Origin of the sequence: Acinetobacter sp. YH12070 (genome assembly GCF_013419625.1) — a bacterium.
GTDB lineage: Bacteria > Pseudomonadota > Gammaproteobacteria > Pseudomonadales > Moraxellaceae > Acinetobacter > Acinetobacter amyesii.
The window spans coordinates 1-57,671 of record NZ_VOZT01000013.1 but is presented as its reverse complement, the minus strand read 5'-3'; the positions used below and the strand labels follow the sequence as shown (position 1 = coordinate 57,671).

The 57,671-nt window shown below is 39.7% G+C and carries 48 protein-coding genes, 1 tRNA gene, 2 pseudogenes and 1 other annotated feature (1 of these 52 running past the window's edge); of the genes and pseudogenes, 34 read left to right on the top strand and 17 right to left on the bottom strand.

Going from position 1 to position 57,671, the window contains the following annotated elements; translation table 11 throughout:
* From dacC to FTU17_RS05695, 3 genes are all read right to left on the bottom strand, one after another.
* On the bottom strand, positions 1 to 414 hold the beginning of the coding sequence (gene dacC / locus FTU17_RS05705; protein WP_078191838.1) for a D-alanyl-D-alanine carboxypeptidase PBP5/6. 735 nt of this gene lie to the left of the window's left edge; only the first 414 of its 1,149 coding nucleotides appear in the window; its start codon is at positions 412 to 414; its stop codon lies off the left edge, out of view.
* Between the two features lie 118 nt (positions 415 to 532).
* Positions 533 to 919, bottom strand: a complete 387-nt coding sequence (locus FTU17_RS05700) for an MCR_0457 family protein (protein WP_180107519.1) — start codon at positions 917 to 919, stop codon at positions 533 to 535.
* Positions 920 to 1,146: 227 nt separating this feature from the next.
* Positions 1,147 to 1,521 (bottom strand): MCR_0457 family protein, encoded by a 375-nt coding sequence (locus tag FTU17_RS05695; protein WP_168377836.1) that lies wholly within the window; start codon positions 1,519 to 1,521, stop codon positions 1,147 to 1,149.
* Positions 1,522 to 1,637: 116 nt separating this feature from the next.
* Here FTU17_RS05695 and surE point away from each other — a divergent pair, with 116 nt between their 5' ends.
* The 3 genes from surE to FTU17_RS05680 all read left to right on the top strand — a co-directional run bounded on the left by surE (position 1,638) and on the right by FTU17_RS05680 (position 4,378).
* Positions 1,638 to 2,411: a 5'/3'-nucleotidase SurE gene (gene surE, locus FTU17_RS05690; RefSeq protein WP_111884223.1), complete on the top strand. Its 774-nt coding sequence runs from the start codon at positions 1,638 to 1,640 to the stop codon at positions 2,409 to 2,411.
* Positions 2,412 to 2,525: 114 nt separating this feature from the next.
* Positions 2,526 to 3,356, top strand: coding sequence for a peptidoglycan DD-metalloendopeptidase family protein (locus tag FTU17_RS05685; RefSeq protein WP_180134882.1), 831 nt, complete (start codon positions 2,526 to 2,528; stop codon positions 3,354 to 3,356).
* Between the two features lie 92 nt (positions 3,357 to 3,448).
* On the top strand, positions 3,449 to 4,378 hold the full coding sequence (locus tag FTU17_RS05680) for a LysR family transcriptional regulator (protein ID WP_180134871.1): 930 nt from the start codon (positions 3,449 to 3,451) through the stop codon (positions 4,376 to 4,378).
* Positions 4,379 to 4,447: 69 nt separating this feature from the next.
* Here FTU17_RS05680 and FTU17_RS05675 read toward each other — a convergent pair whose 3' ends face one another.
* Positions 4,448 to 5,659 (bottom strand): aspartate aminotransferase family protein, encoded by a 1,212-nt coding sequence (locus FTU17_RS05675; RefSeq protein ID WP_180134870.1) that lies wholly within the window; start codon positions 5,657 to 5,659, stop codon positions 4,448 to 4,450.
* 198 nt (positions 5,660 to 5,857) lie between these two features.
* Between FTU17_RS05675 and grxD the strand changes: the two genes are divergently transcribed.
* The gene (grxD, locus tag FTU17_RS05670) at positions 5,858 to 6,199 is read left to right on the top strand and encodes a Grx4 family monothiol glutaredoxin (RefSeq protein WP_067762767.1); all 342 of its coding nucleotides are present in this window, start codon (positions 5,858 to 5,860) and stop codon (positions 6,197 to 6,199) included.
* Positions 6,200 to 6,382: 183 nt separating this feature from the next.
* Here grxD and FTU17_RS05665 read toward each other — a convergent pair whose 3' ends face one another.
* Positions 6,383 to 9,052, bottom strand: coding sequence for an ATP-binding protein (locus FTU17_RS05665; protein WP_180134869.1), 2,670 nt, complete (start codon positions 9,050 to 9,052; stop codon positions 6,383 to 6,385).
* Between the two features lie 184 nt (positions 9,053 to 9,236).
* Between FTU17_RS05665 and FTU17_RS05660 the strand changes: the two genes are divergently transcribed.
* From FTU17_RS05660 to rpmE, 5 genes are all read left to right on the top strand, one after another.
* Entirely contained in the window at positions 9,237 to 11,381 is a 2,145-nt protein-coding gene (locus FTU17_RS05660) for an MFS transporter (protein WP_180134868.1), read from the top strand.
* Between the two features lie 198 nt (positions 11,382 to 11,579).
* A complete protein-coding gene (gloA, locus tag FTU17_RS05655) occupies positions 11,580 to 11,981 on the top strand; it encodes a lactoylglutathione lyase (RefSeq protein ID WP_078191833.1) in 402 nt (133 codons plus the stop codon).
* Between the two features lie 224 nt (positions 11,982 to 12,205).
* Positions 12,206 to 13,180, top strand: coding sequence for a bile acid:sodium symporter family protein (locus FTU17_RS05650; protein ID WP_180134867.1), 975 nt, complete (start codon positions 12,206 to 12,208; stop codon positions 13,178 to 13,180).
* 51 nt (positions 13,181 to 13,231) lie between these two features.
* Positions 13,232 to 13,702, top strand: coding sequence for a hypothetical protein (locus tag FTU17_RS05645; protein WP_180134866.1), 471 nt, complete (start codon positions 13,232 to 13,234; stop codon positions 13,700 to 13,702).
* Between the two features lie 217 nt (positions 13,703 to 13,919).
* Positions 13,920 to 14,144, top strand: coding sequence for a 50S ribosomal protein L31 (gene rpmE, locus FTU17_RS05640; RefSeq protein WP_078190165.1), 225 nt, complete (start codon positions 13,920 to 13,922; stop codon positions 14,142 to 14,144).
* Between the two features lie 83 nt (positions 14,145 to 14,227).
* Here the strand turns inward: rpmE and FTU17_RS05635 are convergent, their stop codons facing one another.
* The 3 genes and pseudogenes from FTU17_RS05635 to epmB form a co-directional block, all read right to left on the bottom strand.
* On the bottom strand, positions 14,228 to 16,357 hold the full coding sequence (locus tag FTU17_RS05635; RefSeq protein ID WP_180134865.1) for an EAL domain-containing protein: 2,130 nt from the start codon (positions 16,355 to 16,357) through the stop codon (positions 14,228 to 14,230).
* A pseudogene (locus FTU17_RS05630) lies at positions 16,339 to 18,084 on the bottom strand (GTPase). The gene FTU17_RS05635 and the pseudogene FTU17_RS05630 overlap by 19 nt, the downstream one beginning before the upstream one ends.
* A 14-nt stretch (positions 18,085 to 18,098) precedes the next feature.
* The gene (epmB, locus tag FTU17_RS05625; protein ID WP_180134864.1) at positions 18,099 to 19,115 is read right to left on the bottom strand and encodes an EF-P beta-lysylation protein EpmB; all 1,017 of its coding nucleotides are present in this window, start codon (positions 19,113 to 19,115) and stop codon (positions 18,099 to 18,101) included.
* 388 nt (positions 19,116 to 19,503) lie between these two features.
* On the opposite strand from epmB, the gene efp reads away from it, so the two are divergent.
* The 7 genes from efp (at position 19,504) to FTU17_RS05590 (ending at position 26,915) form a co-directional block, all read left to right on the top strand.
* Positions 19,504 to 20,073 (top strand): elongation factor P, encoded by a 570-nt coding sequence (efp, locus tag FTU17_RS05620; protein WP_078190162.1) that lies wholly within the window; start codon positions 19,504 to 19,506, stop codon positions 20,071 to 20,073.
* Positions 20,074 to 20,267: 194 nt separating this feature from the next.
* A complete protein-coding gene (locus FTU17_RS05615; RefSeq protein ID WP_180026451.1) occupies positions 20,268 to 22,370 on the top strand; it encodes a carbon starvation CstA family protein in 2,103 nt (700 codons plus the stop codon).
* Positions 22,371 to 22,383: 13 nt separating this feature from the next.
* Positions 22,384 to 22,686 (top strand): YbdD/YjiX family protein, encoded by a 303-nt coding sequence (locus tag FTU17_RS05610; RefSeq protein ID WP_078190160.1) that lies wholly within the window; start codon positions 22,384 to 22,386, stop codon positions 22,684 to 22,686.
* 229 nt (positions 22,687 to 22,915) lie between these two features.
* Entirely contained in the window at positions 22,916 to 23,872 is a 957-nt protein-coding gene (locus FTU17_RS05605; RefSeq protein WP_180134863.1) for an AAA family ATPase, read from the top strand.
* A 12-nt stretch (positions 23,873 to 23,884) separates the two neighbouring features.
* A complete protein-coding gene (locus FTU17_RS05600) occupies positions 23,885 to 24,790 on the top strand; it encodes a DUF58 domain-containing protein (RefSeq protein WP_180134862.1) in 906 nt (301 codons plus the stop codon).
* 3 nt (positions 24,791 to 24,793) lie between these two features.
* Positions 24,794 to 26,806, top strand: coding sequence for a DUF3488 and transglutaminase-like domain-containing protein (locus FTU17_RS05595; RefSeq protein ID WP_180134861.1), 2,013 nt, complete (start codon positions 24,794 to 24,796; stop codon positions 26,804 to 26,806).
* 32 nt (positions 26,807 to 26,838) lie between these two features.
* Positions 26,839 to 26,915 (top strand) — tRNA-Val (locus FTU17_RS05590).
* Positions 26,916 to 27,001: 86 nt separating this feature from the next.
* On the opposite strand, the gene FTU17_RS05585 is transcribed toward FTU17_RS05590, so the two are convergent.
* Together FTU17_RS05585 and FTU17_RS05580 are read right to left on the bottom strand one after the other, a co-directional pair.
* On the bottom strand, positions 27,002 to 27,748 hold the full coding sequence (locus FTU17_RS05585; protein WP_180134860.1) for an IS5 family transposase: 747 nt from the start codon (positions 27,746 to 27,748) through the stop codon (positions 27,002 to 27,004).
* A gap of 403 nt (positions 27,749 to 28,151) precedes the next feature.
* Positions 28,152 to 28,580: an OsmC family protein gene (locus FTU17_RS05580; protein ID WP_180134859.1), complete on the bottom strand. Its 429-nt coding sequence runs from the start codon at positions 28,578 to 28,580 to the stop codon at positions 28,152 to 28,154.
* Between the two features lie 148 nt (positions 28,581 to 28,728).
* On the opposite strand from FTU17_RS05580, the gene crp reads away from it, so the two are divergent.
* From crp to FTU17_RS05540, 8 genes are all read left to right on the top strand, one after another.
* Entirely contained in the window at positions 28,729 to 29,439 is a 711-nt protein-coding gene (gene crp / locus FTU17_RS05575; RefSeq protein ID WP_078191819.1) for a cAMP-activated global transcriptional regulator CRP, read from the top strand.
* A 203-nt stretch (positions 29,440 to 29,642) separates the two neighbouring features.
* The gene (locus FTU17_RS05570; RefSeq protein ID WP_180134858.1) at positions 29,643 to 30,692 is read left to right on the top strand and encodes an NADP(H)-dependent aldo-keto reductase; all 1,050 of its coding nucleotides are present in this window, start codon (positions 29,643 to 29,645) and stop codon (positions 30,690 to 30,692) included.
* Positions 30,693 to 31,039: 347 nt separating this feature from the next.
* The gene (clpB, locus tag FTU17_RS05565) at positions 31,040 to 33,619 is read left to right on the top strand and encodes an ATP-dependent chaperone ClpB (protein ID WP_180134857.1); all 2,580 of its coding nucleotides are present in this window, start codon (positions 31,040 to 31,042) and stop codon (positions 33,617 to 33,619) included.
* 225 nt (positions 33,620 to 33,844) lie between these two features.
* Positions 33,845 to 34,681: a hypothetical protein gene (locus tag FTU17_RS05560; RefSeq protein WP_306670313.1), complete on the top strand. Its 837-nt coding sequence runs from the start codon at positions 33,845 to 33,847 to the stop codon at positions 34,679 to 34,681.
* Positions 34,681 to 36,231, top strand: coding sequence for a GH3 auxin-responsive promoter family protein (locus FTU17_RS05555; protein WP_180134856.1), 1,551 nt, complete (start codon positions 34,681 to 34,683; stop codon positions 36,229 to 36,231). Before FTU17_RS05560 ends, FTU17_RS05555 begins: the two co-directional genes overlap by 1 nt.
* Before the next feature lies 1 nt (position 36,232).
* Positions 36,233 to 37,399, top strand: a complete 1,167-nt coding sequence (locus tag FTU17_RS05550; protein ID WP_180134855.1) for a GNAT family N-acetyltransferase — start codon at positions 36,233 to 36,235, stop codon at positions 37,397 to 37,399.
* Between the two features lie 128 nt (positions 37,400 to 37,527).
* A complete protein-coding gene (locus FTU17_RS05545) occupies positions 37,528 to 38,829 on the top strand; it encodes a DUF945 family protein (RefSeq protein WP_180134854.1) in 1,302 nt (433 codons plus the stop codon).
* A gap of 497 nt (positions 38,830 to 39,326) precedes the next feature.
* Positions 39,327 to 39,485 carry a hypothetical protein gene (locus FTU17_RS05540; RefSeq protein ID WP_180134853.1) on the top strand — a complete coding sequence of 53 codons (159 nt, stop codon included), beginning with the start codon at positions 39,327 to 39,329 and terminating at the stop codon, positions 39,483 to 39,485.
* Between the two features lie 41 nt (positions 39,486 to 39,526).
* On the opposite strand, the gene rlmKL is transcribed toward FTU17_RS05540, so the two are convergent.
* The gene (gene rlmKL, locus FTU17_RS05535; protein WP_111884254.1) at positions 39,527 to 41,731 is read right to left on the bottom strand and encodes a bifunctional 23S rRNA (guanine(2069)-N(7))-methyltransferase RlmK/23S rRNA (guanine(2445)-N(2))-methyltransferase RlmL; all 2,205 of its coding nucleotides are present in this window, start codon (positions 41,729 to 41,731) and stop codon (positions 39,527 to 39,529) included.
* A gap of 221 nt (positions 41,732 to 41,952) precedes the next feature.
* Here rlmKL and FTU17_RS05530 point away from each other — a divergent pair, with 221 nt between their 5' ends.
* The 5 genes from FTU17_RS05530 (at position 41,953) to FTU17_RS05510 (ending at position 47,787) form a co-directional block, all read left to right on the top strand.
* A complete protein-coding gene (locus tag FTU17_RS05530; RefSeq protein WP_180026441.1) occupies positions 41,953 to 42,309 on the top strand; it encodes a hypothetical protein in 357 nt (118 codons plus the stop codon).
* A gap of 367 nt (positions 42,310 to 42,676) precedes the next feature.
* On the top strand, positions 42,677 to 43,693 hold the full coding sequence (locus tag FTU17_RS05525; RefSeq protein ID WP_180134852.1) for an aspartate carbamoyltransferase catalytic subunit: 1,017 nt from the start codon (positions 42,677 to 42,679) through the stop codon (positions 43,691 to 43,693).
* A gap of 9 nt (positions 43,694 to 43,702) precedes the next feature.
* Entirely contained in the window at positions 43,703 to 44,938 is a 1,236-nt protein-coding gene (locus tag FTU17_RS05520; protein ID WP_180134851.1) for a dihydroorotase, read from the top strand.
* 223 nt (positions 44,939 to 45,161) lie between these two features.
* On the top strand, positions 45,162 to 46,637 hold the full coding sequence (locus FTU17_RS05515; RefSeq protein WP_180134850.1) for an OmpA family protein: 1,476 nt from the start codon (positions 45,162 to 45,164) through the stop codon (positions 46,635 to 46,637).
* 121 nt (positions 46,638 to 46,758) lie between these two features.
* Entirely contained in the window at positions 46,759 to 47,787 is a 1,029-nt protein-coding gene (locus tag FTU17_RS05510) for a DUF1311 domain-containing protein (protein WP_180134849.1), read from the top strand.
* A gap of 49 nt (positions 47,788 to 47,836) precedes the next feature.
* Here the strand turns inward: FTU17_RS05510 and FTU17_RS05505 are convergent, their stop codons facing one another.
* Positions 47,837 to 48,283: a universal stress protein gene (locus tag FTU17_RS05505; RefSeq protein WP_180134848.1), complete on the bottom strand. Its 447-nt coding sequence runs from the start codon at positions 48,281 to 48,283 to the stop codon at positions 47,837 to 47,839.
* Positions 48,284 to 48,424: 141 nt separating this feature from the next.
* Positions 48,425 to 48,868, bottom strand: coding sequence for a universal stress protein (locus FTU17_RS05500; protein ID WP_078188615.1), 444 nt, complete (start codon positions 48,866 to 48,868; stop codon positions 48,425 to 48,427).
* Between the two features lie 311 nt (positions 48,869 to 49,179).
* Here FTU17_RS05500 and FTU17_RS05495 point away from each other — a divergent pair, with 311 nt between their 5' ends.
* From FTU17_RS05495 to FTU17_RS05485, 3 genes are all read left to right on the top strand, one after another.
* Positions 49,180 to 50,187, top strand: coding sequence for an alpha/beta hydrolase (locus FTU17_RS05495; RefSeq protein ID WP_180134847.1), 1,008 nt, complete (start codon positions 49,180 to 49,182; stop codon positions 50,185 to 50,187).
* Positions 50,188 to 50,268: 81 nt separating this feature from the next.
* Positions 50,269 to 50,613 carry an SMR family transporter gene (locus FTU17_RS05490; protein WP_180134846.1) on the top strand — a complete coding sequence of 115 codons (345 nt, stop codon included), beginning with the start codon at positions 50,269 to 50,271 and terminating at the stop codon, positions 50,611 to 50,613.
* Between the two features lies 1 nt (position 50,614).
* The gene (locus FTU17_RS05485) at positions 50,615 to 51,184 is read left to right on the top strand and encodes a TetR/AcrR family transcriptional regulator (protein ID WP_180134845.1); all 570 of its coding nucleotides are present in this window, start codon (positions 50,615 to 50,617) and stop codon (positions 51,182 to 51,184) included.
* A gap of 334 nt (positions 51,185 to 51,518) precedes the next feature.
* On the opposite strand, the gene FTU17_RS05480 is transcribed toward FTU17_RS05485, so the two are convergent.
* From FTU17_RS05480 to FTU17_RS05465, 4 genes are all read right to left on the bottom strand, one after another.
* Entirely contained in the window at positions 51,519 to 52,688 is a 1,170-nt protein-coding gene (locus FTU17_RS05480) for a benzoate/H(+) symporter BenE family transporter (protein ID WP_180134844.1), read from the bottom strand.
* A gap of 554 nt (positions 52,689 to 53,242) precedes the next feature.
* Positions 53,243 to 53,893, bottom strand: coding sequence for a leucine efflux protein LeuE (gene leuE / locus FTU17_RS05475; RefSeq protein ID WP_180060075.1), 651 nt, complete (start codon positions 53,891 to 53,893; stop codon positions 53,243 to 53,245).
* A gap of 73 nt (positions 53,894 to 53,966) precedes the next feature.
* Positions 53,967 to 54,956 (bottom strand): transaldolase, encoded by a 990-nt coding sequence (tal, locus tag FTU17_RS05470; protein ID WP_180088133.1) that lies wholly within the window; start codon positions 54,954 to 54,956, stop codon positions 53,967 to 53,969.
* An 89-nt stretch (positions 54,957 to 55,045) separates the two neighbouring features.
* Positions 55,046 to 55,936, bottom strand: coding sequence for a LysR family transcriptional regulator (locus FTU17_RS05465; RefSeq protein ID WP_180116750.1), 891 nt, complete (start codon positions 55,934 to 55,936; stop codon positions 55,046 to 55,048).
* Positions 55,937 to 56,053: 117 nt separating this feature from the next.
* On the opposite strand from FTU17_RS05465, the gene aceI reads away from it, so the two are divergent.
* Positions 56,054 to 56,479, top strand: a complete 426-nt coding sequence (gene aceI / locus FTU17_RS05460) for a chlorhexidine efflux PACE transporter AceI (RefSeq protein WP_078191799.1) — start codon at positions 56,054 to 56,056, stop codon at positions 56,477 to 56,479.
* Positions 56,480 to 56,816: 337 nt separating this feature from the next.
* A pseudogene (locus tag FTU17_RS05455) lies at positions 56,817 to 57,526 on the top strand (IS3-like element ISAba34 family transposase); the annotation flags it as partial.
* Positions 57,092 to 57,208, top strand: a sequence feature (AL1L pseudoknot). It overlaps the preceding pseudogene by 117 nt.
* Positions 57,527 to 57,671: the final 145 nt, after the last annotated feature.

Below are 57,671 nucleotides of genomic sequence, written 5' to 3'. Positions count from 1 at the left end.
GCCTTCATTGCCAGCAATATGTTCTGCCATAGCTTTAGAAGCATCGTTACCCGACTGAATGATAATGCCACGTAACATTTCTAATGCAGTTGCAGTACCGTTGAGCGGAACGTACATACATGACTCAGTGCTGCTGCCGCGACACCAAGCCGACTCATTCATACGTACTTTTTCATTTTCAGTTAGTTCACCGCTTAATAACTTTTGCTCAATGATGTAACTGGTCATCATTTTTGTCATTGAAGCAGGAGCTAATTTTTCGTTTTCATTTTTAGAAGCAAGGATTTGCCCTGTCTCATAGTCCATCAGCACATAAGATTTATTATTTAATTCAGGTGGTGCAGAAAGGACAGTTGCCGCGAATGAAAAACTAGGTGCAAGTAGTAATGCGGCAAGGGCGGTTTTTCGGGTCATTCTGGGTGGTTCCAATAACTTAGGTATAAGCACAAAGAGCCTAGCATTTTAGGACAAAGCTAGGCGGACTGCTATGGGGTGCAAGCGCTTATTTTAAAAGTATTGTAACCAATTGGTATTATTTGCTGTAAGCAGTCAATTCTTTGCAAATCGCACCATTTTTCTTATCGCCAGCTTTCTTCGCATCAGACTGCGCTTCTTTTAAAGCATCTTTAAAACTTTTTTGTTTGCTGAGTTGCTGTAAAGCATTTACTGGGTTCTTTTCATTCGGCATATATTCTTTAGCTAATTTTGCATAACCCGCTTCAAACTTTGGTTGATCTTTGTCATTCACCAGTTTTGGGCAGACTTCAGATAGTACATAGATAGCTGCAAGTTCTTGACTGGTCACTTGAGGTGTAGGGGTAACTTCAATTTTTTCATCTGCGGCATGTGCAGACATGGTAGTGAAAGCAAAAGTAGAAAGGCTAAGGGCACAAAGAGATTTTACAAAGGAGTTTTTCATTTAAATAACCTGTTAAATAACCTAAAAGATATCAAATAGCTAAAATTTATTTGCCTAGCTTAATCGTATTTCTGGTAGAGATCAGTAGAAAATTGTATTGAAGCTGTTTAAAAATCAATACATTGTGAAAGAAAAAAGGATGAGGCTATAAAGCGTCATCCTTTTTTGGCAGGTTTGATGCAATTAGGACTAACCTATTGAGAGGGCGTCCAAATCTGAATGATCAATTAACCTTCATAATTTAAAACGTCATCACAAACTGATTTTTGTTCAGCTTTATCAGTTTCTTTAGCAGCTTGACGTGCTTCTTCAAGAACTGATTTATATTCGCTGTCAGACTGTAGTTTTTCTAAAGTCATTGATTTATCAGAATAATCAGCAAGATATGTTTTAGTGAGTGCTTGAATGTTGGCATCAAATTTTGCATTTTGACCAATAATCGCAGGGCATACTTCTAACATGACTTGTGCAGATGCAATGTCTTCTTTTACGATGGTATTGGCTTCTTCTTGAGTGAAGTCATTGTCTGCGACCACAGTTTGAGTCATGCAAGCTGCTAGAGCAAAGCCCAATAAACCACGAAGTGCTACGGTTTTATTCATTTTGTACACACACATTTATGCTGGATGTTGAAATGTAAATATATATAATTATTCATATATTTCAATAAAATGTTCTTGCGAGTCATTTTTAATTTTTTAGTAATGGAAATTTAGTTGTGAATATATTAATTGCCAATGATGATGGCGTTTTTGCTCCCGGTATCCAAGCTTTAGCACATGCATTGCGTCCTCTCGGTCGTGTGGTGATTGTTGCACCTGAAAGTGAACGCAGTGGTTTTTCAAGTGCACTGACTTTAGATCGACCATTACGACCTGTCGAAATTGCACCAAATATGTGGGCGGTAAATGGCACACCTGCGGACTGTGTGTATTTATCAATGAATGGTCTGTTCGATTTTGAATTTGATTTGGTGGTGAGTGGGATCAATAGCGGCGCAAATCTGGGTGATGATGTGCTGTATTCAGGGACGGTCGGTGCCGCATTTGAAGGTCGTTTAATGAAACAACCTGCGCTAGCCGTGTCTTTGGCTGGACCGAATGTGCGTAGTTATAACAACCCTGAAGATTATGCCGTAGCTGCACAATGGGTGCATGATTTTATTGCCAATGGACTACCCGCGCTACCTGCACGACATATTTTTAATATTAATATTCCAGATGTTGCTGAACTTCAAGGCACCAAAGTGACCTATCAAGGAAGACGTTTACAGTCCAAACCGATTACCAGTCATGTAGACCCGCGTGGTCGTCAAGTCTATTGGATTGGCTTGGCAGGCGAGGCAGTGGCAGAGCCTAAGAAAGGCTTAACCGATATCGAGTCAGATTTCTTTGCCGTGGCAAATGGTTATGTCAGTGTAACGCCTATACAAATGGATGCTACAAACTATGAGATTTTGAATAACTTACACGCAGAGTTATCTAAAATTTAAGTATTAGTGTTATAACTTTGTGAAAATGGTTATGTCGCAACTTTTTTAGAGTGGATTTTTGCTAATCTTAGCCCATTCATAATGACTATATTTGAATTATTAGTGAGGAAGATGATGTCCCTGGTGTCACAATATCGCGTTATTACCGCTCCTGCAGCATTATTTAAGACCCTTGTTTTATCTGCTGCTGTGGTAACAACTTTGGTCATGACTGGCTGTGCGTCAAAACCACAAATTAATAATGCGACCCGTTATGCGACTGCTCCGGATTATTATACAGTTCGTTCGGGAGATACTTTAAGTGGCATTGCAGCTCGCTATGGCTTGAGCTATGTCAGCATCGCAGAAATGAACGATATTGCCCAGCCTTATCGCATCTATGTTGGACAATCCATTCGCCTTAAAAATAGTGGCTCTCGTCGTACGACGTCTACACAAGCCATGACTCAAGCGGCACCAATTCAACGCCAAACGATTGCAATGCCAACGCAAACAGCGCCCGTGACTCAAGCTTCAACCACTCCATCGACAGTGACGCGAACTACAGTTCCAACGCCAGTGGTCAGTTCTTCAAGTTTACGTTGGGTGAGTCCAGTATCGCGTCCTACGGTATTACAAGGCTATAACTTAGCATCGAATGTGAAAGGAATACGTTACGCAGGCAATACGGGTGACGCTATTTTTGCAGCAGCTGATGGTCAAGTGGTCTATGCAGCCGATGGTCTTAAAGAGTACGGCAATTTAATTTTGGTGAAGCACATTAATGGCTATATCACCGCATATGCACATAACAGTAAAATGAATGTCAAAAGTGGTGATACTGTGAAAGCAGGGCAGCAAATTGGTGAGATGGGTTCATCGGGTACAAACCGTACGATGCTTGAGTTTCAGGTGCGTTTAGATGGTAAACCAATCAATCCAACTGCAGTTTTACCAAATAATTAAATATATAATGCAAAAGCAAAATATCCCCGTATAATACAATGAGTTGCTTTTATCGAAAGATGAAGCTTCTCATAAGTTTATGAGGGAAATTTATGTTAGATCAACTTCGAGCAATGGGTGTCTTTGCTTGCGTTGTGGAAAAAAATTCATTTAGCGGTGCTGCTCGTGAGTTAGGTATTACCACGAGTGCCGTGAGTCAGCAAATCCGCTCACTAGAGCAGGATATGGAAGTCATTCTTTTACATCGTTCAACACGTAAGTTGAGTTTGACAGAAGCTGGACAAGCTTTTTTTCATAGTTGCCAAGAGATGCTATCTGCCGCAGAGCGCGGCAAAATTCGTATCAATGAGCTTCGTGACGACTTAGTCGGTGAATTACGTATTGCATCAACACCAGAACTTTGTGCGAATCATGTGATTCCTGCATTGTCACATTGGATGTCGGCACATCGTGGTTTATCAGTTCATTTAGAAGCAGATAATCAATATATCGACTTAATTGATGGACGCATTGATATTGCGCTACGCATGAGTTCAAAAATTGATGATCAACAGTTTCATGTCGTGCCATTGGCGCATGTTGAACAAGTTCTCGTTGCTGCACCAAGCTATATCAACCAAACCAGTTTAATTACACGACCAGAAGATTTACAAAATCATGATATGGTTCAAATAAATTTGGTTAAAAACTTTCAGCATTTTGCATTTGAAAATGCAGTGACGAAAGAGCAGGTTGCATTGGATGTGCATTCCCGATTTACAACAAATAATGTATTTGCTGCAAAAGCAATGTGCCAACAAGGACATGGCATTGCAAGAATATTATATCTAGATACGCAAAAAGACTTATTAAACGGTTCTCTTGTTGAAGTTTTACCAGAATGGCGCTTACCATCATTCACTCTATATGCTGTGATGTCTAAACGTGATCAACAGCCTACCAAGATTCATCGTTGCCTAGATGCATTAAAATTGTATTTCAGTCAATTACCAGGCGGACGTATATACCAAGAAGCCTCATAAAAACAATAAAGCTTGAAAAAGTTATAAAAAAAAGCCGCAATTAGCGGCTTTTTTTACTTTCGGCATAAATTAGGCTAGAAAGTTTTTCACCATTTTAACAATGCGTTCAATCAAGATATCCGCTTGTTCTTTATTGATGTTTAGCGTAGGCAATAAACGAATCACAGAACCTGCTGTTACGTTAATAATCAAGTGATGCTCATCACGTGCAATATTCACAAGTTCACCACATGCTTTTGGTAATTCAATGCCGACCATTAAACCAAAACCACGAACAGTTACGTTTTGCTCGGCAAGTTGCTCTGTGAATTGCTCAACAAGGTACGCACCCATATTTGCAGCATTTTCAACAAGGTTTTCTTTTTGAATGGTATCAATCACGGTATAAACCACACGTGAACCTAATGCTGTACCGCTATAAGTTGAACCGTGGTTACCCGCTGTTAAAACGCCAACACCACGACCTTGAGTCATGACTGCGCCGATAGGGAAGCCATTACCCAGACCTTTAGCTGTAGTTAGCACATCAGGAACAATATTAGTGTGTTGATACGCAAAGTATTTACCTGTACGACCATTACCTGTTTGCACTTCATCAAGCATCATTAACCAGTTGTGCTGATTACAGATTTGACGAATTTCTTCGAGGTAGCTAAAACCCTGAGGTGCAGTATTTACACCACCTTCACCTTGGATCGGCTCAACCAAAATCGCTACGATGTCAGGGTGGTGAATCGCCGCTTCCTCAATCGCTTCGATATCACCGAAAGGTACACGGATAAAACCTTCAACCAATGGGCCAAAGCCTTCTTGAACTTTTTTGTTACCTGTTGCAGATAAGGTTGCCATGGTACGACCATGGAAAGAATGATCAGCAACGATAATTTTTGGTGTTGCGACACCTTGCATATGACCAAATTTACGTGCAATTTTGATTGCACCTTCATTTGATTCTGCACCACTATTTGAGAAGAAAACCTCTTCCATACCCGCAACTTCTGCTAATTTTTGCGCAGCAGCCGTTTGCCAAGGCACTTCAAATAAGTTACTGGTGTGAATGAGGGTCGCTGCCTGTTCAGCAATTGCTGCTGTAATTGCAGGATGTGAGTGACCTAAACCACAAACAGCGATCCCTGTCAGTGCGTCTAAGTATTCTGTGCCATCTGCAGTATACAGGTGAGCACCTTGACCTCGGACAAAGCTGATCGGTTGGCGGCCAAAGACTGGCATCAAGTGCGATGGTTGATCAGTTTGTACTGGGGCAAGGGTAATGTTATTCATGACTAACTCTAATTTGTCAGGTGATTGAAATAATATAGAGGAGACGCCATATATATATGAGCATCAAGAGGTCTATATAAGCAAAATATGGCTCAATTGAAAAGCTGAAATGTAAATAAAACGTGAAATATTGCTTTAGTCATATTGTTTTACTCAGTTTTGGGTATAATGCGAAGCAGATTTATTGAGGATATATCAATGACTGAACAAGCACGCGATACAGAAGCGTTAATTCGTGACCAAATTGCTAAACACGCAGTTCTACTTTATATGAAAGGCACTCCACAGTTTCCACAGTGTGGTTTCTCTGCGCGTGCAGTAGAAGCGCTCAGTCAAATTGGTCGTCCGTTTGCTTATGTAAATATTCTTGAAAATCAAGATATTCGCGCAACTCTTCCACAAATTGCAAACTGGCCGACTTTCCCACAATTATGGATCAATGGTGAGTTGATCGGTGGTAGCGACATTATGCTTGATATGTTCCAAAAAGGTGAATTACAACCTTTAGTTGAACAATATAGCCCAGCTCCGGAAGCTTAATTGGATATGTATTTGATGGTTTTAATCATTGGATACAGATAAAAAATAGCGCCTTTAAGGCGCTTTTTTTTATGACTTAATTATCTAAAAAGTCTGAGGTTATGCGTTTTTCCACCATTTCAAAGGCATTTAAAGTGTAATGAATGGCGGAAAAATCAACAAATGAATAAACTCATCGAAGATTTATGACGGATTGTCTTCAGTCGGACTTTCTTCAACACGTTGCTCGTTTTCAGTAGTCCCATTTTTAGCAGTACTGTCTTGAGCTTCAGACTTCTTTGCCTTTTTATCTTTGTCCTTTTTTGACTTCTTCTTTTTTTTCTTTTTCTTTGGCTCTTCTTCCTCAAACTCAGCACCATCTTCAATCGCTTGCCAGTATTCAAGTTGCTCCATGACAGCAGCGTAGATTGAGCCTTTGCTATAACGACCTTTTTTATCAAGAGTGCCTACTGGACGCGCCATCAAAATTTCTAGAGCTTGGTCAATGGTATCTATGGCGTGAATATGGAATTGACCTTTTTGTACAGCTTCAATCACATCTTTACGTAACATTAAGTGCTGCATATTTTGGCGTGGAATAATCACACCTTGCTTGCCTGTTAGCCCTTGTAATTTACATGCATCATAGAAGCCTTCAATCTTGGCATTTACACCACCAATCGGTTGAACTTGACCCAATTGGTTCATTGAGCCAGTGATTGCCCATGATTGATCGATCGGTAATTGGCTAATAGCGGAAATAAGAGCTGAAAGCTCTGCAACAGTTGCGCTGTCGCCATCTACTTGGCCATAGCTTTGCTCAAAGGCAAGGGCAGCAGAAAAATGTAAAATTTGTTCACGACCAAAGTGTGCCTTTAAGAAACTCGACATCAGCAGGACGCCTTTGGCATGTAAAGAACCACCGAGTTCTACACTACGTTCGATATCTAAAATATCGCCGCCACCTTGATAAACCGAAGCCGTTAAACGTGACGGTAAACCAAATTCAACATCAGCATATTGAATCACAGAGAGGGCGTTAATCTGCCCGAATCGATGACCTTTGGTTTCGATTAACTGTGTACCGCGAGTAAGATCTTGCCAATATAATTCACGTAAGTAGCCTAGACGGTATTTACGATGATCAAGAGCGGTGTTGATATGTGTTTCTGTCACCATTTTATCGCCAGCAAGTGCTGCATGATGATGTGCTTCACGAATCAAATCACCTAAGGTGAGGGCATGTAATGACAAAGAGCTTTGATCTTCAGCTTGACGACTTGAATCAGTTAACAGTGCAGCAAGTGCTGTACGGTCAAACGGCAGAAGTTTGTCTGTTTGCACATAATCAGCAATTAGCTGCATATATGCCTGCTCATTAATGTCATTACGTTGTAATGTATCGGTAAAATCGGCACGAATTTTAAAGACACTGCCCAGTTCTGGTTCGAGTTCTAAAATATCGTAATAAATATCAGGTTCAGCAAGCAGGATCACTTTGATATTTAAATCAATAGCTTCAGGCTCAATCGAAATACTGCCTGTCAATGTAAGCATATGTTCAAGTGAAGACAGCTTTAAATGTCCTGACTTTAATGCACGTTTTAGACCTTGCCATGCATAAGGCTGCTCTAAAAGTTGTTCAGCTTCCAAGATGAGGAATCCACCATTGGCCTTATGCAATGCACCAGGACGGATTAACGTAAAGTCTGTGGTGATGGTGCCATTTTGGGTCAGTTGTTCGACATGACCTAGCAAATTGTAATGGGTTGGGAAATCTTCAAAAATAACGGGCGCACCAGCATTTGGTTTGTGTGTGGCGATGATGTTAGCTTGGTAGCGAGATGGCACGCGGTTAAATAGGCCAGGTGTAAAGTCATCTTCTTCTTGCTCAAGCACAAACTCAACATTTTGAATGATGTCATCTGCATATTGCTTCAGATAATCTTCCAAGCCTTCAACCATGCTGAATTTATTTTGAATTACATCAATACGCGGCATGACGACTTGTTTAGCAATTTCACGGTTTAAAACCTGAACTTTATCGCGTGCGTCATCTTCAAGATCACCAAGATGTAGACCAAGACGTTCAAGTTTTTTATCCATATAACGGACGTTTGACGCAATTTCAGCACGTTGTTTGCTGCTTAAAGCATTGATGTCTTCTTTCGACATTTCTTGGTATTTGTTATCGACCAAATGCATCGGAACGAAACAATGATCATCATCCTGAGAAATCAGTTTAAGATCGAGCTCTTCACCTTCTCGGGTTAATTCAACTAAAGCAAGATGTTGTTCATCACCAGCATGTTGGCGAATCATTTCAATGCGATTGTGATAGGTTTCTGCGGTGAAGCGACGTTCAAGCTGTTTTAATATAGTTTGCCAACTTTGATGTAATAACGTTTGGAATTTTGTCGCTTGACCAGAAGGAAGTTTCAGCGCAATCGGTTCACGCGGAAACTTGAAATTATTGACATACACCCAGTCTGAAGGCGTTGGCATATTTTTAGCGTGTTGTTGTAATAAGCGCTTAATCATGGTGCGCTTACCTAAGCCTGCGGTACCTACAGCAAAAATGTTATAGCCTGAATAGGGCAATGCAATGCCAGCTTCAACCGAAGCACGGGCACGATCTTGTCCTAAAAAGTCATTGAGTGGTTTGATCCGCTTGGTAGACGTCGGTATTTTTTTAAGCTCAGGCGTATGCGTCAGCTGAAGCGGCTGCAACTGGGTTTTAGTTAAAGTATTCTGTATTTCGGGTTGATCAAAAGCGCTCTTTAGTGTCGTTACTGTTTCTGCTAAGTTTTTTGTGTTGGGTTCATTAATGGTGGTTGATAAAGAAGAGTGAATTTGTTCAAGTCGCTGGGTCACTGTTGAATCCAAAAAACTAAAGAATAGAGATATGTAATTAAGGTATACAGGTTTAATGCCAAAGATCAAGCAACAGCATGCGAAATATCGATAAAATAAAACAATGATTTCATAAATGTTGTTGAAACCGTTGTCATTAAGCGCTTGAATAGCATCATTCGATTTTGACAAAAATAACTGAGTCATGACAACACAAGCTTCAGGATGGAAATCTGCTTTTAATGCATTTTTAGACCGACGTGCACTGATTATGCTTTTTCTTGGCTTTTCGGCCGGCATCCCAATTTTACTGATCTTTTCCAGTTTATCGCTTTGGTTAGGTGAAGCAGGAATTGATAAAAGTGCAGTGACTTTTTTTAGTTGGGCAGCGCTTGGCTATTCGTTTAAGTTTGTTTGGGCGCCATTAATTGATGAGTTGCCTGTGCCATTTTTAACCAAACAACTCGGACGTCGCCGTGCATGGTTATTGATCGCTCAAGTTCTCATTATCTGTGCAATTTGTATCATGGCATTTTCAGACCCAGCTTTAGGACAAAGCTATATTTACCAAATGGCTGCTGGAGCCGTATTACTAGGTTTTTCTGCCGCAACGCAAGACATTGTGATTGATGCTTATCGTATTGAGTTGGCTGAAACTGAAATGCAGACCGTTTTAGCTTCGACCTATAATGCAGGTTATCGTATCGGCATGATCGTGGCAGGTGCAGGGGCGTTATTTTTGGCGGCATATTTAGGCACGGCCAAAGGTAACTATATTTATGAAGCTTGGAAATATACTTACCTTGCAATGGCTGCTGTAATGGTTATCGGTATTATCACAACTTTATCGATACGTGAGCCGCAGGTTGACCGTGTACAAAAGCATTATAAACGGACCGACTATTATCGCTTAGTCGCTGTATTCTTTGCTGCGGTGGTTGCTTTTGTTTTGAGTTATATCTATTCAGGCGTTGCGGTTGAAAGCTTGAAAGAGCATTGGCAAATTACAGACTCATTTGCATTGTTCTGTTTAGAGACTGTACGCTTTATTGGTTCAGCTGTGGTTGCTTTTGGTGTCGGTTCTGTTTTAGTGAAATCAGGTGCTGTAAATAAGCAGATGGCATTTGAAACTTGGGTTAATCCAGTTGCAGATTTCTTTAAGCGCTATGGTCTAAAACTGGCTTTAGTACTGTTGTTACTTATTGGTTTTTACCGTATTTCCGATATTATCGCCGGCGTCATTTCTAATGTGTTTTATCAAGATTTAAACTTCACCAAAGAGCAGATTGCTGAAGCTGTAAAAGTCTATGGTGTGATTTTTAGCTTGGTTGGCGGCTTCCTTGGCGGTTTGCTAGCGCAGCGCATGAACATTATGAAATTGATGTTTGTTGGTGCGATTTTAGCAAGTTCAACAAACTTGATTTTTATCGGTCTGGTCAAATCAGGTCAGCCATTAAGCGATGTCACTGTAAATGTAGCAGGGCAGCACTATACAGCGACGCCGGATGATACGGGTGCTTGGGCAGTTCAAATTCCAAAAGCAGTCTTGGCTGCAGATCAAAATATTAAAGTCAGTGCGGATTATCAGTCTAAGAATCAACATCCAATACAGGTGAGTTTGCCGTATCTGAATAATGCTTTTTCAAACTCAGCAATGATGTTGCTGCCAGTGACTTCAGATAACACGATTTCAGCTCAAGAGACTGCAAATAGTATCGTGGTCCGTGGACAATACTTGGCAGGCGAGTTAAAAGAAAATCAAAAAATTCAAATTATTTTGGATGCTAAATCATTCGACGCGAAGCTTGATAAAACCGGTGTTTTTAGTGCTGCAATTCCAGGGCAAGCGCTCGAAACAGCAAAGCAAAAAACATTAACGGCTCAACTGCTAGAAAATGATGTAGTGAAAAAGAGTGTCGATTTAGCATATCAAGTGAATACAGCGGCCAATATGGCGGGTGTGCTTGGTGTTGATATTCAACCGATTAATTTGGCTAGTGCTGAACAAAATGTGGACATCAAAGGTAAGGTCATTAAGCCTTATAGTTCGCTGTGGCTATATTTCGCGATCATTGTCGATAACTTGGCGTCAGGTCTTGCAGGCGCGGCATTTATTGCATTTTTATCGAGCTTGACCAGTGTTTCTTTCACAGCGGTTCAATATGCCATCTTTAGTTCATTAATGACTTTAACCCCTAAAATTTTAGGCGGTTACTCAGGTACGATTGTGACCAATATCGGTTATCCAAACTTTTTCTTGATGACGACTTTAATTGGTATTCCGATTTTAATTTTAGTGGTTTGGGTCGCCAAACTATTGAGAGAACATAAACAAAAATCTAATTCATAATTCAATTTAACTTTAAAAAAGCCTATTCAGTTTGAGTGGGCTTTTTTATTCTAAGCTGTTAAATAGCCTAAGTATATCTGTGGTTTTAGACAAGGATATTTGAAATCAGTGGGTATATGTGCTCTAGACTTAAATTGAACTTTGCATGTTAAATCCCTATAGTATTCAAACATAATGATAGATTTAGGAAACTCGATTATGCGCATGCTGCATACTATGTTACGTGTAGGCAATTTAGAACGTTCATTGGCGTTCTATACTGAAGTACTCGGTATGACTTTGCTTCGTAAGCGTGATTATGAAGAAGGTCGTTTTACTTTGGCATTTGTGGGCTATGGTGATGAAGAAAATCATACCGTACTCGAGTTAACGCATAACTGGGATACGGAGAGTTATGAATTGGGTAACGCTTATGGCCATATTGCTATTGCAGTAGATGATGCCTACAAGGCTTGTGAAGAAATTAAAGCACGTGGCGGAAACGTGGTACGCGAAGCAGGGCCAATGAAAGGTGGTGTGACTGTCATAGCCTTTGTTGAAGATCCAGATGGCTATAAAATTGAGTTGATCCAACAAGACTCAAATGCACGAAATAATTAATCAGTAATTATTCATTTAAAGTCATCTGTAATGCTGAATATTCTTATTTATAAATATTTTTGCGTTGAGCTCACTATCAACGTTTAAAATAATGAATATATCGGAGAAAAGCTGGCTTTATTTACATGGCCCAGTAAGATGAAATTTACTCAATGGTAAATTTAGCTTATTGGGCATTTTTTTTGCCGATGAGCTTTAAAGGGAAATTTGTACAGGATGTTGTTATGCTGAAAATGTTAGCTTTGGATCGTTTTACCATTCTACTTTTTGTAATGGTTATACTTGCGACTTTTTTGCCTGTTAGTGGACAAGCTGCAGAAATCTTTGGCTATATTACCACGGCTGCAATTGCCATTTTATTTTTCCTCCATGGTGCAAAGTTATCTCGTGAGGCTGTGGTTGAAGGCATAATGCACTGGAAGTTACATGCTTTAGTTTTTGCTTTTACCTTTGCATTATTTCCATTATTGGGTTTAATGGCGAAACCAATTCTCGTGCCGATGTTAGGGCAAGAGTTGTATTGGGGCTTTTTGTTTATGTGCTTTTTACCCTCGACAGTACAGTCTTCTATTGCATTTACTTCGGTAGCACAGGGTAATGTTGCTGGCGCAGTCTGTAGTGCATCATTTTCAAATATTATTGGGATGTTTATTACCCCAGTGATGGTGGCCTATTTTATTCTCGGTCAGTCACAACATAACTACGATCCGACGGCATCTATTATCCAAATTACCCTGTTATTACTGATTCCCTTCATTTTAGGGCAGCTCCTCCGTCCTTGGGTGTTTCCTTATATGAAGAAAATGCCAAAAATTGTGAAGGTATTTGATCAGGGCTCAATTTTGATGGTGGTCTATGGCGCATTCAGCAGTGCGGTGGTGGCAGGGCTATGGCATCATGTGAGTGGTATTACTTTATTCCTGTTGATTGTGGCGTGCTCTGTCTTGTTAACAATCATTATGTTATTGGCGCTATATGTACCACGTTGGTTGGGCTTTAGCCGAGCTGATCAAAAGACGATTTTCTTTTGTGGTTCTAAAAAAACCTTGGCGAGCGGCGTGCCCATGGCACAAATTTTATTTATTGGGCAGCCGATGGGGATGATAGTTTTACCGATTATGATCTTTCACCAAATTCAGTTGATGGTCTGTGGTGTGATTGCCAACCTTTGGGCAAAACAAAGCCGTGGGCAAGAATAGGGCGAGATGAATAGGTCCTTTTAAAATACCTTATATAGATGAAAAAAAATCATGAAAATTAAAAAAGGCATCTTCATTTTATTCTTGGGTATGAACACAGTCGTTCATGCTCAAGAGGATTTATCTTTAAATAGTAACCGTGATGTCATTGAAAAAATGCCGCTCATCAGCCTACAGCCCATGCTAGATTTTTGTCGTGATCGACAACCACAGATGAATACAGAATTAGATCAGGCTTATCAAGCTGCAAAGCTTAAATTAATTGCTGCGGTTCAGGCTGTCCGTTTTAATGGTGTAGAGCCATTAAAGGCAAAAGATGTTGATCAGCCCGTCGATGCACAATTTAAACAGCAGCTTCAAAGTATGTTAGAGGGCATGAGCAGATCATTACAGTCAGTAAATGCAGCGACGTTTTGTCCTGCATTTATTGAAAAATTAGACCATTTTGATCAAGCCCAATTTCAGCGTACAGTCGAATTACAATATCAGAAATATTTAGAGCAAGCTCAACCTAAAGAGTAGAGCGATTCAGCCTTGAATATCTATTTATTAACAATAAAAAATCAGCTATAATTTGCCCCAACTTGTTGTGCTTAGCTCTGACGGTATCCGTCTCGGTGGGCCAAAAGAATGGTCTGTTATGGTGTTGGTCTGCTTTTTTAAGCCTTCCTTGTAGCGATACAAGAGTGATCAATTGCGATGACAGCTAAACCTTCTTAAATCTTAGGAGTAATCGACGATGCGCGCCGATATTCACCCAAAATACGAAACTTTAGTTGCTACATGTTCATGCGGTAACGTAATCGAAACTCGTTCAGCTCTTGGTAAAGAAACTATTTACCTAGACGTATGTTCTGCTTGCCACCCATTCTACACTGGTAAACAGAAAAGCGTTGACACTGGCGGTCGTATCGACAAATTCAAACAACGTTTTGCTGGTATGTCACGTTCTATCAAACGTTAATATCCAAAACGAAAAACGGGCTTTATGCCCGTTTTTTTTGTGCCGATAAAAAGATAAACTTTAAATCGGCAATGTTCAGAACTTTATTGGTCCTGAACATCGATGAGATGGTCGAGTTTCTTCTGGAAATAATCGCCTTGAATAAAACGAGCTTCGACATTCCAAGCATTGGCAAATAGGGTCATGTCATTTAATTCACGTAGCATGATTTCAACAGTTTTGATTTCATGATAAGTGGTAATTTTTTCTTGGAGCTCTTGGCATGACTTATCGTTTGCAAGCATTTTGGTCAAACTTGAATCTAATGTTAAGCAGTGAACATCCATTTGACGTAATAATGATTCACTAAACATCGAATGACCAAAATTGCGTAAAGCCAGTTCAGCACCATTTTTACGAAGTTCAACAAATGCTTTTTGAGCGGCATCGATATTGAGCTGAATGTCTTCTTCTGCAAATTGTAAAATTAACGGATTTTTCAATTTACTACGAATAATCGTAATCAGTTTCGAAATAAACTCAGGGAAGGTGCGGTCGCTATATAGCACTTCTTTGTTCAGGTTAACGATTAATTTAGCTTCAGGGAACTGAGTGATGAAGTTGTGTAGCTGTTTACACGATTCAACCAAGATCCAACGATCCAACTTAATGGATAGCTCTGAGTCTTCAGCTAACTCACGCAGTTGGGCGATATCTTTCCATTTATTTTCAAAAATAAAGCCGCTGGTTACTTCATAAGTATATAGATGTGAATCTTCTTTATCATACAGTTGCTGATATTTAAGATGAATTTCACCGCGTTCTAAGCAGTTGCGAAGGGCTTTGATAACAGGAGCTTCATCACTAACGACAATCGGTGCAATTTGCGCTTCTGGTGTACCAAAATCCAAACTTGGAATATCAATTTCTAATGGAATCGTTAAATCGATTTCAGGCGCTTGTTGGTTGGTAGGTAGCGCAGTATTAAAGGCTTTTGCAACAAAGGTTTCAAAATGTGCTTCATCACGAATATCGCTGTCTAAAACACTGTATCCCATGCGTAAATTTAATGGATAAGTTTCATTATTTACACTGAGTAATTGAGGTTTGCTCAGTGTGTTGAGACCAATCAATTTAGACTCAAGTTTGAGCTGATTATCTGCTTGGAATAAGGCAACGATTGCACCATTGTCTAAACTAAATAATGGAGCATGAGTCTGATCTTTCAAGAAGTCTTTAATATTGGTGAAATAGCTCTTATAAGTATTCCAATCTTTTTGAAAAATCGCATCTGAGCAAGAAGCCAAAGTAAATAGCACTAATGCATTTACATTGGCAGGTTGTTGACCGATGGTACGGTTGAGTTGTTGAAAAGCTTTTGGTTTTTGTGGGCTGGCTTCAACTGGCGCGGTGCTTACAGCATTGCTGTTTTGACTACCAATTTCAATTGCGAGCTGTAATGCGTCTTCTTCAGCTGCGGCAATAAATTCGAGTTTTAGTGGGTTTTTCCCAGCCACAGCGATATTTTGCGAATCAAGATCAAAACGTCCTAAGTCGAGCTGTCCTTGACTGATTTTTTTAAAACGTTGTTTAAAGTCATTGAGGTCAGAAGGTTGTAATAGATCGAGCAGGGGCAGACCAATTACATCATCTTCATTTTTTAGACCAAATAAAGTGAGATATTCAGCATTGGCTTGAATATGAATACCTTCTTGAATTACGGCAACCGCTTTACGACTATCTTCAACTAAAGACTGGGTTTGAATCTGAGCCGTTTCAAGCTCTTCCATTAAATGTTGTTGAGATTGTTGTAGGCGACTAAAAGACAATGCACGAATTAAACCGAAATAGAAACTTTCAGGTTCAGCAATATCGACGATGTCATAAATCCCTTTTTTGACTAAACTTGCATATTGTTCAGCTTGATAGTCTTCAGGTTTAAGTAAAATAATCGGTAAATTCGGTTGGCTCGACAGTTGAACTAAACTTAAAGCTTGTTCATATTTTAAATCATAAGCACGTCCAAAAATGATCAAGTCCCAATTGAGATTCAGCTGTTTTTCGAAATTTTGTAAATCATCAAGTAATATGGCATGAACTTGATGTTCGCTGTCTGTCAATAAATCACGTATCTGGTTAAAACGTATTTGATTATCATCAATAATGAGTAATCGAGTTTCCGTACGTTTTAGTTTTTTGGATAGTAATGGATTTCTCACTTTAATGCTTCCCATAAGTCGTTATTTTTGATCTCATTGCTCTGTTTCGCAATATAGTCTTTAACGACATTTTCTTGCTCTTCATTCAATAATTCATATTCAAAGCGAATAAAGCTTTGCGTCACCAACTGCGCTTTGGTGAGGTAGACTTTGATGTCTTCTTTGCCTAAGCGAAGGTGGATCGTTTGTTTCTCTCGGAAGAGATTTGCCCCAGGTAAAATTAAGGTCGTAGACACTTGATCAAGTTGTGTGGTCTGTACCAATAAAGCAGGTTGATGATTTGTTGTATTGCGGTCGGTACGAATATGGGCTGAACATGGATACAAATCTTGAGCCAGCACTTCGAGACCCAATTCCAAACTTTTTTCAGTCGATTGTTTGATCCAACGAACAACACCGCCTCGCCATTGGCTTTGAGCATTTTCTTGGATCAAAATAAATTCGCCGGTCTTTAAATTGGCAGGGGTAGGGCCAGTCCATTTAATGCGATAACCATTCACACTAATATCTAAAACGTCGGCGGTATGAATCTGTTTTGCTTCACGATCTAGCGCTTTCGCATTGGTCATGCCCGTTGGCATATTTGAATCATGCGAATTGACAAAAGATGCTTCATTGTGAAATTGATAATTGCCTTCTAAATCTAAAGTTTAGTGGAAGTTTTTACCTTTAGAGAGATAGAAATGCGCCACCATTAAGCTAAAGCAAATATTAATTTGCGCAGAATATTCATAACGCTCATGACGACGTTCAGTGTTGTTGGTCAAAATATTATGAATATGGAAATATAGCGCTGGGGTTAAGAATAACTTTTCATTTTTAGACAGATAATTGGCATTCTTAGTTTGCGTTTGAGTCAAATGATCGAGCAAGTTTTGCGTTGAAATGTATACATTGGCTTGATAAGACCGATCTTGTTTTGAGTTATAAATCGGTGGGTGATCTTTTTTCGTGTCTACAAGATAGCGTGAAAGCGTGGTTTCTTTCGGTAGGATTTGAACCAATTTTGCCCAGTCAAAGCTACATAAATACAAGCCTTGGATTTCAGCAGGGCGAATCTGATGATTATTGAAAATATCTAACAAGATCAATTGTGCATAAGCTTGGGCAATATTTGCAATTTGATGTTGGGTACCCAGTAACTGATTGACATTACTTTGATAGAAATTGTGTTCAATGGCACATTCAATCAGTTGATGTGCTGCAATCCATTGACCTGCCGTCGGTGTGGCATACAACATATGTTGTTGATACAACAACAGTGTCAGTTGTTGTAGCGCATAGTAAATCGACGCAATTCGAGCGGTTTGTAAGCTTTTTTTATGGCCGAATGAAAAGATCGAAAATTTTTGTTGATTGAGCTGCTGATTACATCGTTTGGCAATATCAATATAGATTTTGGCAAAGTGACTGCGTAAAAGCATCGCCAATTCGATAATTTGGTCATTACGATCCGTGGTAATGAGGCTTTGATTGGTAAAGTGTTTTTCTAAGCTCGTGAGCACACTTTCCATAGTCGGATGTAAAATTTGAACCAAATCAAAACGTAACATCTCTTGGCATTTCAGCTCGGAGATTTCAAGTAAGGCATTGAATAAAGCTTTAGATGAGGTACCCAATTGTAAAATTGAAATACCGTTTAACCACTCTTGTAGACCTTTAGCATTGGTCGGACAAAAGCTTAATTTATCCAGCTTTAATTCAGTCGGATTGTAAAACTTATCTGAAGCATGCGTGGTCATCTTTATTATTTAACTCAAAAAGTTGAAGCCCCAAAAAGCGGTGTCTTGTTTTTTTCGCCCGCTATTTCCCGTACAAGTTTAGGAACCAAATAACCTGGTAGATTCTCTAAAACTTTTTTATAAATTAAATCAATATCCTGAGCTGGTGTATCAAAATGATGAGCACCTTTTACTTTATCCAGAACATGTAAATAATATGGCATTACACCTGCGTCGAATAAGCGGTAACTTAAATCGACCAATACATCTGCAGAATCATTAACCCCTTTTAATAAGACTGCTTGGTTCAGCACGGTGATTCCTTGTTTGACAAGCTGTTGAAGCTGGCTACACGTGAAGTCATCTAGCTCTGATGCATGATTTGAGTGTACCACTAGAATAATGCGTAGCCTACTGTTTTTTAAAATAGAAACCAGCTCTTCATCGACACGGTTGGGGATTACGATAGGAACTCGTGAATGAATTCTCAAAAATTTAATTTGTGGCAAAGTCGATAAACGTTCAATCCACACTTGAAGTTTACGATTTGATAGCGTGAGCGGGTCTCCACCACTCAAAATCACTTCATTAATATCGGGTTGTTGTTCGATATATTGCTTAATGTTTGCCCAATCGTCATTTTTAGGCAGGTTTTCTTGGTAGGGAAAATGCCGGCGGAAACAATAACGGCAATGGACCGCGCAGGCGCCGGTTAAGGTCAGTAAAAATCGAGACTTGTACTTATGTAATACACCAGGCTGTTGGTTGGCTTGTTCTTCACCTAATGGGTCGGTAACAAAACCGGCGTGTTCTTCAAGTTCCAAATGATGCGGTAGGACTTGGAGTAAAAGCGGATCGAGCGGATTACCTTTTTGCATTTTTTCGACAAAAGCGCGCGGCACGCGTAGGCGAAACTCATCTGCTGCGAACTGAGCACCTGATAATAACTGATCATGCGAAAGTTCTAATACATCGAGTAATTCTTGAGGATTTGTAATCAAATCACTCAATTGAGTTTGCCAGTTTTGCTCTTGAAATAAATAGTTTATCATGCCGAATGTTTAAAAAATGCAGAAAGGTGAGTGGGGAATATTGCTGAAATTAATGCGTCGAACTTTGAAGTGTAAGCTGAAATAATTCCGATAAAGTTTACAACGGATGAAGCCTACGAAACATTTATTAAGTTTCAGTAAACAGCAATTTTACCTGTTTGTGGGCATTGTATAAACAAAGTTCTTTAATGTCTGAGTGTAAGTTAAGCAGCTTGACCCCTTTAATGGGGATTTTTTCGTTGCGACATGGTGCATTGGTCATTTAGAATACGCAATATCACATTAATGTGCATGTGGCAGCCAATGTTACAGTCAGTACTTGCTAAATGACATGTTACAGCCCATAGCATCTATAGATTAAAGTTAGTAAGTTTGGAGTGAGCCAGTCATGGCCTATTATTCTACGAATGATTTCAAGTCAGGCCTTAAGGTCATGCTTGACGGTAACCCATGTTCAATCATGGAAAACGAATACGTAAAACCAGGTAAAGGCCAAGCTTTTAACCGCGTAAAATTACGTAACCTTAAAACTGGTAAAGTTTTAGAAAAAACTTTCAAATCTGGTGATTCACTAGAAGCTGCTGACATCCAAGAAGTAGAAATGAACTACTTGTATAACGATGGCGAAATGTGGAACTTCATGGATCCAGAATCTTTCGAACAAATCACGGCAGACAAAGTTGCAATGGGCGACGCTGCAAAATGGTTGAAAGACGACTCTAACGAACTTTGCACAATCATGTTATGGAATGGTGTTCCTTTAACTGTGAGCGCACCAAACTTCGTTGTATTAAAAATCGTTGAAACTGATCCAGGTGTACGTGGTGATACTTCAGGCGGTGGCGGTAAACCTGCTAAGCTTGAAACTGGTGCAGTTGTACGTGTTCCATTATTCGTACAGCAAGAAGAAAGCGTTCGTGTAGACACTCGTACTGGTGACTATTTAGAACGTGCATAATGGTTTAAAAATAGACTATTATCGAAAGGGATGAAGTGATTCATCCCTTTTTTTATACCTATTGGTTTAAGTTTTTATGCCAAAGTATTAGATGAAAAAGCCCATAACAGGAGTAGAGTTTCAAGGGAAGAAACAGCAGTACCTCGAACAAGAAAAATCAAGCTGATTTATTTCAACATTTATGAGGGATTGAGATGGAAACCATTCAACCGAAGTCAGGAATGGCTTCAAAGATTATCTGGCTGTTTGTAGCCATTCTAGGTGCCGTTTCATTCGGCATACTAGCACTCAGTCGAGGCGAGCATGTCAATGCAGTTTGGCTGATCCTTGCAGCAATCTGTGTGTATAGCATTGCATATCGTTTTTATAGTTTATTTATTGCCAATAAAGTCTTTGAACTGAATGAGCGACGTTTAACGCCTGCCCATCGCTTAGCTGACGGATTGGATTATGTACCGACCAATAAAAGCGTTCTATTTGGTCACCACTTTGCTGCGATTGCAGGTGCTGGCCCTTTAGTTGGACCGATCCTTGCTGCGCAAATGGGTTATTTGCCGGGAACAATTTGGCTCTTGGTGGGTGTTGTACTGGCTGGTGCGGTTCAAGACTTTTTAGTCTTATTCATCTCGACGCGTCGTGATGGTCGTTCACTCGGTGAAATGGCAAAACAAGAACTGGGTTCTTTTGCCGGAATCATCGTGATGCTTGGCGCACTAGGTGTGATGATCATCATTCTAGCGGTACTTGCTTTGGTGGTTGTAAAAGCGTTGACCAACAGTCCGTGGGGTGTTTTCAGTATCGCTGCAACAGTGCCGATTGCGATTTTCATGGGTATCTACATGCGCTTTATCCGTCCGGGTAAAATTGCAGAAGTGTCGATCATTGGTTTTGTACTGATGATGGCAGGGATTATCTATGGTGGCGACATTGCACAGCACCCATACTGGGGTCCATTCTTTACTCTTTCAGGTACTGAACTAACTTGGTGGTTGATTGGTTATGGTTTCGTAGCATCAGTATTACCCGTTTGGTTGCTGCTTGCTCCACGTGATTACCTATCGACCTTCTTGAAAATTGGTGTTATTGCAGGTTTGGCAATCGGGATCATGTTTGCATTGCCTGAAATGAAAATGCCAGCGGTAACGCATTTTATTGATGGTACGGGTCCTGTATTTGCAGGCTCAATGTTCCCATTCTTGTTTATTACCATTGCCTGTGGTGCAATTTCAGGTTTCCATGCGCTCGTTTCTTCAGGAACGACACCGAAGCTTGTGAATAATGAAAAAGATATTCGCATGATCGGTTATGGCGGCATGTTGATGGAATCTTTTGTTGCGATTATGGCTTTGGTCTGTGCAACGATTCTTGAGCCTGGTGTATATTTTGCGATTAATGCGCCAGCAGCTGTGATTGGTACAACGGTTGAGTCCGCTGCGGAAGCAGTTCGTACATTAGGCTTCGTGGTAACACCTGAAGCATTGACCTTACTTGCACAAGAAGTGGGTGAAAATTCGATTCTGTCTCGTACAGGTGGTGCACCAACATTTGCGATTGGTATGGCGCATATCATTACGGAAATTTTTAATAACCGTTCAATGATGGCGTTCTGGTATCACTTTGCGATTTTATTCGAAGCACTTTTCATTTTAACGGCAGTTGATGCGGGTACACGTGCATGTCGTTTCATGGTGCAAGATACTGTGGGTATCGTGATTCCTGCGGTTAAAAACTCACATAACTTCTTCGGAAATCTGTTAGGTACAGCGGTGGCTGTTGCAGGTTGGGGCTTCTTCGTTTACCAAGGTGTGGTGGATCCACTCGGCGGTATTAATAGCTTATGGCCGCTATTTGGTATTGGTAACCAAATTCTTGCTGCGATGGCATTGATCTTGGGTACAGTGATTTTATTCAAGATGAAAAAACAAAAGTATGTTTGGGTGACAATTATCCCAACATTATTCTTGTTTATTACTTCAATGACCGCTGGCTGGCAGAAGATTTTCCACGAAAATCCAAAAATTGGTTTCTTGGCTCAAGCAGATCGTTTTAATGCAGCCATTGCGAAAAATGAATTGTTGGCACCTGCTAAAACCATGGCTGAAATGCATACGGTTGCATTGTCGAATCAAATCAATGCCGGTCTTTGTGCATTCTTTATGATCGTGGCATTTGTGATGTTATTTGCAGCGATTGGTGTGGTGCGTCGTGCCTTGGCAAATCCAAATCCATCGGTGAATGAAGCAGAAGCGATTTACCGTGACCCAGCTGAAATTAATCCGTCAAATTCAGCACATTAATAGGGGAATATGAATGAACCTGAAGTTTGCAAAAAGTGGAAAAACGGTGATTTATAAAATCATTAAAATGACCATTATGTCGCAGAAGGATCTAATTCTGAACCCGAAAAATTGGTCACGTATTGCGACTTTGTGGCAACGTTTACAGCAAAGCTTCCGCCTGATGGTGGGTGTGCCAGATTACCAAAACTATTTGGAACATATGGCAAAACATCATCCTGATTTGGAAGCGATGGATGCAAAAACATTTTATCGTCACTGTGTAGATGCACGTTATCCATCAGCTGGTGGTGACATGAAGAAGTGTCCTTGCTAATGCAGTGACTCGAGCTAAAAATCTAAGAAAAAAGCGTTCTTCGGGACGCTTTTTTTATTGCTGATTTGTGAGCAGTCGAAGCGAAAACAACCCTTTTGTATACTCAATAAATATCAAGCGTATCTATTAAAAGTAATGAACTGGGTATAGCTTGGAGATAAACACTGTATTTTTAAATAAAACCCTGTATGTTAGTCATTCATTTAACTTTTTTATTGGGGAATAAAAGGTGTTTTGGGGATCAGAGAAAAGCCAACAAAATAATACATCAACGCTTTTAAGTGAGCAGAGCCTTGCGCCTTTTTACCCGAAAATAAATACATTCCTCGAACAAGTTAACCAAATTATTTTGGATAAAAATCAGCAAACCAAATTGGCTTTAGCTTGTCTATTGGCAAGCGGGCATGTGCTATTTGAAGACTTACCTGGTTTAGGAAAAACGACATTATCTAGCGCCTTGTCACATTTGGCGGGATTAAAGTTTCAACGTATTCAATTTACCAATGACATGCTGGCCAGTGATGTGATTGGGGTAAACATGTTTAATCAAAAAGAACATCATTTTGAGTTTAAATCTGGGCCAATTTTTACCCAAATATTATTGGCAGATGAAATCAACCGTTGTAGTCCAAAGACCCAAAGTGCCTTATTGGAAGCAATGGAAGAGGGGTATGTGACGGTTGATGGTGTGCGCTATGCTTTGCCTCAACCATTTTGGGTGATTGCGACACAAAATCCTTTATTTCAAAGTGGTACTTATGCCTTACCTGAGTCCCAGTTGGACCGGTTTTTAATGCGTTTGTCTTTAGGTTATCCATCGCGTCAGGCAGAGAAATTATTGCTCCAACAAACTTCACGCCATGATCTGATTGCAGCATTAGCACATATCTTTAATGAAGCAGAAATTTTACAACTACAAGGTTTTGTCGAGCAGATACATCTGAGTGATCGTTTGATGGATTACATTTTGGATCTTGCTGCTGAAACACGTAAAGGGAGACATGGTCTTTCTACGCGTGGTGTTTTAGCCCTCAAAAAGGCGGCGCAAGCTTATGCGCTGATTGAGCAGCGAAATTATGTGAATCCTGATGATGTGCAAGCGGTGTTTGCAGCTGTGGTATCTCATCGAATTGGGTTGTCAGATCTTGAAGCCTTTAAGCTTTTAGAACAAGTTTCGATTCAATAAAGGAGTTGAACCTTGGCTTCGATGTGGCAGCAATGGATTGAACGTCGATTTAAAATCGATCAGCACAAGCAGCTGACTCAAAAAGACGTCTTGATCTTTATCTATCAGCAAGGCTACTTGTATTTGGTGTTAATTTTTATCACCTTTATTGCTGGTGTGAATTATGCCAATAACTTGATTTTAGGATTTTGCTTTTTAATTAGCGCCGTATTGTGTATTAGTTTCTATATTACTTTTAAACAGCTTCATGCGTTGCAGATTCAAATAAATGTTGTTGATACACCGCAAGTAGGTGAATTACTTTCGGTTGAAATTTACTTTAAACAAGATGTAGAACAGGCGCGATATTTGTGGATTAAAACTGAAAATCAGCTACATAAATTATTGTTCAATACGCAACAGCATGGCTTTCAATTAAATTTTATAACCAGTCAACGCGGTGTTTTTCAGATTCCACCTATACAAATTTATAGTGTTTATCCCTTTGGTTTGGTTCGGGCCTGGACGTATTTGTACGTACACCAACCAGCGTGGGTTGCACCTCAAGCCAGTTTGCATTCCGTTGAAAATAAGCAACAACAGCAAAATTTTGAACCTGATCTTGATGAATTTCGCGAATTACGGAGTTTTCAGACGGGGGATTCACTTCATGCGGTGTCTTGGAAACAAGCAGCACGAGGACAAGGCTTATATGTGAAAGTCTTTGAACAGTATGAAGATCTAAAGAAATTGGAGATTCATTATCACTATATGCCAGCTCAAAGTCATGAAGAAAAACTTAGCCTTATGATGGGTTTGGTCGAGCAGGCTGAGCAAAATCACGATCAATATGCACTGTATTTACCTAATGCTGAGTTAGCATCAGGCACTGGAGCACTGCATTTTTCCGAAGCTAAACGGTTATTGGCGCAGGCTTAATTGATGATTGAAAATACCATACGCCGCTCCATACTACTCACTTTAGCTTTGTTGCTCATTGCGCAAATGCTTTATATACCAGTGGTGACATCATTAGTATTTTTAGTCATTTGGCTTATTTTATTACACAATACCCGCGCAACTAAAAAACCATTTTCTAAAATTTTAACCTATGTGCTGACATTGATAGCTTTATTCAGCATTTACATAAGTCATAAAACATTTATTGGTGTTGATGCAGGGGTTACAGTACTTAGTACATTTTTATTTGCTAAATCTTTAGAAACAAAAACACGTCGTGATGTAATTATTTTATTTAACTTTGCGATGTTTGTGATTGCCAGTAGTTTTTTGTTTAGCCAGTCCTTTGCCATGGCATTGGTCATTTTGTTGGCGTTGTTGAGCTGCTTTATTGGATTATTCCGTTTACAGACCGTTGGTTTTAGCCAAGACTCAAGCGGTGAAATACAGGCGATTAAACAAGATATTGGGCATGTGGGAAAATTTATTGGCTTAGCTGTTCCATTTTTTATCTTACTGTTTCTCTTTTTTCCACGCCTGCCGCCGCTATGGCACATTCCTATTCCTGAAAATAAAGCCACAACGGGAATCAGTGACAGCATGTCTCCGGGCGATATTGCTGAGTTATCACAGTCGAGTAGTTTGGCTTTTCGTATAATCGGTGATATTCAAGCCTTGCCACCACGTACAGAGCTGTATTGGCGGGCAATGGCTTTAGATGAATATGATGGTTCTAAATGGACCAGTCATTTTTTCAACCAGAACGTTATACAGCTGAATCCAGCTGATTTAAAACCCAAGCGGACATTGAATTATCAATATTTGGCTGCCGACCCAAGTGTGATGTGGATTATGTCGTTGGAGCAATCCGTTCCCAATGAAGCACGTTTTGCTTTAGGTCAAGATGGTCGAATTACGCCCTACCGATTAACAGCACGCACGGAGCCGATTCAACTGAAATGGTTAGGAAGTGCAGAGCCGCCACAAATAAAAAATGTGACTTTACTTGAAAAATTAAACACGCGCTATGTTGAAAACTTGGATGTTCAATCACAACAATTGGCCCAAACTTTATGGCAGCGCAGTCATCAAAATCCTGAGCGTTATATTGCAGAAGTTTTGCAATGGTATAAACAAAATCGCTTTGCATATACCTTAAGCCCAGGCGTATTGGGGCAAAATCGGATAGATGATTTTTTATTTGGATCAAGACAGGGCTTTTGCGAACATTTTGCTTCGAGCTTTGCAATGTTGATGCGCTATGTAGGTGTTCCATCGCGTATTGTCGTGGGATATCAAGGTGGTCAATTAGCACCAGATGGAAAAAGTTGGGAAGTTCGTCAACTTGATGCACATGCGTGGACAGAGGTTTATGTCAATCAACATTGGCGTCGAATTGATCCTACAGCCATGATCGCACCTCAGCGTATCGATGGGGGGATGCAGGATTATATGGAACAAGATCGGACAATTTTTGGGAGCCAGCAGTCGACTTGGGCCTATCAACAATTTTCGATGTTGAAAAAAGTCCGTGTATGGAGTGATTATGCGAGTTACCAATGGCAGAGCAAGGTGGTGGGTTATAATGCTGAATCACAACAACAATGGTTTAAAAAGCTCGGTACAAATTCTGCTTATGCAGGTGTTTTAATTCTTATTTTGAGTATTGGTGGCATTGTAGCATTATATTTTATATGGATTTTGTGGAAAAAAAGAAAAAGTTTCAGCCCTCTTGAAAGAGAAATTACCAAGTTTGCTAAGAATTTACCCTTGAGCCAGCAAAAAGTGGCTTCAGAAAGTTTTAGGCATTGGTTACAACGTTTGGCTGAAAATGTACCTGAACAGGAAAGGGCGGCATTTGAACAAGTTATTACGTTATTTGAGCAGGGAATTTATGTAGGTACCGCGCTAAGTTCTCATGATATTCAATATTTTAAGGCTTTGCTTAAAACTTGTACGCAAAATTTAAAAAAGTCAGAAAAGGGCTTGTCATAAAAAATAAAAATGAATATGATTCTACGCATTCTAGGTTTATAGCTCAGTTGGTTAGAGCGCTACGTTGACATCGTAGAGGTCACCAGTTCGAATCTGGTTAAACCTACCAAATTCAAAAGCAGAATCAAAATGATTCTGCTTTTTTTTTATCTGAAATTATTAGGGTCTGTTGACATTTACTGTTCATAATTAACCCTATAAAGGTAGCCATAAAAATATACAGGCTAAAGCAACAGAACTTTGATAATTCCTTTTGAGCTTGTCATATCGAGTAGCTATTCCTCTAAATTCCTTTAATCTGCAAAACATATTTTCAACTAAATGCCTGATTTTATATAAATAGCAGTCCATATGGTCATTGTTCGATTGGCTATTCGTTTTCCTTGGTATATTCGCTTTAGTCCTTGTTTTCCTGATCTGTTCACGCAGTGATTCTGAATCATAGCCTTTATCTGCGCATACCACTTTTGTCTCTTTTAAATCTAATGTTGATATTAAATCAGGTGCAACTTTAACATCATGTGTGGTTCCATCGGTAATCATGAAATCAATAGGATTACCATGTGCATCAACAATCAAATATATTTTTGAGGAGTTTCCACCTATACTTTTAGAAATAGATTGATTCGCTATGCCGGCAGAATGTTGATGAGCACATACATGAGAGCCATCAATAAAAATCCACTCCATATCGGGGCATGAGGCTAGTAATTTGAATAATTTAAGTAACTTACCGCTGCTTGACCAACGATTAAAACGTTTGAAAATAGAGTTTGAATGGCCAAAACAAGAAGGAATATCTCGCCACGGACAGCCTGTTCTAATTCTATAGAGAATAGCTTCAATGAAATTGCGTAAATTTGAGTTGTGGTGAATGGATAAATTAAGCAGCATAACTTTCAACTTTTGCCAGTGTTGATCTGTCAGCATGGTACGAGGCATAGCGAATAGTAAAATTGGGTTTGGCGATTTGATTTTACTACTTCGCTATTTTTTTAAGCTAAAAGTGTCAACACACCCTAATTAAAGTGTTATTAAGACTATAGTTGAATCAAATCGACTTATATGTAAGGTGTTCTTCGCAATCGTTTTCAATCGTATTTGGCCTGAATAGATTCATATGGATTGAGTCGTAAAATCATCATGAGATGGAATTGGGGGTAAATGCATCTATGTGCAAATACATCAATTTGGATATTGGTTGATTAAGTGATTAAGCCAAACTTCTTTGGCTCATATTTCTGCATTTATAACTATATAGCAGTGCTTTATAAAATGTGTGCTATAGCGGATTGGTTAAAACAAAAAAGCCGCATTCTATGCGGCTTTTAATTGAGCAAATAAATTATGTAGCTTCAGCTTCTAAAATTTCGAAGTCATGAGTAATTTCTACACCACCGTCCATCAGCATTTTGCTCGCAGAACAGTATTTTTCAGCAGAAAGTTCAACCGCTTTTGCAACTTGCTTTTCCTTCACGCCATGACCAGTGACTACAAAGTGCAAATGAATTTTAGTGAATACAGCAGGAATAGTGTCGGCACGTTCTGCATTTAATTCACAACGAACATCAGTAATGTCTTGGCGTGCTTTCTTTAAAATCGTCACAATATCGAAAGATGCACAACCACCAAGTCCTGTTAAAATCAGTTCCATTGGGCGCGGACCACGGTTTTCACCGCCATATTCTTGTGATCCATCCATCATAACAGTGTGACCACTTTGAGTTTTTGCTTCAAAAGCAACATTCTCTAGCCAATGAACACTAGTTTGCATTGCAAGTCCCTAAAAAAAGCTATAAATTTACGCAGTACCTGTACACTAACATAAATTGAGTTGATAAGGAATTTCAACTCTTACGTGTGACAAGTTCACTTTAGGTCTTGTGCGATCTATAAATTATCCATATTCGGAAACTGTTAGCATGACTTCAAACTTTTCACAACTTAGCACAGATGCGCTATCTCCGGGGCAGTTACCTGAGTCGGTGAAGGCATTATTAAAACGTGCATATATTAATCGTTACCCAAAACGTACAACAATCATTGATGCGGGCTCAGAATCTAAATCTTTGTATTTAATTCTTAAGGGTTCAGTATCTATCATTTTACGCGAAGATGATGAGCGTGAAATTGTGGTTGCGTACTTAAATGCGGGTGACTTTTTTGGGGAAATGGGTCTATTCGAAGCAAATGCACAGCGTACTGCAGAAGTGCGTACGCGAGATGTATGTGAAATTGCTGAGATTACCTATGAAAACTTTCATGAATTAAGTAAACAATACCCAGACTTAAGTTATGCGGTATTTGCACAGCTTGTACGCCGTCTTAAAAATACGACGCGTAAAGTAACTGACCTTGCGTTTATTGACGTATCAGGTCGAATTGCACGTTGCTTAATTGATTTATCTTCACAACCAGAGGCAATGATTTTGCCGAATGGTCGTCAGATTCGTATTACTCGTCAAGAGATTGGTCGTATCGTGGGTTGTTCCCGTGAAATGGTTGGTCGTGTTCTAAAAACACTTGAAGAGCAAGGCATGATCGAAACTGATGGTAAAGCGATTCTAATTTTTGATGCATCGCTTGAAGAGAAAAGCCAATTGGCTTCTGACGATTTCGACGACGAAGAATAATCAGTCTTCCGAATCTAAAAAAAGCAAACTCAGGGGTTTGCTTTTTTTATGTCCATTCATTTCTCACTATTATAGCGGAAGCAACCTTTCTCACATTTTTTGACAAATAAACAGAAAATTATGATTTAAACAAAGTCGATATCTTATGTAAGCTACTTCGTGACTTATATATTGATATTTAAAATAAAGAGGGAATTTGCGGCATGCAATTTAAACCATTGGCACATACAGGCATATTAGTTCCAGAAATTTGTTTAGGCACCATGACGTTTGGTGAACAAAACACCCAAGCAGAAGCTTTCGAGCAACTGGATTATGCTTTAGAGCGTGGTCTTAACTTTTGGGATACTGCAGAAATGTATCCTGTCCCACCGAAACCTGAAACCCAAGGTTCGACTGAAACTATTATAGGTAACTGGATTGCGGCTCGCGGTGGCCGCGATAAAATAATCTTAGCTTCAAAAATTGCAGGACCGTCACAAGGCGGTAGTCATATTCGTGACGGGCAAACTAAATTTATTGCTTCGGAAATTGAGTCTGCACTGGATCATTCTCTTCAGCGCTTACAAACAGATTATCTTGACTTATACCAGTTGCATTGGCCGCAACGTCCAACCAACTTTTTCGGTAAATTGGGTTATTGCAATGCCGAAGCAAACAGTACGCAAACTATTACCAATTTAGAAGAAACATTAGTTGCTTTAAGTCATGAGGTGAAAAAAGGTCGAATTCGCTCAATTGGACTATCTAATGAAACGCCATGGGGAACGTTGAAATTCCTACAACTTGCAGAAAAGCATGGTTTAGAAAAAATTGTCAGTGTGCAAAATCCATATAGTTTGTTGAATCGTACTTATGAAATCGGTTTATCTGAAATTGCACATTACGAAGGCGTGGGCTTATTGGCATATTCACCTTTAGCATTTGGTTATCTAACAGGTAAATTCCGTCATGGTGCACGTCCTGCCAATGCTCGAGTGACACTATTTTCACGCTTTAGCCGCTATTCAAATGCGGAGAGTGAATGGGCAACAGAACAATATGCACAATTGGCTGAACAGCATGGTTTAACGTTGACACAGTTAGCACTAGCATTTATTAAGCAGCAATTTTTTGTCACCAGTACAATTATTGGTGCGACAAATCTAGATCAGTTGAAAGAAAATATTGATGCTTTTGAGGTGAATTTATCAGAAGACATTTTAAAAGGGATTGAAGCTATTCATCGCCAACAGCCAAATCCTGCACCTTAAGCTGAACTTTTTAGTGGATTAAGCAAAAGCCTGCATGTAAATGTGGGCTTTTTTGACATTTACGTGATTTAAGCTAGTGGAAAATCATTGAATTTTATTGTCAGAAAGTCAGTTGAGTTGACAAGAAAATTGCCTAAAAATACATATGTATTTAAAAAACATAATAAAGTACTAAATTCTTCAATAAATGACTTGAAAAGTATTCTATTTATACCAATATTATAATTGAGATTTATCTTTATCTTAAAATTAACTCATTGAAAAATATTTAAAAAATGTATTTGAAATTTTAAATATGACTCCCATATATGCTTCAAGTACAGAATTTGTTGTGAGGAATAACAAGAATGCGATTCGAAAAATTCACAAACCGTTTGCAGCAAGCATTATCCGATGCCCAATCTTTAGCAATGGGGAAAGACCATACAGCCATTGAAGGAATCCATATTCTTTCGACATTGCTTGAAGAGCCGTCGAACCAAAACTTGTTACAACAGGCAGGTGCTAATCTTCCTGAGTTAAAAACCAAGCTTCAGCAAGCCCTACAGGATACTGCCACCATTGCTACGCCGACAGGGGACATCAACCTAAATCCTGAAGCAGTCAAAGCGCTAAATTTAGCCGATAGTTTTGCGCAAAAAGCTGGAGATGAGTTTCTTTCTACAGATTGGGTGATTCTCGGTTTAGCTGAAACGGGTAAAACCAAAACCTTATTAAATAGTGTAGGCGTAACGACAGATAAATTACGTAGTGCAATTGAACAAATACGAGGCGGTGAACAAGTCATGAGTAATAACCACGAAGATCAACGTGATTCACTCAACAAATATACCTTAGACCTCAATGCACGTGCATTAGAAGGTAAGTTAGATCCAGTTATTGGTCGTGACGAAGAGATTCGCCGTACCATTCAGGTTTTATCACGTCGTAGCAAAAACAACCCGGTATTGATTGGTGAGCCGGGTGTGGGTAAAACTGCGATTGTAGAAGGTTTGGCACAGCGTATTGTCAATGGTGAAGTCCCTGAAAGTCTGAAAGGTAAACGTGTACTTTCACTTGACTTAGGTTCATTGCTTGCAGGTGCAAAATACCGCGGTGAATTTGAAGAACGTCTTAAAGCAGTTCTAAAAGATTTAGCCAAATATGATGGCGAGATTATTCTTTTCATTGACGAATTACATACGCTTGTTGGCGCAGGTAAAGGCGATGGTGCAATGGATGCTGGTAACATGCTTAAACCTGCATTAGCGCGTGGTGAGCTACGCTGTGTAGGTGCGACAACACTTGATGAATATCGTCAATATATCGAAAAAGATGCGGCATTAGAACGTCGTTTCCAAAAAGTGATCGTTGATGAACCGAGTGTGGAAGACACCATTGCGATTTTACGTGGTCTAAAAGACAAATATGCAACCCATCATGGTGTGCAAATTTTAGACTCTGCGATTATTGCTGCGGCAAAAATGTCGCATCGTTACATCACAGACCGTCAGTTGCCAGACAAAGCCATTGATTTGATTGATGAAGCTGCATCACGTATCAAAATGGAAATTGACTCAAAACCTGAGCCACTTGACCGTTTAGATCGCCGTTTAATTCAGTTAAAAATGCAACTTGAAGCCGTGAAAAAAGATGCAGATTCAGTCTCTAAAGCTGAAGTTGAGCACCTAGAGAAACAAATTGCTGAAGTTCAAAAAGAATATAGTGATTTGGAAGAAGTGTGGATTGCGGAAAAACGTTTGGTTGACGGCACGAATCAGGCTCAAATCGAGCTAGATAAAGCACGTACTGCCTTTGAAAAAGCACAACGTGAAGGTGATTTAGCAGAAGCGAGCCGTTTGCAATATGGAGTCATTCCTGAGTTGCAAAAACGCTTGAATGAAGAAGAAGTCGCCGAGGTGAACGAAGAACCGAAATTGATTCGTACCAAAGTCACTGAAAATGAAATCGCTGAAGTGGTAAGTGCGGCTACAGGTATTCCTGTTGCGAAAATGTTGCAAGGTGAACGTGAAAAACTCTTACACATGGAGGAGTTCTTACATAACCGTGTAGTTGGTCAAGATGAAGCTGTCGTAGCAGTGTCGAATGCGGTGCGTCGTTCTCGTGCAGGATTATCCGATCCAAACCGCCCAAGTGGTTCATTCTTATTCCTTGGGCCTACAGGTGTAGGTAAAACTGAGTTAACCAAAGCGCTAGGTAATTTCTTATTTGACAGTGATGATGCGATTATTCGTATCGACATGTCAGAGTTTATGGAAAAGCATTCGGTGAGCCGTTTGGTAGGTGCGCCTCCGGGCTATGTGGGTTATGAAGAAGGCGGTGTATTAACCGAGGCTGTTCGTCGTAAACCTTATAGTGTAGTGTTGTTTGATGAGGTTGAAAAAGCACATCCAGACGTCTTTAACATTTTGCTTCAAGTGTTGGATGATGGTCGACTAACAGACTCACAAGGTCGTGTGATTGATTTCAAAAACACCGTGATTGTGATGACCTCGAACTTAGGTTCAACCGATGTTCGTGAATTAGGTGAAAACCCGTCGAAAGACGAAGTTCGTGCTGTGGTGATGGCTGCTGTCTCGGAACATTTCCGTCCAGAATTTGTGAACCGAATTGATGAGTTGGTGGTTTTCCACTCTTTACAAAAAGCGCAAATTCGTGGCATTGCGGATATTCAGTTGGATCGCTTACGTTCACGTTTGGCAGATAAAGATATGAGTTTGGCGGTTGAAGATAGTGCCTTTGAATTACTTATCGATGCTGGTTTTGACCCTGTGTATGGCGCACGTCCTCTGAAACGTGCTATCCAACAACAAGTTGAAAATACACTAGCACAGAAAATCTTATCAGGTGCTTTCCAACCGGGCGATACGATTGTCGTTCAAGCGGAAGGAGATCACCTAAGTTTTGACAAGATGAAACTTAACTAAAAAGCACAAATCTGCTACATCCAGTTGTAAAAACAGAAACCCGGTTTAGGCCGGGTTTTTTAATTTTACGCTTGTCGTAATTTTCGTTTAAATACGTAAAGTTGATTGTATTTCATCATTTTCACCCACTAATATGACGTCCGCACACATCCAACGAGATGACTGTGTTCTGTAAAACAAAAACAATATCGCTCGTTCATCATGAATGAATGGCAACAGGAAATTATGATTATGATGGAATTTAAACTGCTTAGGCAGATCAAAAAAGAACCTTATAGTTTATATAAACGTACAGATGACATCACTGTTCAAGAACTCAAACGCATGTATGGTATTTACCAAAAGTATTATGCCAATACCCGTTATGAAATTTTTGAACGCGACTTCTTAGAAAAAACCGGTGTTTTTTTCATTATTGAACCGAAAAATAATCAAATTGTCGGATTCTCGACGGTTATGGAGCGTGACTTTATTGTTGATGGTAAAGCCCGACATGCTTTTTTCAGTGGTGATACCATTATTGAGAAAGAGTATTGGGGGAATCGTGCATTAACCCGAGCAATGTTCCGTTATATTATTAGTTTTAAATTTCGTCATCCAAGAACCCCTGTATATTGGATTCTAATTTCTAAAGGCTTTAAAACTTATCTGCTCTTAGCCAATAACTACTACAGCTACTATCCACATTATGGTGAGAAAAATGCCCATCTCAAAGACTTTGTCGAATCGTACTGTAAAGAATATTACTCAGAATACTATAACCATGAAACAGGTCTTCTGAATTTTGGCGAAGACTACCAGCCACTCAAAGCAGATGTTGCGCCAATCACCCATGAGATGCGCGAAAACAATACCAAGATTGCTTTTTTTGAAGATAAGAACCCAACGTGGGTCGATGGAACTGAACTACCGTGCATTGGTGAATTACGTTGGAGCGATTTATACCGTTATGTAAATCGATTCTTAACCAAGACCACCAGTGTGAGTAAACATGAAAGCAAGTTACGTTATAAGTCTCGTACATTGCATATTGCGACAGGTTCAGACTTGAAGGTGGCCTAATGGGATTGCTTCTCACCACTGCACATCAAGTTTTGAATATTGCCTGCCGTAAAGCATTTCAACGCTATACACAGCAGGCAAATCAGCTGGAAAATGTGCAACGTAAAAAATTAAGCCATTTTTTAAAGCAGCACATTTCGCAAAATCTAAGCTATGAGCAATTTTCCAAAAAATATCCGCTATCGCGTTATAGTAATTGGAAAAGCCAAATTGAACAATCCAGACAAAGTGGCAAAAATTGTTTGGGGCCTGAAAAAATTGTCCGTTTTCAACCGACCAGTGGGTCGAGTGAAGCAATTAAATTCATTCCCTTTACTCAGGCTTTTTTAGATGAATTGGATGAAGCTATTGGGTTATGGCTCACCAATTTATACCGAACTCATCCACAACTTAAAAATTCAACGCATTATTGGTCGGTTTCATGGTTGCCTGAAAGCCAGCGAAAGCTTTTAGAAAATAGTAATTTGAATGATGACAGTGCGCTGCTTAATCTGTCGAAGCGAGTGTTGAGTAAAATTACCCAGTCGGTACCGACTGAAATTGCGATGGCGAATTCAGCCGAAGATGCCATGTTTGCAACCGCGGTGTATCTCGTTGCAGATAAGCATTTAGGCATGATTTCGGTATGGAGTCCTACATTTGCTTTGCAATTGTTGGATATCATTCATGAACATCAAGCTGAAATTGTGCAGGTCTTAAAAACTGGACAATGGCAACGTGAGGGTTTGAGTTTTCTGCAAGTTCCTAAATCTTGTCAACAATGCTATCGCTTACAAGACTTGGATTTGACCCAAGCAACGGCGTGGAAAAAACTGTGGCCTAAACTCAGTCTGGTTTCGAGTTGGGATACTGCGAGCGCAGAGCAGTGGGCAGTACAACTCCAGCAACGAATTGCAGGTGTGGCATTTGAAGGTAAAGGTTTATGGGCAACTGAAGGCGTAGTGACGACTCCATTTGCAAACCGTTTTACCTTAAGTTATCAGTCACATTTTTATGAATTTATTTTGCAAGACAGCCAAAAAGTGGTGCCATCTTGGCAACTGAAAATAGGCGATATCGTTAGTCCTGTGATCACGACAGGTTCAGGATTAATTCGTTATGTGATTGATGATGAATTAGAAGTCACCGACTTTTATCAGCAAGTGCCATGCTTCAAGTTTTTAGGTCGCAAAATGACGGTAGATTTGGTCGGAGAAAAGCTCGACCACAATGCAGCAGTTAAAGTCCTTGCAGAGTTTAAACAAGTGGATTATTTACCAATTAGTATCTTGGGTATCGAACAATGTTCGGTTAAAAAACCGCATTATGTTTTACTCAGTGAAGGCAATGTAGACAAACAACCGTCTGCTCAAGCGCTAGATCGGTTACTAAAACATAATTTTCATTATGAATTGGCACGCGATCTGGGGCAGTTGGATGAACCTGAAGTGGTACATGTACAAGATGCTTGGGACTACTACAAAACACTAGCCATGAACAATGGCATGATTGAAGGGAATATTAAGCCTGAGCCGCTTAAGAAAATGAAAACAAAAATAATTGAGTATTGAGATGGATATCGATGTGTTAGATGCACCGTTCGACGAAACGGCGTTATATCATTCAAAGAATGAGACTAAGTTTGCGGTTCGAAATGCGACTGTCGAAGATGATGAGCAACTAATGAAAATTAGTGCAGAGACTATGCCAAGCAATGGCATCACATTATCTTATGCGCGTCACCCCAGTTATTTTGATGCCAGCCACGCACAGTATAATCGTCCAGATTTAAAAGTGGTTGTCCCTGTGGAAGATCCATCTATCGTGATTGCGATGATGAATTTGGGATGGCGTTATTGTTATATCAATGGTCAGCCTGACCTGATGCGTTATGTCGCCGATTTAAGAATGAATCCAGCGTATCGTGGTGCTAAAGTCATGCGCTTATTGATGGACTATCTCCATGATGAAATACCACAAGACACGATTTTTGAAAGTGTGGTTTTAAACGACAATATTGTCGCTGCCAGTATTTTACATCATGAAAGATCTGGATTTCCGCTGCCATATTTTTATGATGAAATTCGAACCTTTACCGTTTCACAGGCAGTGAAACCAAAAACTTTCAATCAATATCAATTTAAAACCCTGACTGCTGAACGTGTAGATGAAGCGAATGATTTCATTTTAAAAATGAAAGACCATTATAATTTTTTACCTAGCTATGATTTTAATGCGTTGGTAGATGGTCAAAATCCATTTTGGGCATGCTTAAATCTAGATGACTTCTATTTGATTTACGATCAGCACAATCAGTTGGTTGGACTTTATGGCTTATGGAATCAAAAAAGTTTTAAACAAACTCGAGTGATCGATTATTCAAGGTCATTAAAGTTGATGAAACCTTTTTATAATGCCTATGCCAGTGTGCGTGGTGTTTTATCACTGCCAAAAATTCATGGAACCTTTGATTATTTAATGTTGCATAGTCCGCTATGTCATCCTGAACATCTGGACGTATTTGCAAGTTTGATTTTTCATGCAAAACAGCAGACAAAGCAACGTGGTAAAGAAACCTATTGTATTACTTTGGCAGAGAAGGACCCGCGTATTGAGTGGATGAAAAATACGACCTCACATGTGTTAAAAGCCAAGCACTATTTTCATAGTTTTAAAGGCAATCCATACGCTGCTTTTGATCGTAAACGTATCAGTTATTTTGAAGTTGGGCGTATATAGATGAAGTGATAATGATCAAAAAATCAATTAAAACTGCCAAATCAATCATTTAAAATCATTCTAATTGTGTACTTATGTAACTGAGTTCTTCAGTATACTGCGCAAAGAATAATCAGAATGAGAAAGACATGTCAAAATTGATGTGGGGAATTGGCAGTTTAGCGGTGCTTTCAGCAGCTGTGGTGGGAGGGAATTTATATGCAGATAAATCTCTTGCCCAATTTTATACACAGAATAATTGGTCCGCAGCCGTACAAGATGTTGATGTGAAGTACAGCAATTATCAAATGGGCTTGATGGGCGGAACGGTCGATTGGGTATTAACCCTGAAAACAGACCCGTGTAAACCCAAAGAAGTGATCGTGTTGAAGGGTACCGATCAGATTCAACGTGGGTTGAAAGGCTATAACATCAACTCGAATTTTAAGATTGTTCAACAACAAAGTACGTCCGAATATGCCAAGCTTTTTGGCACCGACTTAACGGCAAAAACGTTGGTCAATTGGATTGGTCAAAGTAAAACAGATTTACAGATTCCTGCATTTAAAACGACTGCACAAGGTGCAACAGTACAAGCTGATGCAAGCCAATTGCAAATTCGGATTAGTAGTTTACCGGGGCAAGCCACTAAGGTATCTGAGCTGTCAATCCATTTACCTGTGGTTCGGTTGAGTGAAGGTCCAATGCAAACCATGGTGCAAAATTTTTCGATGAAGACCAATCAAGGTCTAAATCAGAAAAATCTTGAAAATGGTTTTGTTGAAATTCAAGCGGGTTCTATCAAACGTTTAGATCAAAAGTTCTCAGGCGGCATGCGTGGTATGCAACTGCGTTGGGAGACCGAACTAAATAAACATGATGTGGACTTTGAAGGCTATTTAAAAGCTGATGAGATGAATTTCCCTGGTTCACCGGTCACGAAAGATTTCGCACTAAATTTGGCATTACATAAAGTTAATCTAGATAAAGTTCGTGCATTTAGTGAACTTTTGCATCAGGTGGAAAATTCATGCGATGCAGTGGGTGAATCAAGTGAAGAAATGACTGAAGCTTTCTTAGCAATCGCAAGCCAAGGTTTTGATTTTGAGTCTAAAGATAACTCGATCAGTATTGGTGCAGGTAAAGCCTCTGCAAATGTCGTGGGGAAAGTCATGCCGGGTCACCATGCCTCAATGGAGTCTTTTATTAAAATGGTGCCGAGCTTACTAGATTTTCAAGCAGACTTAAGTTTTGATAAAAATATGATGACTGCAATCATGAATAACTTTTTGCAATTACAAGGCAAAAGTTTGTCAGGACAGGAAGCTGAAGCCATGTTTGCTGGTTTTGAAACATCAGGGCAAGGCAAGCGCGATGGCAATAACATGGTCATGAGTATGCAATATAAGTTTGGTCAAAAGCTTTTTGGTCAAGCTATACAAAAGAAATAAGCAACCAGCAGTGAGTAGTTAAGTTTAAAAAATATAAAACCGTCATAGATTGGCGGTTTTATATTTTTAGCAGCGGAATCATCATATTCACTTTATCGGAACACAGCGGTCTAGCCATTGTTGAACAGTTGAAAAGTTGCTAGCGTCAATGGGCAACTAGCCAATCAAAACAACAATAGGAAAGACACCATGTCACACGATTATTTTTTTAGACGGAAACTTGTTCATTCATCCATGCCTAAATGTTCTTGGGTAAAACACAGTCTTGTTAGTAGCATTTTTTTAATCGCTGTTCAGTCTATAGCTTTTGCGGGGACGTCAATTTCAGATCAACGTTTGTCGAATGAAACGCAAGGGAAAAAAAGTTTAGTGAAGAAACCTTAGATATTATTGAGAGTGAGGCAGCTAAACCCAATGAAGAGCAGCAGAAAAATTCAAATCATAAATCTAATCGTAATAATAAGATCATTCAAGAGACCCAGCTCGAAGGCTCAACCATGAGTGATTATTTGCTTCAAAAGAAAAGGGCAGCGGATCAGGTCAGGTTAATACAATCTCCAGAAGTCGCACCGATTAACCGTATTGTGCTGCAAGAGCGACATGAAAATATTCGAGTAACGTATCCAGATGGAGTCGTGGTTGAAATGAAGCACTGACGTGCTTCATTTCATAGATCAGGAATTTCTAAAGTCAAACCTTAGATTTGTGGATGAGTGATTTTCCATGCACGGTGAATTTTGGTATTACGTTTAAAGTCTAGGCCAATGGTTTCATTGCTGATTTCTTCAACGTCAAACATTGCCATGATCACATCGTCCATCTCAAAACCACGGTAGTTGTTTGAGAAGTAAAGCGTTCCGTCAGTGGTTAAACGGTTCATGGCACGTTTAAGCAAAGACATATGGTCGCGTTGGACATCAAACGTACCATAGAACTTTTTAGAGTTAGAGAATGTTGGTGGGTCAATAAAGATCAGGTCATATTGCTCGTGACCTTCTTTCAACCATTCAAAACAGTCGCTAGAGAAGAACTGATGTTGTTCATCTGCATGATCTACTGTCAAACCATTCAGTACAAAGTTCTCTTTAGACCAGTTTAGGTAGGTATTTGACAAATCGACACTGGTCGTACTTGCTGCACCGCCAAGCGCTGCATGTAAGCTCGCTGTAGAGGTATAGCTATATAAGTTCAGGAAGTGTTTACCTTTGGCTTCTTTGGCAATACGTAGACGCATTTGACGATGGTCAAGGAACAAACCTGTATCGAGGTAGTCTGTTAGGTTCACCAAAATCTTTGCTTTGCCTTCTTGAACGATAAAACGTTTAGACGCAGTACTTTGTTTGGTGTACTGATTTTTACCTTCTTGGCGGGCACGTGTTTTAATGAAAATCGCATCACGACCTAAGCCTGTCACTGCACGAATCGCTTGCAGTGCTAAGTTAAAGCGTTTTTTGGCTTTCTCAGGGTCAATTTTTTTCGGTGGTGCGTATTCTTGTACGTGTAAACGATCACCATACAAATCTACTGCGACATTAAAGTCTGGTAAATCGGCATCATATAAACGTAAGCAGAAAATATTTTCTTTAACTGCCCATTTTTTAAGATTCTGCATGTTTTTTTGCAGACGGTTAGTAAAGTCTTCTGCACCTTCAATTTTTTCAAATTGTTGAGGTTCCCAATGCTCGAGGAAAGGCTTTTGAACTGCTGCAGGTTTGACTGTACCAAAACGGACGTAAATTGGGAGCTTACCATTCATCAAACGCAAAATTTGCGGATCATTAAAGGCAAGGACATCGGCCTGTTCAACTTGTGCTGCAATAATCGCAGCAGGCTGATTTGGGAAGTTCTTTTGTAATAATGCCGATAGACCTAAATACAGTGCGCGGTTAGAGGCTTTATCACCTAAACGCTCGCCGTATGGAGGATTAGTGACAACAAAGCTTTTCTTACCTGTTGCTTGGAATTCTGGCCAGTCTGCAAGTGTACGTTCTTCAATTTTAATTTGATCAAGTACAGATTCGAAACCTGCAGCAATAATATTTTGTTTGGTCGCTTTTACCGCTTCCCAGTCTGCATCAAATGCATAGAATTGTGGGAGAGGATTTTCAAGTGCAGCTTTATGACGCTCAGCCGCTTCGCCTTTAATTGACATCCAAAGTTCATGGTCATGACCATTCCAACCATTAAAACCAAAACGACGAACAAGGCCTGGTGCGCGGTCAGTCAAAATCATTAAAGATTCAATGATAAAGGTCCCTGAACCACACATTGGGTCCAAGATAATATCGGGTTGATGTTGTTTAAGTTTTGCTTTCTGTAAGATAGCAGCCGCTAAGTTTTCTTTAATCGGTGCATCTGTCATGTAGCGACGGTAGCCGCGTTTATGCAGAGAGTCACCTGATAAATCTAAGCAATAAGTATGTTCAGTTTTGCCAGCTAATACATACAACGTAATTTCAGGTTGCTTAATGTCAATGCTAGGACGTTTGCCCACAGCTTCCATAAAGGAATCGACCACACCATCTTTGACACGTAAAGTTGCGAACTGAGAATTGACTTTAATGTCACGTTCGATGTGTAAACGAACAGCAAATGTACTTTGTGGTGCAAAAATAAGTGACCAGTCAAAGTTTATTGCACCTTCATAGAGCTCTTCCGCTACATCACGTGCATCATGCGTGAACTCTAATTCATGTGTATGAATCGGGGTGAGTACACGAGAAGCCAAACGTGACCACATGCAAATACGGTATGCATCTTCAAGTGTGCCTTTGAATACAAGACGACCCGGGAATTGTTCAATATTTTGAACACCTAAACCTTCAATTTCCTCGCGGAGTAAGGTTTCCAGTCCATCTGCACAGGTAACCCAATATGTAGAAAGACGCGGTTTCGAATTCATGTAAATTTCCAAAGGCAAAAAAGCAATCGCATATTTTAACGTATTTTCGTGGATTTGGGCGGACGATATTGCGCTGAAACGGGAGAAATATCGGTAGATTTGAATGACTTTATCAAATTTATTCTGTGTACATTGTGAGAAATATCACTTAATGGTACAAAAATTGCTATAACCCTGATCAAATTTCGATCTTTATAATATTGATATCATTAGGGGTATTTATGACAGGGCTGGCAATCAATAGTCAATCAAACGCATTTTCAATCGCCACTTTAATTTACGCGCGTTTACGTCGTGTGTCAGGTCGGGTTATTGACGCATTATATGTGGTTGAGAATGTCGAATACGCACGCTTTGTTTCTAACTTGGCTCTGGAAACGGCCGATCCTGAATTATCTCGTTTGGTTGCGCGGCTTTACAGCGAGTTGAATTTGCATGAAGCTGCCGTTTCTGAAGCAGAGGAATTGACGGACAGTTCAGTACAGCCTGAAACGGCAGAAATATTAATGAGCGAACCGACTGCGGAAGACATCTGTAAAGCACAGGTTGCACATCGTTATATTGGCGCATTGCGTTAATTCAATCCCGCTGTGAGCAGCAGCATAAATTTCCTGCTGCACGCAGCCTGATGTATAAACCAACTTCCTTATTTCAAGAGTTGTTGAACTGCGCAGAAGGCGGCTGTTTACAGCTGAACTTTATTTTTTGAAAGTATCCAATTCAATTAAAAATAAAGGTGGATTGAAGTTCTGTTTGAAGGCTTTTTGAAAGGGGAAAGGTGAAGTTTAATTTAAAACGTTTAATTTATCTAATTGAAATGATAGATAGGAATTTGAAAATTCATTTTGAATAACATCATACGTTTGCATTGAACGTTGAAAACTTCAACTGCCATTTGCCAAGATTCTCTGTATAATGCGTTAACTTAACGATAAGGAATCTCTCATGCACTTGGCGGCATTGCATACACCGAGCCAGATTCAACTCAACCAAGATGGTAACTTAAAACATTTCCTCACCATCGAAGGCCTTTCTAAAGAAACTCTCACAAAAATATTGGACACTGCACAGTCCTTTTTTAATGACCAAAATCAGCTAATTACCAACAACCTTTTAGAAGGTCGTACGGTGATGAACCTGTTCTTTGAAAATTCAACACGTACCCGTACCACTTTTGAAGCGGCAGCAAAACGTCTGTCTGCAAACGTATTGAACATTGATATTGCACGTTCAAGTACATCAAAAGGCGAGACACTGCGTGATACCTTGTGGAATTTAGAAGCGATGGCGACCGACATTTTTGTGGTTCGTCATTCATCGTCAGGCGCGCCGCACTTTATTGCCAAAGATGTTTGTCCGCATGTGGCAATCATCAATGCAGGCGATGGCCGTCATGCGCATCCTACGCAAGCCATGTTGGATATGTTGACGATTCGCCGTGAAACCAAAAAGAATTTTGAAGACATTTCCATTGCCATCATTGGCGATATTAAGCATTCGCGTGTTGCCCGTTCAGATGTCGCTGCATTACAAACATTGGGCTGTAAAGATATTCGTGTCATTGCGCCAAATACTTTGCTGCCTTACGGTTTTGATGATTATGGCGAAGGCATTCGTCTGTTCAACAACATGGAAGCCGGCATTCAAGAATGCGACGTGATTATTACTTTACGTATTCAAAATGAACGTATTGATTCTCCTGCGCTGTCATCTCAAGCCGAATTCTACAAAATGTACGGTTTGAATAAAGAGCGCTTGGCTTTGGCAAAACCTGACTGCATCGTGATGCATCCGGGACCAATGAACCGCGGTGTTGAAATTGACTCGAGTATTGCCGATGGTGCTCAGTCGGTGATTTTACATCAGGTGACCAACGGTATTGCGGTGCGTATGGCGGTACTGGCTTTGGCAATGCAAGGTCAGTTGCAAGAAAAAGGTTTAATTGAAGCGATTGCGGTTTAAGGGATAGTCATGAGTATTGTTAAAGTTGAAAATGTACGTGTCTTAGATCCAATCAATCAAACTGACAGCGTACAGACGGTTTATATTGAAAATGGCCGATTGGTTGCCGAAAGCAATGCCGCTGAAACCATTGATGGTCAAGGCAAATGGCTGATGCCAAGTATGGTTGACCTTTGCGCGCGTTTACGAGAGCCGGGTCAGCAGCAGCACGGCACTTTAAAGTCAGAAGGTAAGGCTGCGCGTGCGAATGGTATTTTGCATGTGTTTACCCCGCCTGACTCTAAACCGATTGTGCAAGACAATGGTGCATTGATTCATGGCCTGGTGGAAAAAGCCATGCTAGACGGCGGCATTTATCTGCAGGTGATTGGCGCGCAAACTCAAGGCTTGTTAGGCAAGCAGCCTGCGAATATGGCGGGTTTGAAAAAAGGTGGCTGTACTGCGGTATCGAATGCTAATGCGCCATTTATGGACGATGATGTGGTGATTCGTACCTTAGAATATGCTGCGGGTCTGAACATGACCGTTGTGTTCTATGCCGAAGAACCGCAGATTGCCAAAGATGGCTGTGTGCATGAAGGCTTTGTCGCATCTCGTCAAGGTTTACCGATGATCCCTGCATTAGCGGAAACCGTAGCCATTGCAAAATATTTACTGATGATTGAAGCCACTAAAGTGCGTGCGCACTTTGGTCTGTTGTCATCAGGTGCATCTGTTGAATTGATTAAACATGCCAAAGCGAAAGGCTTACCGGTGACTTGCGATGTAGCCATGCACCAATTGCATTTAACTGATCAGTTGATTGACAGCTTTAATTCACTTGCACATGTGCGTCCGCCGCTACGTTCTGAGCAAGATAAAGACTTGCTCCGCCAAGCGATAAAAGACGGTGTGATTGACGCGATCTGTACACATCATGAGCCACTGAGCAGCTCTGCGAAAATGGCGCCTTTTGCTGAAACACAGCCCGGTTTTACCGCATTTGATACCTATGTACCTTTTGGTATTCAACTGATTCAAGAAGGCCTATTAAGCCCACTGGAATGGGTTGAGAAAGTTACACTCGCACCGGCAAAAGTGGCCAATATGCAACAGCGTTGGGCAGATGAAGCGGGTTGGGTACTGGTCGATCCAGAGCTTGAGTGGACTATTAATAAAGACACGATTGTATCAAATGGTAAGAACACACCATTAATTCAGCAAACGGTAAAAGGTAAAGTAGTTCACGCTTTTTATGCCGTTTAAGCGCACGCTCAACATGGAAATTTGTTGATTCTCAGAATTTTGATTAGACATTAAAAAGTCAGCTTCGGCTGGCTTTTTTAGTGAAGATTGAAATTAATAGATTGAAAATAAAAGAAGAAATTAAAGCGTTGACAAGTCCGAACAAATTATTACATTTGATCAAAAAATAAGCATATAAACTGAAGTACACATGAAAATAATGACAACTGCATGGAGTACAAATATGAGTATAGATTTATTAGCGCTGATTAAGCAGCACGTCTCCTCGATTGTGCTGGACGGTGATACACAACACTTAACTGAAAAAAATTCAGCCATTAGCCAGTTTATTCCATTCCTGTTAAATATTTTTCGATCCAAACCTGAATTTATTGATGCCTTTCAAAAACAGTTAAACCCTCGTATTAGTGATATATTTTCAGCAAATCCCACATTAAAAGAACAATTTTTGCAACATCTCGGTGGCGGTACGGCCCCAACGTCAGAAATAGAGCAAACCTTAAACCACTCTATAGCTCCAACTTTAGGGGCACTTGAAAATGAAGCGGGTTCATCTGATCCCGTCGCAATCACGCATTTACTTGATAATCATGCAGATAGCATTTTGGTGGCACTACCACAATGGGCAGTACCTTTACTCGCAGGTTTAGGGGTCAACACTGCAGCTGGCCGTACATTACACCAAGCACCTGTTGTTGAACCAACACCTGTTATCGTTGAGGAAAAACGCTCGAATTGGTTATTGCCAATTATTGCGCTGCTTATATTATTGGGTCTGATCGCATTTTGGTTTAAGTCTTGTACTAATAAAGAAGAACCAACCACCTCTGCAACAACGGTTGCACAGCCTGCGGCATCTCAGCCAGCGCATATGCAATTTAGCACCGGTACAGATGGGCAGTTAACCAACTGTCAAATTCAAACTGGTGATTCAAATTATCTTGAAATTTTGCAGCAACAAGTCAAACAGATCTTTAACTTTAATACGGGTTGTGGTGCTTCATCTGATGCCAGTTACCATACTCAATTTATTGATCAAGATACCATTCCAACGGTTCTGCAAAAACTAAAAGGTGTGCCAAATACCACTTTGACCTGGACAGAAAATCAGTTATCAATTTTGTCGCAAAATCCTGCAGATGCTCAAAACCTTGCCAATCAAATTAAACCTTTAGCAAAAAATATGACAGTATTGGTTCAAGAAGGTGTGAGTGAACAAACTGCTGTAGATAACAGTATTACCGATGCACAAAAAGCATTAGCGAGTATTAACCCTGAACAAGTTCGTGCTCTAGATGTTGCGACTGCGCTGAACTTACAAATTATTAATTTTGCGACTGGTTCATCTGATATTCCTGATGTGAATAAATCGATTTTGGATCAGGCGGCAGCGTTAATGCAGCGCGCTACACAGGTACATCTGACTGTACAAGGTCATACCGATGCTGTGGGTAATGCGGAAGCGAATAAAGCGTTATCGCAAGAGCGTGCACAAGCTGTGGTGGATTACTTGGTGTCGAAAGGCGTTGATCCTGCACAGCTTCAAGCGGTGGGTTATGGTCAAGAAAAACCGGTAGCAGAAAACAGCACCAAAGAAGGTCAATTCAAAAACCGTCGTATTGAGTTTGAAGTTTTAAATACTGAGAATGGCAAAGTACGAGATGTTACCAGTGAAGGCGTGGCTGAAAAGACCAATTAAAACCATACTAAATGAGATGATATATAAAAAATCCCTGCACATGCGGGGATTTTTCTCGTCAAAGCGCTGTAATTTTGAGTAAAATACGCGCGAAGAATAAAATCATAATGGTACTTATACAATGAAAAAAATAGTCATCACGAGCCTCATGTTGTCTGCGGCATTGATATCCGGCTGTGATAATTTTAAAAATAAAAAAGATGCTGAAGCCAAAACGGAAGCGCCTGCTTTGGAAGATTGGAGTTGTACTGCACAAGCCAATATCGACCAATTGCAAGATCACTTAAAAAACGAATATCTCAAAGAATTAAACAAAGAAATACGTCAGTCCGATTATGAAGCCGATCAGCAACTCATGGATCTGATTGTAAAAAATCTAAAATTTAAAATTCAAAATGTCACGACTTTAACTGAAGACCCTAATAAAGCCAAAACATTGGAATGTAGCAGTCAATTGTTGGTGGTTTTCCCGAAAGGATTACAAAAGCGTGCTGAAAACGCCTTTGCTGAACGACCATGTGATGAAGGCTGTGAAGAGCGTGGTAATTATACTTTGAATGATTCACTCGAAGATGGTGAGTCAGGCTTAAGCATGGACAATGATCAGCTTAAAGGGAACTTTAGCTATAGCATCACTAAAACCGACAAAGATGGTTTAAGTTTAAGTGTCCCGAGTCAAAATGACGTAATTGATAGCGTTGTAACAGTGACACGTCATGCGGTGTTATATGCGGCATATAGTGCTCAAAATAAGCGAGATGAAGAATCCTATCAGCAAGGGATGGAGAGCCAATCTCAACAAATGAGCCTTGCACAAAAGGCGATGGATATTCGTAAGAAAGAGCTAGATCAGGATAATGCCAAAGTAGTGGATCGTCTCAATCAGACTTGGGATCATTTTAGTGATGAACAAAAGGCGCAGTTACAGCAAGATCAAGCAGACTGGTTTGAAAAGCGTGATATCGACTGTAAAGTGCTTGCACAAAAAAGTGTTTATTCATTAAATGAAAGTGAAAAAGAGACTTATCAAAAGCATTCGCAATACTGGGATGAGGCGATGAATACGCAAAATCAAGAGTTGCAATATACCAAATGCTTTAATCAGAAAACTACAGAACGAATTGTATATTTAAACAACGTTTTTAATTGATCTAAAAGAAGAAAAGCCCTCAATTGAGGGCTTTTCTTTGAATCTTAGTTTATTGCTTGATGATCAAAACAGGAATTGGGCACTGCGTTAAAATATTTTGTGCTACGCTGCCCAGCATGGCTTTTTTCAAACCTGTGCGTCCATGCGAACCCATGATGATTAAATCTGCAGAGATTTCATCAGCCACTTGTAAAATCCCTTCAGTTGGCGATACACCATGAATCAAACGGGTTTTAACCTCGATACCATCGCGTACAAAGGTTTGTTTGATATCTTCTAAACGCAGCTGAGCACTTTTTTCAGCTTGCATAAAATATTCAGTGATTGCGGGTGTAACAGCATAGAAATCGACACCAACGAATGGATCAACAGCAACAACACTGACAATGGTCACGTGTGCATTTTGACTTTTAGCCAAGCTGAGGGCATGTTCAACAGCAGAATATGAAATTGGAGATTCATCCACAGGGACTAAAATTTGTTGATATTGACTCATATCTGCTTCCTTAATATTTTAAATGTTATCAATCTAATCTTGCTCTATTCACGATATTGTATGAATTAGACAAAAGGGTAAGCTTATTGGTGCAGGGTGTGCTGAATACAAAAAAGCCCACATGATGTGGGCTTGGTCATCTTAAGCTTTTACAACCAACACGGGTAATTCAGTATTGCTGAGTACATCTTGTGCGAAACTACCGAGTAGCATTTTCTTAAAGCCTTTGCGACCATGTGAACCCATCACGATCAAATCAGCTTTGACTTCATTGGCTGCTTCTACGACACCTTCAGCAGAAACTTGGCCTTTAATAATCTTACTTTGTGCATCTATACCCACTTCAGTCGTGATTTGCACAGCTTCTTTTAATGCAGATTCTGCATTTGCGTAAGCTTGTACGAAATATTCTTTCATGATTGATGAAGAATAATAGAAGTCTGCATCGGTAAATGGGTCTTCAGCAACAAGGCTGATTAAAGTGAGTTGGCTGTTAAACGCCTTGGCAATAATTGCAGCTTTTTTAACTGCAGAAAACGAGATTTCTGAACCATCGACAGGTACTAAAATGTTTTGATATGACATGGAACAATCTCCTGTAATTTTGCTTTTAAACCCTATAGATTATTGATAACACATTGTCGTGCATGGTTCAATTTATTAATATAAAAAATATTGTAAATTCATAAAATTACATAAATTAATGTCGATAAGTCGTCAAATAAATCTGAGTGGAAAACTCGGACTTTGCTCAAAAAATATGAAAATAAAATCGACTAATTTTCTCGGATTTTGAGCATAAAAGATCAATTTGAACTTTATAAAAATAAGCCTAAACTATATACAGTTATAAATCTAAGATTTATAACAAAATTGATGCGATTAGATAGTTAGATATGTCATATAAAGTAGGGTTGGTTGCACTCAGTATTTGTTCAATGTTGCATTTGTCTGGTTGTCAAAACACGCAAAGCAGTACCAAAGTGATTGCAGGTGCTTTTAACTTATCGACACAAGTTCAAAAGACCTTTATCAACTTACATGCACCTGACAATGTTATTGTGCAGTCAAATATTCAATATCTACAAAATCCAAATTTAAACTTGGATATCTATCAACCTGAAACAAGTACAGCGATTGCACCAAGACCAACAATTGTTTGGATCCACGGGGGCGGTTGGGTCTCTGGCTCAAAAGAACATGCAGGTGGATATTTTAAACGGCTCGCAGCCCAAGGTTATAATGTGGTTTCTGTTCAATATCAGTTTGCACCTGAAGCCATTTATCCTGCGCAGCTCAACCAAATAGATGCAGCACTGACGTTTTTGAATCTACATGCGGCACAATATGGCATTGATTTGCTAAATATGTATTTGGCAGGGGATTCTGCAGGTGCAAATATGGCCAGTCATTATGCCGCCTTGGTTACGAATCCCGATTTTGCGCAAGCGTCAAAGATTCAACCTATATTAAAGCCTTCACAGCTTAAAGGGCTGATTTTGCATTGTGGTATTTATGATTTAAACAGCTTTGTAAATACTGCACCCGACGAGATTGGATTGATCGAGTGGGGCGTTTATAACTTGGTTCAGGCGTATACCGGAGACAAAAAAGATGATGCCGAGTTTTTAACGCGTATTTCAACGGCCTCAAATATTAATGCAAATTATCCGCCTGTATTTATCAGCGGTGGCAATAAAGATTTTTTAACCAAAACGCAATCTGAGCCTTTTGTGGAAAAATTGCTGGCAAATGATGTACCTGTGACAGCGGTTTTTTATCCAGATTCGAAAGAATTTTTGGTACATGAATATCAATTTATGATGAGTAAAAAGGCCAGTCAGCAGACCTTTGATCGCACTTTAGAATTTTTGCAACAACACGCACAGACCGTCAAAAATTAAAAATAGGCTTAAAAGGCTTGCAGAATACTCTCTAACTTAATAACATACCTACCAGTTGGTATGTTTATTTTGGAATGATTAATGAATTCGGTAACATTGGCCTATGGCTTACTGTCATTGGCGATTATCTCAGAAGTAATTGGTTCGACATTTTTGGTGAAGTCAGAAGGGTTTACCAAACTTGCGCCTTCATTGGCTGTCGCAGTTTTATTTTGTTTGGCATTTTATTTATTGTCTCAGGTGATTAAAGTCATACCACTTGGTATTGCTTATGCCATTTGGGCGGGTGTTGGTATTGTTTTAACTGCACTAATTGGCTACTTTATCTTTCATCAAAGTTTAGACCTCCCAGCCATGTTAGGGATAGGCCTGATTGTTTCAGGTGTGGTCGTGATCAACCTGTTTTCAACTTCAGCTGGACACTAGTATGGATAATCCGCATCAGCGCAAGAAAGAGCCTCAACTGATACGCCAAAGTATTTTGCAGCACGCAATTCGTCTTGCTGCTGATAAAGGTGTTAATGGGGTGTCGATTCAAGCCGTTGCGGATTTAGTTGGGGTTACAAAAGGTGGTGTATTTCATCATTTTTCAAATAAGCAAAAGCTCTTAGAGTCCATGATTGTGATGCTTTTGGCTCAATTAGACGAGGTCGTTGACCGATTAATTGACGAAGACCCTGAGCCATACGGTCGTTTTACCCGAGCCTATATTGAAATTACCTTAGAAAAACAAATCATGGGTTTGCAACAGTCATGGTCAGCGATTTCGATGACCATGCTGACCGATAAAACTTTTAATGAATATTGGATCGAATGGATGAAATCACGTTTAGAGCGACATCATCAGACCGATTCAGATATAGAACTGAAAATTGTACGTTATGCAGCCGATGGTATTTGGCTCACCGCTTTTACAGAAGTGGAAGACGAAATCGAAACCCAATTATTAAAACAAGAATTAATCGCCCGAACGTATCGAGTGAAAGAGATTAAATAACTGATTTTACATACGTAAAAGTAATTACGCATTTTAAAATGATTTTTGAGTCTTTTCGACAGAGTCTTACATCTAGGGATTGAATAAAGGGATTAGCCTTCAGCTGGAGGTACTCTTGAAATGTTGTTTCTCATTCGGCAAAATGAGAAGCGTGCTACGTAAGGAAACCATCTTGCGGAGCATTGCTCCTCACCGCAAAACTTGTTCACTAGTGTCTAATTATTCAAAGTACCGCAAAAACATTTTTGATTAGAAATAGAACTATATCAAACACTTGCGTATGACGTTACCGCGTATCATTCTTTTATTTGAAGCAAATTATTTAACTGAGGGCTTAATTTCTCTTATACTTGAAAATAGCATGTACGACTAAACCAAAGACCAACCCCCAAAATGCAGAGCCAATACCAAAAAACTGTATGCCCGATGCACTAAACAAGAAGGTGAGTAAAGCGGCTTCTCGTTCACTGGCTTCTTGGAAAGCAATGACGATGTTGTGTCCAATGGTGCCTAGTAGGGCAATGCCTGCTAAAGCGGTAATAAATATCAATGGGAAAGCGGTTAAGAAACTCACCAAAGTGGCTGCAAACAGGCCCATCAAAATATAAAAGAAGCCACAGGTCATACCTGCGATATAGCGCTTTTTCTCATCGGGGTGGGCTTGGTCATCTAGACTGATGGCGGCACTAATCGCAGCAATATTGACACTAAAACATCCAAATGGCGCGAGTAGCGTTTGGGCTGTCCCAGTCCAACCGATCAGTTGATTAACGTGGGGTTGATAGCCATAACTTTTAATCATGGCTAAACCCGGTAAATACTGAGAGGCCATATTGATTACAAAGAGTGGTAGCGCCAAACCCAGTATTGCTGAGATCGAAAATTCAGGTGTGACCCAAACCGGCTGTGCGAGTTCTAAATTAAGCGCCGGTAATTGAAAGCCAAGTAATAATGGACAAAGCATGATGCCAATGATCACCGTAATGACAATGCTATATCGTGGTAACAGTCGTTTACTGAGGACATAAGCCGCGAGTAAACCAAGAACGAATGCCCATTCATTTTGTAAACTGACAAATAGCTCAATACCAAATTTAAGGAGTACGCCCGCCAACATTGCACTGGTTAGACTTTGTGGGATATAGCGCAGTATTTTTTCAAAAATGCCTAAAAATCCGAGTACTGCTGTTAATAGGCCACAGACCAAGAATGCGCCTAGAGCGGCATTCATGCTGTAACCATTTGCAGTCGCTAAAATCAGTGCCAGTCCCGCAGTGGACCATGAAGTCGCAACGGGATATTTAAATTTCCAAGACAGAATCAACCCGCTTAAGCCGATACCCAAACCTAAAGCCCAAAACCAAGAGGTTATTTCTGCAGTGTTGGCACCGAGCAGTTGTGCAGATTGGATCACCAAAACAGCCGAGACGCTGATCCCGACTAAGAACGTAATAAAACCTGCAAAAGCAGCTGGAATGGAAAAGTCTTGGAGTAGTTTTTGCATAATGATCGAGCTATAACTATTGTTGGCGCAGGTTTAAGATGACATTTTTCAGGATGATACGCTCAAGTCCTGTACAGTAAAAGTGCTCATCGAGATATTATGGAAATTCTTTATTTATTCACTGATGTTACGCAGTAACATCAGAAGAGCCATTTGATTCAAATAAAAGAAAGATACGCGGCAACGTCATCCGCAAGTGTTTGAGACAGGACTACTTCTATTCAAAAATGTTTTTGCGATACTTTTGAATAATTAGACGCTAGTGAAGGAGTTTTGCGGATGGCAATGGTTTTGGGTACTTTTGCCGAAACAAAAGTACCTCCAGCCGAAGGCGAATCCCTTTATTTAAATCCTAGATGTAAGACTCCGTCGAATAGACTTAAAAAGCATTTTAAAAATGCGAAATTACTTTTACGTGCGTAACATCAGTTATTAACAAACGGCACTTTAATAGAACGAATCGACAACAAACATTGTGGATGTTTCATCCATTCAAAAGTTTAAAGGCATATAGATTTTTAAGTAAAAAAACAGAAATACTTTGCCCATGTCGTTTACATGGTAGAAGTCGCAAGCTTTAGCCCAAATCCACAAAATAGAAGACCAACTGCAGCCACACAGCATGCCGTAAATTTATAACGATGGCTAAAATAGGTGGCCAGTTTTGCACCCGAAAAGATCAAAATCGTTAAATAGCTCATACTGATAATTTGCAGCACGATCGCGAGTGCGGTGAATGTAATCGCTGGATATGGATATGCAGGATCGACGAATTGCACAAAGAACGATAAGTAAAAAAGAATGGCTTTAGGGTTTAAAATACTGATGGTTAATGCAGTCTTAAACGGTTTCAGTTCGCTCAAACTCAGTTGTTTAGTGTCGAGTTGTTCTGGCGTTTGAACGGCATTCCATGTTTGGTAGGCAGCCTTGAAAAGTTTGATACCTAAATAACTTAAATACAGCGCACCGACAATTTTTAATAATAAGAATAACCAAGGGAAGGCATGAAGTAAGGATGCAGCACCGAGAGCAGTGAGTAAGATTAAGATCAAATCGCCAGTATAAACGCCAAAAGCGCCTAAATAGCCGACCTTAATGCCATAGCGAGAAGCAACAGACATGACATAAAGTGAATTTGGCCCGGGTAAAATCACAATTAATATCGTACCAATAATAAAGGTCGTTAAGTCTGTGATTCCAAACACTGAAGACACTCAAATAAAAAACCGAAGCTGTAGTATACAACTTCGGTTCTAGATGAAACTGAAAATTTCTAATTTATGCTTTTATTTCAGCATCTAAGCCAAAAGTTTGACGCAGTAAGCGACTTAATTGCTCACGGGCTTTAATAAAACCATCAATACCGCCTTGTAATAGTTGGAAAGACATTAAGTCTTTTTCAACTTCAGCTTTGAAAGTTTGCTTGTCGAGCACTTGTACATCGTGTTGACAGTGTGCATGCGCATGATGATTAGACAATTGCACTTCCACGGTACGCTGATCTTTTTCCAGTTCTGCCAATAAATTCGGTGAAACTGTCAATAAATCACAACCTGCTAAACCAAGCACTTGATCAATACTACGGAAGCTAGCACCCATAATTTCAGTTTTGATGTCATGTTGTTTGTAGTAGTGGTAAATCTGCTTCACTGATAACACGCCCGGATCTTTCTCAATCGGGTAGCTATCCACATTTTCAGCTTTTTTGTACCAATCTAAAATACGACCAACAAATGGCGAAATCAGCGTGACTTGAGCATCTGCACAGGCTTGAGCTTGATGTAAGCCAAACAATAGCGTCAGATTACAGTGAATGCCTTCGGCTTCAAGGGCTTTAGCGGCTTGAATGCCTTCCCATGTTGAGGCAATTTTAATTAAGATACGGTTTTGATCGATACCATACTGTGCATATAAAGCCAGTAACTCTTTGGCTTTTGCAATGGTGGCATCGGTATCATAAGACAAGGCTGCATCGACTTCTGTAGATACACGTCCTTCGATCAATTTTAAAATTTCTACACCAAATTTGACCGTAAGAATATCGATGGTGCGCTCAACCAGCTCATCGTTTTGATAACCTTCTTTACGCGCTTGTTCAAAAGCACTTTCAATCAGTTCTTTATTTTCAGGTTGATTTGCCGCTGCTGTAATTAAAGATGGATTTGTGGTCGCATCCAATGGACGGAATGTATTAATCGCAGCTAAATCACTGCTGTCAGCAACAATCGTTGTTAGGCTTTTTAATTGGTTTAACGCATTTTGAGTCATTTGAAATCTAGTTCTTAATGTTCTTGGTGTACATACTTTTATAACACAATCTGTTTAGAACCCAACCAAAAACCGCCCAATTAGGCGGTCTAAATCGTAGTTTTTCGTGAATTTCGGATGTGATTAATCAAAAAATGAGCAGCCGAGCCGAGAGGTTTTTCACGGTTCCAGACCAAGTCGACGAAATATTCAAATTTGGGTGTGAAATCTTGAAAGCTTAAGATTTTGAGTTGATCTTTGAGTGTCGGATTTTCATTAAACATCTCTAATGGAAGCACACCCCAACCCAGACCTTGAATAATCATCGAACAGGCAGAGTGGTGGTTATCTGTACGCCAACTGTGTTTGGAAAATAACAACTCTGGTTTGATACTTTTATCACGACTTGCAACCACGATTTGCCGACTTTGCAAAATTTGCTCAAAACTGACTTGCTTAAATTTCGACAGGCCATGTTTTGTCGCAGCAACAGGAACCAATGCTTCACGTTTCAATTCGACAAATTGTTCATAACTCTCAAGCTGTTCACGTTCAAACATTAGAGCAAGCTGTGCTTGACCTAGTAATAACATCTTTTGGGCATCTTCTTGAGGCGCAGAAAAAATATTGATTTGCAAAGATGGAAAATGAGTTTCTAGCAAAGAGATATAGTCGGTCCACTGCGTATGAAGCAGTTCTGATACCACCACGATATTCAGTGAAGACTCTAAACCATGACTCAGCGCAATCGCATGCTGTTTCCACTGATTGATTTCTATCAATAATTGTTCAGTTTTTTCATACAGGTTAAGCGCTTGAGCGGTGGGCACAGGCTCACGACCAACGCGCTCAAACAGTTTAAGGTTGAGATCAATTTCGAAATTCGCAATGGACATGCTGACTGCTGATGGCACTTTGCCGAGTTGTCTGGCGGCTGCGGAAAATGATCCTGTTTCCATGACTGTTTTAAAAATCATCAGTTGTTCTTGATTAATATTCATGTGCATACAGAAAAAATAAAGGAATACAACCTTTCAATAATATTGAAAGAATCTGAATCGATTAATCAATAATATAAAAATAAAATAAGTTTTTTACAAATAATAGAGTGTTTCAAAATGACGATTTCCAAGAGAAGGATTATTCATGCGCTAAGCTATGAGATCATCCTATTGGTGATCATTGCTATTGCTTTAAGTTTTATTTTTAAAGTTCCGATGGAGGTGACAGGTACGCTCGGTATTGCAATGGCGGTCACTTCTGTGATTTGGAACATGATTTTTAATCATTATTTTGAAAAATTTGAAGCAAAAAGAAAGTTAAAAAGAACCTTTGGTGTACGTGTTTTACATGCAATTGGATTTGAGGGCGGTTTAATGCTTGCAACCATCCCAATGGTGGCTTATGCCATGCATATGACCTTATGGCAGGCGATTTTGCTCGATTTTAGTATGACCATGTGTATTTTAGTCTACACATTTATTTTCCAATGGTGCTATGACCAGATCGAAGCGTACCTAGGTTACCAACCACAATATCGTTAAATTTCAATAAGAAAATCACATTGGCCTTTATTGATAAGTACAGGCCTTTTTTGCATTAAAATAGTGCAAAAATTTACAAATAACAATATATAAAAACATAATATAACTATAAAAAATTATACTAATTACATAACTTTTAAATATAAGAACAAAGAATGTTTTTAGGATTTAATTAAAAAAATATGCAAGACAAGGAGTTAGCATATGAAATTGATAAAAATTGTCACACCTGTTGTTTTACTTGGGCTTACACAATTTACATTTGCAGATGGTAACTTTAAACGTTTTGAACCGTACCGGGTTTGTCGGAGACTCAGTATTCTGAGAGAATGTTCCGATGACCAAATTAAAATATACCCCTGAAATCAGAGAAAGATCGGTTCAATTATTGATTGAATCTGAAAAAGACTATCCATCTAATTGGGCTGCGATCACAGCTATTGCGCCTAAGATTGGTTGTACTCCTGAAACACTTCGTGCTTGGCATCAAAAGCATTTAGATGAGCAAAATCCTATCAAAGTACAACAGATCTCTGATCAAGAAAAAATGAAGCAAATGGAACGTGAAATCAAAGAATTAAAGCGTGCCAATGAAATTCTGCGTAAAGCAGCCGCTTTTTTCGCCCAGGCGGAGCTCGACCGCCCACACAAATAATGGTGGATTTCATCCATAACAATAAGGCGTTATATGGTGTTGAGGCGATTTGTAGGATTTTACCGATCTCAGCTTCTACCTATTATCGAACACTAGATATTGCTGAAAACCCAGAACATCGAGCAAAGCGAGATCTACATGATTTGCATCATGCTGAACAAATTAAACGAATTTGGAAAGAAAGTTCAGGTCGATATGGTGTACGTAAAGTTTGGCAACAACTGAAACGTGAAGGTTATGTTATTGCACGCTGTACAGTGGTTCGCTTGATGAAGAAGCTAGGTATACAGGGTGTTTGGCGTGGGAAGAATAAATACACCACCCGTAGCCGAGATGATCAAAAAAGAGCGGATGATTTAGTGAAACGTAATTTTACTGCTGATTATCCTGACCCTTGCGAAGCAGTGCTTCTTGTATCTTGATTGATATAGTGATTAGCTACCACTATACGCAAATTGTAGAGTTTGGAGTGCTGCTAAAATCTTAAATTTGAACCTGAGATAAAACCTACAATTTGCCCTTATCCCTCATACAACT

Excerpts from the sequence above, each read along its gene's own strand:
- FTU17_RS05700 (WP_180107519.1), bottom strand. The coding sequence starts at position 919 with ATGAAAAACTCCTTTGTAAAATCTCTTTGTGCCCTTAGCCTTTCTACT.
- FTU17_RS05695 (WP_168377836.1), bottom strand. The coding sequence starts at position 1,521 with ATGAATAAAACCGTAGCACTTCGTGGTTTATTGGGCTTTGCTCTAGCA.
- FTU17_RS05685 (WP_180134882.1), top strand. The coding sequence starts at position 2,526 with ATGTCCCTGGTGTCACAATATCGCGTTATTACCGCTCCTGCAGCATTA.
- FTU17_RS05680 (WP_180134871.1), top strand. The coding sequence starts at position 3,449 with ATGTTAGATCAACTTCGAGCAATGGGTGTCTTTGCTTGCGTTGTGGAA.
- FTU17_RS05675 (WP_180134870.1), bottom strand. The coding sequence starts at position 5,659 with ATGAATAACATTACCCTTGCCCCAGTACAAACTGATCAACCATCGCAC.
- grxD (WP_067762767.1), top strand. The coding sequence starts at position 5,858 with ATGACTGAACAAGCACGCGATACAGAAGCGTTAATTCGTGACCAAATT.
- FTU17_RS05660 (WP_180134868.1), top strand. The coding sequence starts at position 9,237 with ATGACAACACAAGCTTCAGGATGGAAATCTGCTTTTAATGCATTTTTA.
- gloA (WP_078191833.1), top strand. The coding sequence starts at position 11,580 with ATGCGCATGCTGCATACTATGTTACGTGTAGGCAATTTAGAACGTTCA.
- FTU17_RS05650 (WP_180134867.1), top strand. The coding sequence starts at position 12,206 with ATGCTGAAAATGTTAGCTTTGGATCGTTTTACCATTCTACTTTTTGTA.
- FTU17_RS05645 (WP_180134866.1), top strand. The coding sequence starts at position 13,232 with ATGAAAATTAAAAAAGGCATCTTCATTTTATTCTTGGGTATGAACACA.
- rpmE (WP_078190165.1), top strand. The coding sequence starts at position 13,920 with ATGCGCGCCGATATTCACCCAAAATACGAAACTTTAGTTGCTACATGT.
- FTU17_RS05635 (WP_180134865.1), bottom strand. The coding sequence starts at position 16,357 with ATGGGAAGCATTAAAGTGAGAAATCCATTACTATCCAAAAAACTAAAA.
- epmB (WP_180134864.1), bottom strand. The coding sequence starts at position 19,115 with ATGATAAACTATTTATTTCAAGAGCAAAACTGGCAAACTCAATTGAGT.
- efp (WP_078190162.1), top strand. The coding sequence starts at position 19,504 with ATGGCCTATTATTCTACGAATGATTTCAAGTCAGGCCTTAAGGTCATG.
- FTU17_RS05615 (WP_180026451.1), top strand. The coding sequence starts at position 20,268 with ATGGAAACCATTCAACCGAAGTCAGGAATGGCTTCAAAGATTATCTGG.
- FTU17_RS05610 (WP_078190160.1), top strand. The coding sequence starts at position 22,384 with ATGAACCTGAAGTTTGCAAAAAGTGGAAAAACGGTGATTTATAAAATC.
- FTU17_RS05595 (WP_180134861.1), top strand. The coding sequence starts at position 24,794 with ATGATTGAAAATACCATACGCCGCTCCATACTACTCACTTTAGCTTTG.
- FTU17_RS05585 (WP_180134860.1), bottom strand. The coding sequence starts at position 27,748 with ATGCCTCGTACCATGCTGACAGATCAACACTGGCAAAAGTTGAAAGTT.
- FTU17_RS05580 (WP_180134859.1), bottom strand. The coding sequence starts at position 28,580 with ATGCAAACTAGTGTTCATTGGCTAGAGAATGTTGCTTTTGAAGCAAAA.
- crp (WP_078191819.1), top strand. The coding sequence starts at position 28,729 with ATGACTTCAAACTTTTCACAACTTAGCACAGATGCGCTATCTCCGGGG.
- FTU17_RS05570 (WP_180134858.1), top strand. The coding sequence starts at position 29,643 with ATGCAATTTAAACCATTGGCACATACAGGCATATTAGTTCCAGAAATT.
- clpB (WP_180134857.1), top strand. The coding sequence starts at position 31,040 with ATGCGATTCGAAAAATTCACAAACCGTTTGCAGCAAGCATTATCCGAT.
- FTU17_RS05560 (WP_306670313.1), top strand. The coding sequence starts at position 33,845 with ATGATTATGATGGAATTTAAACTGCTTAGGCAGATCAAAAAAGAACCT.
- FTU17_RS05555 (WP_180134856.1), top strand. The coding sequence starts at position 34,681 with ATGGGATTGCTTCTCACCACTGCACATCAAGTTTTGAATATTGCCTGC.
- FTU17_RS05550 (WP_180134855.1), top strand. The coding sequence starts at position 36,233 with ATGGATATCGATGTGTTAGATGCACCGTTCGACGAAACGGCGTTATAT.
- FTU17_RS05545 (WP_180134854.1), top strand. The coding sequence starts at position 37,528 with ATGTCAAAATTGATGTGGGGAATTGGCAGTTTAGCGGTGCTTTCAGCA.
- FTU17_RS05540 (WP_180134853.1), top strand. The coding sequence starts at position 39,327 with ATGAGTGATTATTTGCTTCAAAAGAAAAGGGCAGCGGATCAGGTCAGG.
- rlmKL (WP_111884254.1), bottom strand. The coding sequence starts at position 41,731 with ATGAATTCGAAACCGCGTCTTTCTACATATTGGGTTACCTGTGCAGAT.
- FTU17_RS05530 (WP_180026441.1), top strand. The coding sequence starts at position 41,953 with ATGACAGGGCTGGCAATCAATAGTCAATCAAACGCATTTTCAATCGCC.
- FTU17_RS05525 (WP_180134852.1), top strand. The coding sequence starts at position 42,677 with ATGCACTTGGCGGCATTGCATACACCGAGCCAGATTCAACTCAACCAA.
- FTU17_RS05520 (WP_180134851.1), top strand. The coding sequence starts at position 43,703 with ATGAGTATTGTTAAAGTTGAAAATGTACGTGTCTTAGATCCAATCAAT.
- FTU17_RS05515 (WP_180134850.1), top strand. The coding sequence starts at position 45,162 with ATGAGTATAGATTTATTAGCGCTGATTAAGCAGCACGTCTCCTCGATT.
- FTU17_RS05510 (WP_180134849.1), top strand. The coding sequence starts at position 46,759 with ATGAAAAAAATAGTCATCACGAGCCTCATGTTGTCTGCGGCATTGATA.
- FTU17_RS05505 (WP_180134848.1), bottom strand. The coding sequence starts at position 48,283 with ATGAGTCAATATCAACAAATTTTAGTCCCTGTGGATGAATCTCCAATT.
- FTU17_RS05500 (WP_078188615.1), bottom strand. The coding sequence starts at position 48,868 with ATGTCATATCAAAACATTTTAGTACCTGTCGATGGTTCAGAAATCTCG.
- FTU17_RS05495 (WP_180134847.1), top strand. The coding sequence starts at position 49,180 with ATGTCATATAAAGTAGGGTTGGTTGCACTCAGTATTTGTTCAATGTTG.
- FTU17_RS05490 (WP_180134846.1), top strand. The coding sequence starts at position 50,269 with ATGAATTCGGTAACATTGGCCTATGGCTTACTGTCATTGGCGATTATC.
- FTU17_RS05485 (WP_180134845.1), top strand. The coding sequence starts at position 50,615 with ATGGATAATCCGCATCAGCGCAAGAAAGAGCCTCAACTGATACGCCAA.
- FTU17_RS05480 (WP_180134844.1), bottom strand. The coding sequence starts at position 52,688 with ATGCAAAAACTACTCCAAGACTTTTCCATTCCAGCTGCTTTTGCAGGT.
- tal (WP_180088133.1), bottom strand. The coding sequence starts at position 54,956 with ATGACTCAAAATGCGTTAAACCAATTAAAAAGCCTAACAACGATTGTT.
- FTU17_RS05465 (WP_180116750.1), bottom strand. The coding sequence starts at position 55,936 with ATGAATATTAATCAAGAACAACTGATGATTTTTAAAACAGTCATGGAA.
- aceI (WP_078191799.1), top strand. The coding sequence starts at position 56,054 with ATGACGATTTCCAAGAGAAGGATTATTCATGCGCTAAGCTATGAGATC.